45 protein-coding genes (1 of these 45 only partly in view) are annotated in these 57,671 nt (G+C 73.1%); 18 read left to right on the top strand and 27 right to left on the bottom strand.

Translation table 11 applies throughout. The features are described 5' to 3' along the window. The first annotated feature begins 211 nt into the window (after positions 1–211). A complete protein-coding gene (locus ACFC0Z_RS17255) occupies positions 212–1,555 on the top strand; it encodes an IS701 family transposase (RefSeq protein WP_376438175.1) in 1,344 nt (447 codons plus the stop codon). 268 nt (positions 1,556–1,823) lie between these two features. Here ACFC0Z_RS17255 and ACFC0Z_RS17250 read toward each other — a convergent pair whose 3' ends face one another. From ACFC0Z_RS17250 to ACFC0Z_RS17235, 4 genes are all read right to left on the bottom strand, one after another. Then, the gene (locus tag ACFC0Z_RS17250) at positions 1,824–3,851 is read right to left on the bottom strand and encodes a helix-turn-helix domain-containing protein (protein WP_376438173.1); all 2,028 of its coding nucleotides are present in this window, start codon (positions 3,849–3,851) and stop codon (positions 1,824–1,826) included. 197 nt (positions 3,852–4,048) lie between these two features. After that, a complete protein-coding gene (locus ACFC0Z_RS17245) occupies positions 4,049–5,167 on the bottom strand; it encodes a BTAD domain-containing putative transcriptional regulator (RefSeq protein WP_376438171.1) in 1,119 nt (372 codons plus the stop codon). A 318-nt stretch (positions 5,168–5,485) separates the two neighbouring features. Continuing rightward, a complete protein-coding gene (locus tag ACFC0Z_RS17240; protein ID WP_376438169.1) occupies positions 5,486–5,953 on the bottom strand; it encodes a DUF1772 domain-containing protein in 468 nt (155 codons plus the stop codon). 33 nt (positions 5,954–5,986) lie between these two features. Then, positions 5,987–7,618 carry a von Willebrand factor type A domain-containing protein gene (locus ACFC0Z_RS17235; protein ID WP_376438167.1) on the bottom strand — a complete coding sequence of 544 codons (1,632 nt, stop codon included), beginning with the start codon at positions 7,616–7,618 and terminating at the stop codon, positions 5,987–5,989. A gap of 213 nt (positions 7,619–7,831) precedes the next feature. On the opposite strand from ACFC0Z_RS17235, the gene ACFC0Z_RS17230 reads away from it, so the two are divergent. After that, entirely contained in the window at positions 7,832–8,557 is a 726-nt protein-coding gene (locus ACFC0Z_RS17230; RefSeq protein WP_376438165.1) for a DNA-binding response regulator, read from the top strand. A gap of 7 nt (positions 8,558–8,564) precedes the next feature. On the opposite strand, the gene ACFC0Z_RS17225 is transcribed toward ACFC0Z_RS17230, so the two are convergent. From ACFC0Z_RS17225 to iolC, 6 genes are all read right to left on the bottom strand, one after another. Then, positions 8,565–9,443 carry an ABC transporter permease gene (locus tag ACFC0Z_RS17225; RefSeq protein ID WP_376438163.1) on the bottom strand — a complete coding sequence of 293 codons (879 nt, stop codon included), beginning with the start codon at positions 9,441–9,443 and terminating at the stop codon, positions 8,565–8,567. Next, complete coding sequence (locus ACFC0Z_RS17220; RefSeq protein WP_376438161.1) at positions 9,440–12,106, bottom strand: alpha/beta fold hydrolase; 2,667 nt, start codon at positions 12,104–12,106, stop codon at positions 9,440–9,442. Before ACFC0Z_RS17220 ends, ACFC0Z_RS17225 begins: the two co-directional genes overlap by 4 nt. Before the next feature lie 249 nt (positions 12,107–12,355). Further along, a complete protein-coding gene (locus ACFC0Z_RS17215; protein WP_376438159.1) occupies positions 12,356–13,858 on the bottom strand; it encodes a CoA-acylating methylmalonate-semialdehyde dehydrogenase in 1,503 nt (500 codons plus the stop codon). A 14-nt stretch (positions 13,859–13,872) separates the two neighbouring features. Beyond that, a complete protein-coding gene (gene iolD / locus ACFC0Z_RS17210; RefSeq protein ID WP_376438157.1) occupies positions 13,873–15,741 on the bottom strand; it encodes a 3D-(3,5/4)-trihydroxycyclohexane-1,2-dione acylhydrolase (decyclizing) in 1,869 nt (622 codons plus the stop codon). Then, positions 15,738–16,613: a 5-deoxy-glucuronate isomerase gene (gene iolB, locus ACFC0Z_RS17205; protein WP_376438155.1), complete on the bottom strand. Its 876-nt coding sequence runs from the start codon at positions 16,611–16,613 to the stop codon at positions 15,738–15,740. The genes iolD and iolB overlap by 4 nt, the downstream gene beginning before the upstream one ends. A 9-nt stretch (positions 16,614–16,622) precedes the next feature. Continuing rightward, complete coding sequence (gene iolC, locus ACFC0Z_RS17200; RefSeq protein WP_376438153.1) at positions 16,623–17,600, bottom strand: 5-dehydro-2-deoxygluconokinase; 978 nt, start codon at positions 17,598–17,600, stop codon at positions 16,623–16,625. 150 nt (positions 17,601–17,750) lie between these two features. Between iolC and ACFC0Z_RS17195 the strand changes: the two genes are divergently transcribed. Then, positions 17,751–18,659, top strand: a complete 909-nt coding sequence (locus tag ACFC0Z_RS17195) for a sugar phosphate isomerase/epimerase family protein (RefSeq protein WP_376438151.1) — start codon at positions 17,751–17,753, stop codon at positions 18,657–18,659. A gap of 272 nt (positions 18,660–18,931) precedes the next feature. Then, positions 18,932–19,129, top strand: a complete 198-nt coding sequence (locus ACFC0Z_RS17190; protein ID WP_360801188.1) for a MerR family transcriptional regulator — start codon at positions 18,932–18,934, stop codon at positions 19,127–19,129. Positions 19,130–19,179: 50 nt separating this feature from the next. On the opposite strand, the gene ACFC0Z_RS17185 is transcribed toward ACFC0Z_RS17190, so the two are convergent. Continuing rightward, positions 19,180–21,465, bottom strand: a complete 2,286-nt coding sequence (locus tag ACFC0Z_RS17185; protein WP_376438149.1) for an MMPL family transporter — start codon at positions 21,463–21,465, stop codon at positions 19,180–19,182. Between the two features lie 164 nt (positions 21,466–21,629). Between ACFC0Z_RS17185 and ACFC0Z_RS17180 the strand changes: the two genes are divergently transcribed. Next, positions 21,630–22,262 carry a TetR family transcriptional regulator gene (locus ACFC0Z_RS17180; protein WP_376438147.1) on the top strand — a complete coding sequence of 211 codons (633 nt, stop codon included), beginning with the start codon at positions 21,630–21,632 and terminating at the stop codon, positions 22,260–22,262. Between the two features lie 32 nt (positions 22,263–22,294). Here ACFC0Z_RS17180 and ACFC0Z_RS17175 read toward each other — a convergent pair whose 3' ends face one another. Continuing rightward, on the bottom strand, positions 22,295–23,506 hold the full coding sequence (locus ACFC0Z_RS17175; RefSeq protein WP_376438145.1) for a cation:proton antiporter: 1,212 nt from the start codon (positions 23,504–23,506) through the stop codon (positions 22,295–22,297). A gap of 77 nt (positions 23,507–23,583) precedes the next feature. On the opposite strand from ACFC0Z_RS17175, the gene ACFC0Z_RS17170 reads away from it, so the two are divergent. The 3 genes from ACFC0Z_RS17170 (at position 23,584) to ACFC0Z_RS17160 (ending at position 27,114) form a co-directional block, all read left to right on the top strand. Beyond that, on the top strand, positions 23,584–24,546 hold the full coding sequence (locus ACFC0Z_RS17170; RefSeq protein ID WP_376438143.1) for a PrsW family intramembrane metalloprotease: 963 nt from the start codon (positions 23,584–23,586) through the stop codon (positions 24,544–24,546). A 59-nt stretch (positions 24,547–24,605) separates the two neighbouring features. Then, on the top strand, positions 24,606–24,830 hold the full coding sequence (locus tag ACFC0Z_RS17165; protein WP_360801173.1) for a cation transporter: 225 nt from the start codon (positions 24,606–24,608) through the stop codon (positions 24,828–24,830). 73 nt (positions 24,831–24,903) lie between these two features. After that, on the top strand, positions 24,904–27,114 hold the full coding sequence (locus ACFC0Z_RS17160; protein ID WP_376438141.1) for a heavy metal translocating P-type ATPase: 2,211 nt from the start codon (positions 24,904–24,906) through the stop codon (positions 27,112–27,114). Positions 27,115–27,474: 360 nt separating this feature from the next. Here ACFC0Z_RS17160 and ACFC0Z_RS17155 read toward each other — a convergent pair whose 3' ends face one another. Then, positions 27,475–28,764 carry a citrate synthase gene (locus ACFC0Z_RS17155; RefSeq protein ID WP_376438139.1) on the bottom strand — a complete coding sequence of 430 codons (1,290 nt, stop codon included), beginning with the start codon at positions 28,762–28,764 and terminating at the stop codon, positions 27,475–27,477. Between the two features lie 179 nt (positions 28,765–28,943). Beyond that, the gene (locus ACFC0Z_RS17150; protein ID WP_376438138.1) at positions 28,944–31,178 is read right to left on the bottom strand and encodes an ATP-dependent RecD-like DNA helicase; all 2,235 of its coding nucleotides are present in this window, start codon (positions 31,176–31,178) and stop codon (positions 28,944–28,946) included. 100 nt (positions 31,179–31,278) lie between these two features. Here ACFC0Z_RS17150 and ACFC0Z_RS17145 point away from each other — a divergent pair, with 100 nt between their 5' ends. After that, positions 31,279–31,758: a DUF937 domain-containing protein gene (locus tag ACFC0Z_RS17145; RefSeq protein ID WP_376438136.1), complete on the top strand. Its 480-nt coding sequence runs from the start codon at positions 31,279–31,281 to the stop codon at positions 31,756–31,758. 116 nt (positions 31,759–31,874) lie between these two features. Here ACFC0Z_RS17145 and ACFC0Z_RS17140 read toward each other — a convergent pair whose 3' ends face one another. From ACFC0Z_RS17140 to ACFC0Z_RS17130, 3 genes are read right to left on the bottom strand one after another with little or no spacing between them, the layout of a single operon-like run. Further along, positions 31,875–32,648 carry a sugar phosphate isomerase/epimerase family protein gene (locus ACFC0Z_RS17140; RefSeq protein ID WP_376439132.1) on the bottom strand — a complete coding sequence of 258 codons (774 nt, stop codon included), beginning with the start codon at positions 32,646–32,648 and terminating at the stop codon, positions 31,875–31,877. Positions 32,649–32,674: 26 nt separating this feature from the next. Further along, entirely contained in the window at positions 32,675–33,829 is a 1,155-nt protein-coding gene (locus tag ACFC0Z_RS17135; protein WP_376438134.1) for a dihydrodipicolinate synthase family protein, read from the bottom strand. Further along, positions 33,826–34,977, bottom strand: a complete 1,152-nt coding sequence (locus tag ACFC0Z_RS17130; RefSeq protein ID WP_376438132.1) for a Gfo/Idh/MocA family protein — start codon at positions 34,975–34,977, stop codon at positions 33,826–33,828. Before ACFC0Z_RS17130 ends, ACFC0Z_RS17135 begins: the two co-directional genes overlap by 4 nt. Positions 34,978–35,150: 173 nt before the next feature. Here ACFC0Z_RS17130 and ACFC0Z_RS17125 point away from each other — a divergent pair, with 173 nt between their 5' ends. Together ACFC0Z_RS17125 and ACFC0Z_RS17120 are read left to right on the top strand one after the other, a co-directional pair. Further along, positions 35,151–36,197, top strand: coding sequence for a LacI family DNA-binding transcriptional regulator (locus ACFC0Z_RS17125; RefSeq protein WP_376438130.1), 1,047 nt, complete (start codon positions 35,151–35,153; stop codon positions 36,195–36,197). A 41-nt stretch (positions 36,198–36,238) separates the two neighbouring features. Continuing rightward, on the top strand, positions 36,239–36,805 hold the full coding sequence (locus ACFC0Z_RS17120; protein ID WP_376438128.1) for a Uma2 family endonuclease: 567 nt from the start codon (positions 36,239–36,241) through the stop codon (positions 36,803–36,805). Between the two features lie 22 nt (positions 36,806–36,827). Here the strand turns inward: ACFC0Z_RS17120 and ACFC0Z_RS17115 are convergent, their stop codons facing one another. Together ACFC0Z_RS17115 and ACFC0Z_RS17110 are read right to left on the bottom strand one after the other, a co-directional pair. After that, positions 36,828–37,391 carry an AAA family ATPase gene (locus tag ACFC0Z_RS17115; RefSeq protein WP_376438126.1) on the bottom strand — a complete coding sequence of 188 codons (564 nt, stop codon included), beginning with the start codon at positions 37,389–37,391 and terminating at the stop codon, positions 36,828–36,830. 34 nt (positions 37,392–37,425) lie between these two features. Then, complete coding sequence (locus tag ACFC0Z_RS17110; RefSeq protein WP_376439130.1) at positions 37,426–38,379, bottom strand: EamA family transporter; 954 nt, start codon at positions 38,377–38,379, stop codon at positions 37,426–37,428. Positions 38,380–38,469: 90 nt separating this feature from the next. Between ACFC0Z_RS17110 and ACFC0Z_RS17105 the strand changes: the two genes are divergently transcribed. Together ACFC0Z_RS17105 and ACFC0Z_RS17100 are read left to right on the top strand one after the other, a co-directional pair. Continuing rightward, positions 38,470–39,381, top strand: a complete 912-nt coding sequence (locus tag ACFC0Z_RS17105) for a LysR family transcriptional regulator (RefSeq protein WP_376438124.1) — start codon at positions 38,470–38,472, stop codon at positions 39,379–39,381. A gap of 114 nt (positions 39,382–39,495) precedes the next feature. Further along, positions 39,496–41,295 (top strand): glycoside hydrolase family 3 protein, encoded by a 1,800-nt coding sequence (locus ACFC0Z_RS17100; RefSeq protein ID WP_376438122.1) that lies wholly within the window; start codon positions 39,496–39,498, stop codon positions 41,293–41,295. 84 nt (positions 41,296–41,379) lie between these two features. On the opposite strand, the gene ACFC0Z_RS17095 is transcribed toward ACFC0Z_RS17100, so the two are convergent. The 6 genes from ACFC0Z_RS17095 to speB all read right to left on the bottom strand — a co-directional run bounded on the left by ACFC0Z_RS17095 (position 41,380) and on the right by speB (position 50,531). Continuing rightward, on the bottom strand, positions 41,380–42,840 hold the full coding sequence (locus ACFC0Z_RS17095) for an aminopeptidase (RefSeq protein ID WP_376438121.1): 1,461 nt from the start codon (positions 42,838–42,840) through the stop codon (positions 41,380–41,382). Between the two features lie 99 nt (positions 42,841–42,939). Continuing rightward, the gene (locus tag ACFC0Z_RS17090) at positions 42,940–43,395 is read right to left on the bottom strand and encodes a hypothetical protein (protein WP_376438119.1); all 456 of its coding nucleotides are present in this window, start codon (positions 43,393–43,395) and stop codon (positions 42,940–42,942) included. A gap of 98 nt (positions 43,396–43,493) precedes the next feature. Next, entirely contained in the window at positions 43,494–47,237 is a 3,744-nt protein-coding gene (locus ACFC0Z_RS17085) for an ABC transporter ATP-binding protein (protein ID WP_376438117.1), read from the bottom strand. Positions 47,238–47,363: 126 nt separating this feature from the next. Then, positions 47,364–47,672 (bottom strand): hypothetical protein, encoded by a 309-nt coding sequence (locus tag ACFC0Z_RS17080; RefSeq protein ID WP_376438115.1) that lies wholly within the window; start codon positions 47,670–47,672, stop codon positions 47,364–47,366. Positions 47,673–47,773: 101 nt separating this feature from the next. Continuing rightward, positions 47,774–49,456, bottom strand: a complete 1,683-nt coding sequence (locus ACFC0Z_RS17075; RefSeq protein WP_376438113.1) for a thiamine pyrophosphate-binding protein — start codon at positions 49,454–49,456, stop codon at positions 47,774–47,776. A gap of 91 nt (positions 49,457–49,547) precedes the next feature. Beyond that, positions 49,548–50,531, bottom strand: coding sequence for an agmatinase (speB, locus tag ACFC0Z_RS17070; protein ID WP_376438111.1), 984 nt, complete (start codon positions 50,529–50,531; stop codon positions 49,548–49,550). A gap of 125 nt (positions 50,532–50,656) precedes the next feature. Between speB and ACFC0Z_RS17065 the strand changes: the two genes are divergently transcribed. Then, positions 50,657–52,144, top strand: coding sequence for a PucR family transcriptional regulator (locus ACFC0Z_RS17065; protein ID WP_376438109.1), 1,488 nt, complete (start codon positions 50,657–50,659; stop codon positions 52,142–52,144). Here the strand turns inward: ACFC0Z_RS17065 and ACFC0Z_RS17060 are convergent. After that, on the bottom strand, positions 52,138–52,743 hold the full coding sequence (locus ACFC0Z_RS17060) for a hypothetical protein (RefSeq protein WP_376438107.1): 606 nt from the start codon (positions 52,741–52,743) through the stop codon (positions 52,138–52,140). The two genes, ACFC0Z_RS17065 and ACFC0Z_RS17060, sit on opposite strands and share 7 nt — an antisense overlap. 162 nt (positions 52,744–52,905) lie before the next feature. Here ACFC0Z_RS17060 and ACFC0Z_RS17055 point away from each other — a divergent pair, with 162 nt between their 5' ends. The 4 genes from ACFC0Z_RS17055 to ACFC0Z_RS17040 all read left to right on the top strand — a co-directional run bounded on the left by ACFC0Z_RS17055 (position 52,906) and on the right by ACFC0Z_RS17040 (position 57,145). Next, complete coding sequence (locus ACFC0Z_RS17055; protein WP_376438105.1) at positions 52,906–54,018, top strand: helix-turn-helix domain-containing protein; 1,113 nt, start codon at positions 52,906–52,908, stop codon at positions 54,016–54,018. Between the two features lie 80 nt (positions 54,019–54,098). Then, the gene (locus ACFC0Z_RS17050; protein WP_376438103.1) at positions 54,099–55,256 is read left to right on the top strand and encodes an acyl-CoA dehydrogenase family protein; all 1,158 of its coding nucleotides are present in this window, start codon (positions 54,099–54,101) and stop codon (positions 55,254–55,256) included. Next, positions 55,257–56,126, top strand: a complete 870-nt coding sequence (locus tag ACFC0Z_RS17045; protein ID WP_376438101.1) for an acyl-CoA thioesterase — start codon at positions 55,257–55,259, stop codon at positions 56,124–56,126. Positions 56,127–56,149: 23 nt separating this feature from the next. Continuing rightward, positions 56,150–57,145, top strand: coding sequence for a cation diffusion facilitator family transporter (locus ACFC0Z_RS17040; protein WP_376438099.1), 996 nt, complete (start codon positions 56,150–56,152; stop codon positions 57,143–57,145). Positions 57,146–57,189: 44 nt separating this feature from the next. Here ACFC0Z_RS17040 and ACFC0Z_RS17035 read toward each other — a convergent pair whose 3' ends face one another. After that, positions 57,190–57,671 carry the 3' portion of a phosphatase gene (locus ACFC0Z_RS17035; protein WP_376438097.1) on the bottom strand. It continues 292 nt past the right edge of the window, so only the last 482 of its 774 coding nucleotides appear in the window; the start codon falls outside the window, past its right edge; it ends in the stop codon at positions 57,190–57,192.

The raw sequence follows: 57,671 nt of genomic DNA, 5'->3' as shown, positions 1-57,671 counted from the left end.
ACCTCCTTCCGACCCCCTTGTGCGCCCCCTCGGGCAGGGGGTTTCCGGGTTCGGAAAGGGGCACTGACCTGCGGTAACCACAGGGGAGGTGGTCCGGCCACCATTCGGCGGCCGATTCGGGTGCCGGGTACACCTCGTCGCGAGGCGGGCGCGCGGGCGACCGTGGTGGGGCAGCGGGAGGGGAGCTGCGCAACCTTCGGGCAGGAGTGTCGTGAGTACATCCGTCGCAACCCAGCGCAGAGTCGTCACCGGGGCCACCGGGGCCGTCGCGTCCACCGGGTCCACCGGGGCCATCGGGGCCGTGGCCCCGTCGGTCCCGCTGGGCGCCACCAGGTCCGCCGCGGCCGGCATGTCCGGCAGGACCGGCAGGAGCGGTGCGCAGGTCGTGGGGCACGAGATCTACAGCGACCTGTGCGGGGCGCTCTTCTCCGGGTTCCCGCGCCGCGACCAGCGCCTGAAGGCCGAGCAGTACCTGTACGGCCTGCTCACCGCGCAGGGCCGCAAGTCGGTCCGTAACATCGCCGCCCAGATCGGCGGGCCCGCGGCCGAGCAGAGCCTGCACCACTTCGTCTCCAGCTCCACCTGGGACTGGCAGCCCATGCGGGCCGCGCTCGCGCAGCACCTGGAGCGGACCAGCCGCCCGCAGGCCTGGGTGGTCCGGCCGATGCCGATCCCGAAGGCCGGGGAGCACTCGGTGGGGGTCGACCGGCGTTTCGACCTGGAGCGCGGGCAGGTCTTCCACGGCCAGCAGGCGTTCGGGGTGTGGTTCGCGAGCGACGAGCTGAGCGTGCCGGTGAACTGGCGGCTGTTCCTGCCGGACCCGTGGGTCAACGACCGCACGCGGCGCGACCGCGCGGAGGTCCCGCAGGAGGTCGGCGAGGAGACCCTGGAGGAGTGCGCGATCACCGCCGCGCTCGACACCGCCCGCTGGCCCGACATCACCCGCAGGCCGGTGGTCCTGGACATCCGCGGGGGCGCGGGACGTTCGGCGCTCACCCGGCTCGCCGCCGCCGGGGTGCCGGTGGTGGCCCGGATCGGGGCGGGTTCCCGGCTGGCCATCGCGGACCGCTCGCTGCCGGGCTTCGGCGCGGGCCCGCTGCCCGCGCACCAGATCCTGGAGTCGCTCAAGGGACTGCGCCGGCCGGTGAGCTGGGTGGACACGGTCGGCGGCGTGCAGACCTCGCGGACCTCGCTGGCCACGGCGGTGCGGGTGGCGCTGCCGGCGCCGGGCGGGGAGCGGATGCGTCCGCTGGTGCTGCTCGGCGAGTGGGACGACCCGCGGCGCGGTCCGGCCCGGGTGTGGGTCAGCGACCTGACGAACCTGCCGGCCGGCTCGCTGCTGCGGCTGACGAAGCTGACGCGCCGGGTGGAGCGGGACTTCGCCGAGGTCGGCGAGGGCGCGGGCCTGCGGGACTTCGTGGGCCGCTCGTACCGGGGCTGGCACCGGCACATCACGCTCGCCTCGGCGGCGCACGCGGCGACGGTCCTCTCGGCCGAGTACGACGACACGACGTCGTACGCGACCGGGTACGCCTCCCGCCGCTCGGCCAGCTGAGTCACCGGACCACGAGCCCGACCGACTCGTCCTGACCTGAACGGACTGGTACCGACTCGTCCTGACCTGAACGGACTCGTCCCGACTCGTCCCGAGCCCGACCGCCACGGTCCCGCCACCGACCCGCACCGGATCCGCCGCCGACACGGACCCGCTACGGAACCGGCCCGACCTGGCCCGGCTCGAACCGGCCTCGACCCGGCCCCGGGTCGAACCGGCCCCGGCAGGACCCGGCACGAACCGGCCGATCCGGCCCGCCCCGCGCCCGCTACGGCGCCGCCGGGCGGGCCGGGTCGTTCGTCGTGCGGCCCCGGGTGAGGACCTCGCGGGTGCGCTGGAGCCGCAGCGCGAGCTGGACCTCCAGGACCTGCCCCGGCTTCTGCCACTCGGGGCCGAGGAGTTCGCCGATCCGCTCCAGGCGCCGGGAGACGGTGTTGGGGTGGACGTGCAGCGCCTCGGCGGCGTTGGTGGGGCTTCCGCCGGAGGCGAAGTACGCCTCCAGGGTGCGCGTGAGGTCGGTGAACCGCTCGGCGTCGTAGTCGAGGACGGGTCCGATCGCCCCCTCGACGAAGCCCTCCACGTCGTGGTCCTCGGAGAGCAGCAGCCCGAGGAAGCCCAAGTCCTGGACCGAGGCCGCGGTGCCGGTGCCGCCGAGGGCGCTCATCGCGTCGAGGCAGCGCCCCGCCTCCTGGTGGAGCCGGCCGATGCCGTCCGCGCTCTGCGCGGGTCCGGCCCCGGCGACCGAGACGGGGTGGCCGAGCAGCGGGGAGAGCTCCGCGGCGACCGCCTTGGCGGCGGCGGAGGCGTCTATACCCGGGAGCAGCAGCACGATGGAGCCGCCCTGCACGGTCTTCAGGCCGGACTGGCGGTACGCGTACGAGGACGCCCAGACGACCGCCCGGCCCTGCTCGCCGCCCTCCGGCCGCGCGAGCACGAGGACGTGCGGTTTGCGCAGGTCGATGCCGAGGCGGCGGGCCCGCTGCGCCATCTGCTGGGGGGCGTGCGGCGGGTCGGCGATGAGGTCGTCGAGGAGTTCGTCGCGCACGGGGCCTTCGGCGACGGCGGTGGAGCGGCGCATGAGGAGGAGGAAGGCGACGGCCTGGGCGGCGAGTTCGAGGAGCCGCTCGTCCTCTCCGGTGAGGTAGCTCGCGGGGCGGATCACGAGGCAGCCGAGGTCCTCGGAGCCCGCGATGACCGGCGCCACCCAGGTGTCGGCGTCGGCGAGGACGGGCCGGCGGCGGGCCTGCGCGTCGAGCGAGGCCTTGACGACGGCCTCCTCGTCGAGGTCGGGGATGACCCCGCCGGCGAGGGCGCGGCCGCCGGGGTCGCGGACGAGGACGGTCGCGTCGAGGGCGTCCCCGGCGGCCTTGGCCACGTTGCCCAGGTCCCCGCCGGCGAGGACGAGGCTCATGATCCGGCTGTGGGCCTCGCTGACGTGCCGCATCCGGGTGAGGCTGGTCCGTACGCGTGAGCTGTCCCGCTCCAGCTCGGAGACCTCGGCGCGGGTGCGGTCGAGCAGCCCGGCCTTCTCCACGGCGAGCGCGGCGAGGTCGGCGAGGGCGGCGAGGAGGCCGACCTCCTCGGAGGTGTGGTCGCGGACCCGCCGGTCGGCTCCGTACAGCACGCCGATCACGGTGTCGCCGCTGCGCAGCGGCGCGGCCATGATGGCGTGCAGCCCCTCGGCCCTGAGGGCGGTCTCGGCCACCTCGTCGAAGGCCGGGGCGTGGACGCCGGCGTCGAGGGAGCCGGAGGGCGCGAAGCGCTCGTCGGCCAGGTAGTCCGCGGTCCAGACGGGCTCGCCGTGGAGCTGGACGGCGCCCCCGACCCCGTACCCCTCGCTGATCTCCAGTCCGGCGACGAGGCGCGGTCCGACCGTCCGGAAGGGGTCGCTGTCGAGCCCGGCGAGGGCGCCGTCGGTGGTGTGGACGACGGAGGCTCCGTCGACACCCCGCAGGGTGACGAACGCCAGGTCGAGTCCGAAGAGGCGGCGGGCGCGGCGGGCGATGACGCGGAGCAGGCTCCCGAGGTCGTAGGAGAAGGTGAGGTCGCGCGCGGTGTCGGCGAGTGTGGCGAGTCCGTCCTCGCGGCGGGCGGCGTCCTCGTGTCCCGAGCGGATTCCGTCGGCGAGCTTCACGGCGCGCTCCAGCCGGTCCAGTGCCTCGCCGGAGAGGCCGGCCGTGCGGGCTTCGTCGAGGTGCGCCTCGAAGTGGGCGGCGGGGGCCTGCCGGGCGAGCAGTTCGAGGACCGTGAGCAGCGCGTCGGCACCACCGGCGGCGTCCGCGCCGTGCGAGGTCATTGGTCCCCACCCCCGTAGGAGAACGAAATCGGGCAGGTCGGAGGATTTCGGTCCTGCTCGCCGACGCTAACCGGGCCCCGGGAGCACGTCAATTCACGACCCTGCCGCGGGTCCGGCGCCGGACCCGCGGGATGTCCAACGGGATCGCCGCGCACTTCGTTCCCGACGCTCTGTCAGGTGACCGTTCGGGTGGTCACTCAGACGGAGGAGCCGACCGGGGAGACGGAGGCCGGGGCCGCGGGGGCGGCCGGGGCCGGGGCCGTGGAGGCCGGGCTGTACTGGACGGGGACGTGGACCCCCGAGAGGCCCGCGAGCCCCGGCACGGCCGTGCGCCCGGGGAGCCGCGTCGCGGAACCGAGGACGGAGCGGACGGCGGTGCTCCGCATGGTCAGGACGGAGCGCTGGAGCCGGCACAGCCGCGCCGAGGGCTCCATGGCGCTCTCCGCCGCGAGGGCCGCGCGCAGCCGCTCGAACGCGGCGAGGGCCTCGTCGAGGTGGCCGCAGCGCAGCAGCGCCACCATGTAGTGGGCGCACAGCGGCTCATTGGTGCGGTAGCGGGCGACGAGTCCGGAGAGCTCGGCGAGGAGCTCGGCGTGCCGGCCGAGGCCGAGCTGGGCTTCGACCCACTGGTCGAGCACGCTCAGGCGGGACGTCTCCAGTCGTTCGATCTCACGGCGGAGCCCGGGGCCCGCGGCGACGCCCGCGTAGGGCTCGCCGCGCCAGAGGGCGAGCGCCTCGCCGAGCCGGAGCGCGGCGCGCGGGAGGTCGCCCGCCTCCATCGCCCGGTAGCCGGCGCCGGCCGCGCGCTCGAACTGCCAGACGTCGTTGGCGCCGCCGCCGGTGTCGAGGCGGTAACCGCCGGGCTGGTGGACGAGGATCGCGTCGGCCGTGCGGTGGTCCGTCCACACCTGCTGCGGCTCGGCGGGGTGGGACCCGGCGGAGCGGGAACCGGCGAAACGGGACTCGGCGGTGCGGGACTCGGCGGTGCGGGTATCGGCCGAGCCGCGCGCGGGGTGGGGCCTCGTGTGGTCGGCCATCCCCTGCTCGGCCGCCGCCCGGTGGGCCGCCTCGCGCTCGGCGTCCCGCAGGGCGCTCGCGATGAGCGAGCGCAACTCGGCGATGTGGTACTGAAGTTCGGCGCGGGCGGCGCGCGGGGCGCCGGAGGGCCAGAGCTCCTCGGTCAGGACCGTCACGGGGACGAGCTGGTCGGCGTTGGCGGCGAGCAGGGCGAGCAGCTGCCGCGGGGCGGCTGCCGTCGGGGTGATCGACACGCCGTTCTCGCGTACCGAGAACCCCCCCAGGATCCGGACGTCCACCCTTACCCCCTCAGTGCCTGTGCGGTGTCTGCGCGCGGGATGACACTCGTTGATTAGAAAAGACCCCCGTAGGCATGTCAATAAGAAACCGCGTGGTACGGAATACACCGCCGCGCTATAGGGCTACTTCACCCCTTTTGACCGTAATTTTTCCGGTCACGATTTCGCCATTGGCGCAGACCATGTGCCGCCGAAGGGCGGTTTCAGGACTCCGGGGTTTGCTTTTGGGAGTCCGGCGACACGTCGAGGCGTGCTGCGAAACGCGATTTCACGCCAAAAACCAACGGCCCGGTCTGTTATCCGGGCGCTTCACCCTCCTCACGCCACAGCACCCGCCGTGACCAGGCCGAACGCGGTGACCACCAGAGCCGTACGAATCCGGTGGAAGCCGTTCCAGCGCTTCTCAAAAGCGGAACGGGCAGCTCCGTCCTCCGTGGGGGCGTTCTCCGACGCGGCGAGCGCCACATTCAGCGGGACGTTGCCCGCGACCGTCACGACGTGGTTGAGGGCCGCGGAGACGAGCCCCATGAGCAGCAGCCACTTCTGCGCGTCCGAGCGGCCGTCGACCGGCACGAGGAACGCGGCGGCGGGGAAGGCCACCATCCCGAAGAAGACCAGCAGGAACACGGGCCGCGGCACGCACTCGTTGATCCGGCGCATCACCACGACGAACTCCTCGTCCGTCAGCCGGGCGAGCGCGGGCATGATCCCGGTCTGGAAGATCAGCATGAACCCGGCGTAGAGCCCGGTGCTGAGGACGGCGAGGGCGAGCAACAGGGTGGCCATGCCACCATTCTGGACCGCTGCCCGCCCTCCGCGTCAGCTGTACGGGTCCCCGGACCTCAACTCGCCCTCTCCGGAACCGCTTTCTCCGCTTCCCGCGACCGGTCCCCGCAGCCGGTCGGCCTGCCGAAGGGCCTCGGCGAGCTCCCGGACGACCGCCGATCCGGACCGCCCGGCGATGGCCTCCGCGCGCCCGGCGAGCGCCGCGAACCCGGGGTCGCCCGGCAGGTTCCCGCCGCGCAGCGAGTCCGCGAAGTAGGCGGCGATCGCGGTCAGTTGGAGGCTGTCGTGGCCCGCGTCCCAGATCCCGGAGGAGAGCGCCGAGGTGTCGATCGTGCCGGAGCGCTCACGCGGCGCGCGGGAGGACGGGTCGAGCCAGCGGACCGTGGCGGTCGCCACGCGGCCCGTCGCACCCGGCCGCGTCTTCACCGCGTAGAGCGCGGTGACGGTGTGACCCGCGCCGACCTCGCCGCCGTCCGCCCGGTCGTTCCTGAAGTCCTCGTCGGCGACCTCCCGGTTCTCGTACCCGATCAGCCGGAACTTCTCGACGGTCCCCCGGTCGAAGGCGACCTGCGCCTTCGCGTCGCGGGCGCGCAGCTCGACATGGGCCGGCAGCTGGTCGACGAAGACCTTGCGGGCCTGCTCGGAGGTGGAGACGTACGTGGTGTGGCCGTCGCCCTTGTCGGCGAGCCGCTCCATGAACGCGTCGCCGTACTGGCTGCCGACGCCGACCCCGAAGAGCGTGATCCCGTACGCCTTGCGCTCCTCCTCGATCCGCCCGAGGATCCCGTCCGCGTCGGTGTCGCCGGTGTTGGCGAGGGCGTCGGAGAGCAGCACGACCCGGTTGGTGGCGCCCTCGCGGCGGCCCGCGACGGCGACGTCGTACCCGGTGCGGACCCCGGCCTCGACGTTGGTCGAGGCTGTCGTCACGAGGCTGTCGACGACCTCGCGGATACGGCTCCGCGACTCGCCGACCCGGGTCATGGGGATCAGGGTGTCGGCGACGTCGCTGAAGGTCACGAGGGCGAGCGAGTCGTCGTCGCGCAGCTCCTCCGTGAGCAGCCGGAGGGACTCCTTGACGAGGTCGAGCCGGCCCGGCTCGTTCATCGAGCCGGAGACGTCGACGACGAAGGTGAGCGCGGCCGGCGGGCGCGGGCCCTTGCGCTCCGCCGGGCGGGTGGCGAGACCGACGCGGACGAGCGACCAGCCCCCGCCGGGGCCGTCGTCGCCGGCGCGGGCGCCGTCGAGGGTGACGGAGAAGCCGTCGTCGGCGGGGCGCGGGTAGTCGGGGCGGAAGCTGTTGACGAACTCCTCGGGCCGGACGGAGGACGGGTCGGGCAGGCGGCCCTCGGCGAGGGCGCGGCGGGCGTAGCCGTAGGAGGCGGTGTCCACGTCGAGCGCGAAGGTGGACAGGTAGTCGGGGGCGGGCGGCCGGTCGCGCTGCTCGCCCTCCTGGGGTGCGGCGGTCTCCGGCGCGGCGGTCCCGGTGGGGCTTCCGGCGCCTCCGGTGTTCCCGCTCCCGGGTGCGGCGGGGGCCGTGGCCCCTCCCTTCGGCGCGCCGTGTCCGGCACCGGAGTCGTACCCCTGCCCGCCAGCGGAGCACCCGCCGACGGCGAGGCCGGCGGCGAGCACTCCGGCGATCAGGGCCGTGCGTCTCGTTCGTCTCATCTCATCTCCCCCTCATGGACGGTCACTTGTGAATGTGACGAACGAGAGGGGCGCTGGGAGCAGTCGAAGGAGTTGCGGATGGATCTCGATGCGGCAACGGCGACACGCGGGAGACGGGTGGCATGGATTCGCCATCCTTCTCAACAGGGGTTGTCACCGTGTGCAGTCGCATGCGTACATGGAGTGGACATCGATCGGCGGGGGTGGTCAGCGGTGCCAGAAAGCGCGAGCGCGGGCTCCGTGATGCTCGCCCGTTCGGCGATGAACCGGGCCGCTACCGAGGGACAGCGGCCCGCGGGGCGCCCGGTCCGGGGCGCGCGGCGCATCAGCGCGGCGCTCGCCGGGCTGGCCGCTTCCACCCGGCACGAGCTGCTGACCTTCGACGATCCCGTCGCCTCGGCGGGCTGCGCGATCCCCGGGCCGTTCCTGGAGCTCGCGGGGGCGTGCATGCGGGCGGCGGCCGAGCGGGCCGGCGAGGTCCGGCGGATCGTGCCGCGGCACGCGCTGCCGAGCCTGGAGAGCGGGCTGCGGGTGCCGGGGCGGGCCCGGCTCGCGGAGGCGATCCCGTTCAAGATGATCGTGGTCGACCGGACGGTGGCGGCCGTCCCGCTCGACCTGGAGCTCCTCTACAACGGGCTGCTGCTGATCCGGGACCCGGTGGTCGTGCAGGCCCTGGTCCGGGCCCATCACGCCTGCTGGGCCTCGGCCCAGGAGGTGTCGTACGCGCCTCCGCCGCCGCCCCCGCCCCGGGACCTCCCGCCACAGCTGCGGCCCGTCCTCGACGCCCTGCTCTCCGGGCTCACGGACGAGACGGCGGCGGCCCGGCTCGGGATGTCCGCGCGGACGTACAGCCGGCGGGTGGGCGAGCTGATGGCCGCCCTCGGCACGACGAGCCGCTTCCGCGCGGGCGCGGAAGCGGCTCGAAGGGGGTGGGTGTGAGGAGGCCCTAGGACACGATGTCCTTGCGGGCGAAGCCCCGGAAGGCGAGGGCGAAGAGGACCAGGGCGTACGTGACGGAGATCGCCGCCCCCTTCACCATGCCGCCCCACTCCAGCTGCGGCTGGAGCGCGTCGATCCAGGCGAACTGCCAGTGCGCCGGGAGGAACTCGCGCCAGTCGCCGAGGGCCGTGACGGCGTCCAGGACGTTGCCGACGATCGTCAGGCCGACGGCTCCGCCGACCGCGCCGAGCGGGGCGTCGGTGCGGGTGGAGAGCCAGAAGGCGAGCCCGGCGGTGACCAGCTGGGAGACGAAGACGAAGGCGACGGCGATCCCGAGGCGCAGCACGGCGTCCCCGGCGGGCACCGAGCCGCCCGTCGGCAGCTGGAGCGGTCCCCAGCCGTAGGCGACGGTGCCGACGGCGAGGGCGACCAGCGGGAGGAGGAGCATCGCGGCGGCGCTGTAGGCGAGCGCCACCGTCAGCTTGGAGGCGAGGAGCCGGGCGCGGGGCACGGGCGCCGCCAGGAGGTAGCGCAGCGAGGACCAGCTCGCCTCGGAGGCGACAGTGTCCCCGCAGAACAGCGCCACGGGAATGACGAGGAGGAAGCCGGCCGAGACGAAGAGGCAGGTCGCGGCGAAGTTGGCGCCGGAGGCCGTCGCCGTGTCCATCAGGGTGATGCGCCCGTTGCGGTCGCCGTCGCCGGAGCCGCCGATCGCGAAGGCCGCGACCAGCACGAACGGCAGGGCGACGAGGATGCCGCCCATGATCAGAGTGCGGCGCCGCTTCCACTGGCGCAGGGCCTCGACGCGCAGCGGGAGGGTGTGCCCGGCCCGGTAGCCGGGGGCGGACTCCGCCGCGCCGACGGGCGTGGGGGTGGTGGTGCTCATGCGGTTCCTCCTCCGATCAGGGTCAGGAAGGCGTCTTCCAGGCGCCGGTGGGGTCCGACGCCGGTCAGCGGGACGTCGAGGCGGACGAGTTCGCCGATGAGGGCGGTCGCGTCCGTGCCGTCGAGGCGGACGAGGAGCCCGCCGTCGGCGAGGGCGGCGGAGCCGACGCCCGGGAGGGCGGCGATCGCCTCGACGGCCTTCTCGACGGTCGGCTCGTCGGTGCCGTCGGCGAGGGTGACGAGGAGGGTGTCGCCGGAGCCGGTGATCTCGGCGACCGGCCCCGCCTGCACGAGCTGTCCCCGGTCCATGACGACGAGGTGGGTGCAGGACTGCTCGACCTCCGCCAGGAGGTGGCTGGAGACGATGACGGTCCGGCCCTCGGCCGCGTACCGGATCATCACCTCGCGCATCTCTCGGATCTGGGGCGGGTCGAGGCCGTTGGTCGGCTCGTCGAGGATCAGCAGGTCCGGCAGGCCCAGCATGGCCTGGGCGATGGCGAGGCGCTGCCGCATGCCCTGCGAGTAGGTGCGGACGGCCCGTTCGAGGGCGCCGCCGAGGTTCGCGATCCGCAGGGCCTCGTCGACGTGGGCGTCCTCGGCGGGACGGCCGGTGGCCTTCCAGTACAGCTCCAGGTTCTCCCGGCCGGAGAGGTGCGGCAGGAAGCCGGCGCCCTCGACGAAGGCGCCGACCCGGGAGAGGACCGGGGCGCCGGGGCGGATCGCCTGGCCGAAGACGCGGATCTCGCCCTCGTCGGGCGTGATCAGGCCCATCAGCATCCGCAGGGTGGTCGTCTTGCCCGCGCCGTTCGGGCCGAGGAGGCCGAGGACCTGGCCCTGTTCGACGCGGAAGGAGAGCTCGCGGACGCTGTACCGGTCGCCGCCCGCGTACTTCTTGGACAGGCCGGTGATCTGGAGGGGTACGGAGGCGAGCTCCGGGTCCGGGGCGGGTGCGGCGGTCCTGCGGCGGGCCGTGAGCAGCAGGGCCGCGGCGGCGGCGAGGCCGAGGAGCGGCAGGCCCCAGACCCACCAGGGCAGCCCGGCGGCCTGGGTGGTGACCCCGGGCGCGGTCGGGACGGTCAGCGGGCTCGTGACGGCGACGGTGTACGAGGCGGGGACGGCCGGGGAGGCGTAGCCGAGGTCGGTGGCGGCGAGGACGAGCCGCAGCCGGTGGCCCGCCTCGACCTCGTGGTCGATCGCGGGCAGGGTCAGCGTGACCTCGCGGCCCTGGGCGGCGCCCTCGACGCGGACGGGGGTGACGAGCTGGGCGGGCAGCACCTGTTGACGCCCGTCGGGCCCGACGTCGTACACCTTGGCGAAGAGGACGGCGGAGCCGTCGGCGGCCGTGGAGGTGACCTTGACGCGGACGGTCGGGGTGCCGGTGATCCGCAGGGACGCCGTCTGCGGCTTCGCGTCGAAGCGGGCGAACTGCCCGGGGAAGTCCAGGGAGAGGCCGACGCCGAGGGAGGAGAGGCCGGAGATGCCGCCGCCGAGGCCGGGGACGGCGGAGATCGCGGGCGGCGAGGCGCCCGGCGGGTTGGCGAAGCTCTGCGGCGGCCCGGCGAGCGGGACGGTCGTGGTCCCGTCGGTGAGGCCGGGGTAGCGGTCGGCGGTCGCGGCCCGCAGGGTGGCCCGGCCGTCGGTGGAGTCGACGCCCCCGGTGCGGCTGACGCGGAAGGCGGGGCCGGTGTCCACCGAGGTGTCGTCCTTCAGCCAGCGGTCGAACCAGACGGTGATCCGCCGCTCTACGCGCTCGGTCTCGGGGTCGCCGCCGTCGTGGCCGCCGGCGATCCAGTCGACGGCGACGGGCGCACCGTTGGCGCTGATCGTCCGGGCCATGGCGTCGGACTGGGCGAGGGTGAAGAGGGAGTCGGACTGGCCCTGGACGAGGAGCGCGGGCACCTTGATCCGGTCCGCGACGGCCGAGGGACTGCGGGCTTCGAGGAGGGCGCGGGCGGCGGCGTCGGGCTTTCCGGAGACGGCGACGCGCTGGTAGAGGGCGCAGAGTTCGGGGGTGAACCGGCCGCAGGGGTCGGCGGCCTTCTCGCCGGGGACCGGCTGGTTGCCGGCGGAGAAGAAGATCCCGGCCCAGAGCTTCTTGAAGACGCCGTTCGGGAAGAGGGCGTCGGCGAGGTTCCCGTAGGTGATCCGGGGCGCGATGGCGTCGACCCGCGGGTCGTGTCCGGCGGCGAGCAGCGAGATCGCACCGCCGTAGGAGGCTCCGGTGACGCCGACGCGCGGGTCGCCTGCCTTGTCGAGGAGGACCTCGGGGCGGGCGGCGAGCCAGTCGACCAGCTTCCGGACGTCCTTCACCTCGGCGTCGGGGTCGTTGAGGCCGATCTTCCCGGTGGAGGCGCCGAACCCGCGCGCGGACCAGGTGAGGACGGCGTACCCGTCGCGGGCGAGCTGTTCGGCCTGGGCGCGGACGTCGTCCTTGGAGCCGCCGAAGCCGTGCCCGAGGAGGACGGCCGGCCGCCGCCCTCCCTCGCCGGAGGAGCCGCCGGTGAAGTACGAGGTGTCGAGCCGTGCTCCGTCGACGTCGATCGTCCGGTCGGCGCGGTGCACGGGCGGCGGTTCGTCCGAGGCGACGGCGGTCCAGGTGCCGGCGCCCGCGAGGACGGCGAGTGCACCGGTGACCGCGGCCCACCGGGGAATTCTCAGTCGCATGCCGTCGAGCCTAGGCGGCTCGGCCTTGAGTCTCGCCTGTCCCCGGGGGGAGGCGCGGCCCCTCCTGGAGTCGTACGGGCGGGGGCCGCCGTACGGCAGGTGCGGTACGGACACGCCAACGGCCCCCGGAGCGCGGCCGTACGCACTCCGGGGGCCGTTCCGCCTCACGCGCGGGGGCGTGGGGCGTCCTGTCGTTCCGCTCGCGTCCGCCGTGCTGTCGGCGTCGGACGGGGCGTCACGGCAGGCGCGTCAGTGGTTGCGCGGGAAGCCCAGGTCCACACCGGACGGGCCGTCGGCCGGGTCCGGCCAGCGGGTGGTGACGACCTTGCCGCGGGTGTAGAAGTGCACGCCGTCGTTGCCGTAGATGTGGTGGTCGCCGAAGAGCGAGTCCTTCCAGCCACCGAAGGAGTGGTAGCCGACCGGCACCGGGATCGGCACGTTGACGCCGACCATGCCGGCCTCGACCTCCATCTGGAAGCGGCGGGCGGCGCCGCCGTCACGGGTGAAGATCGCGGTGCCGTTGCCGAACTTCGAGGAGTTGATGAGCGCGAGGCCCTCCTCGTAGGTGTCGGCGCGCAGGACGCAGAGGACCGGGCCGAAGATCTCGTCCTGGTAGGCCTTGGCCGTGGCGGGCACGTGGTCCAGGAGGGAGAGGCCGATCCAGTGGCCGTTCTCGTGGCCCTCGACCGTGTAGCCGGTGCCGTCGAGGACGACCTCGCAGCCCTCGGCGGCGGCGCCGGTGACGTAGGACGCCACCTTGTCGCGGTGGACGGCCGTGATGAGCGGGCCCATCTCGGAGGTCGGGTCCGTGCCGGGGCCGATCTTGATCTTCTCGGCGCGCTCGCGGATCTTCTCGACGAGCTCGTCGCCGATGGCGCCGACGGCCACGACCGCGGAGATCGCCATGCAGCGCTCGCCGGCGGAGCCGTACGCGGCGGAGACGGCCGCGTCGGCGGCGGCGTCGAGGTCGGCGTCCGGGAGGACCAGCATGTGGTTCTTCGCGCCGCCGAGCGCCTGGACGCGCTTGCCGTTGGCGGAGGCGGTGGTGTGGATGTGGCGGGCGATCGGGGTCGAGCCCACGAAGGAGATCGCGGAGACGTCCGGGTGCTCCAGGAGGCGGTCCACGGAGACCTTGTCACCGTTGAGGACGTTGAAGACGCCGTCCGGGAGGCCCGCCTCGGCGAGCAGCTCGGCGATCTTCATGGCCGGCGACGGGTCCTTCTCGCTCGGCTTGAGGATGAAGGTGTTGCCGGTCGCGATGGCGATCGGGAACATCCACATCGGCACCATGGCCGGGAAGTTGAAGGGCGTGATGCCGGCGACGACGCCGACGGGCTGGCGGATCGAGGCCACGTCCACGCGGTTCGAGACCTGGGTGGAGAGCTCGCCCTTGAGCTGGACGGTGATGCCGCAGGCCAGGTCGACGATCTCCAGGCCGCGGGCGACCTCGCCGAGGGCGTCGGAGTGGACCTTGCCGTGCTCGGCGACGATCAGCTCGGCGATGGCGTCGCGGTTGGCGTCGAGCAGCGCGCGGAACTTGAAGAGGATCGTGGTGCGCTGGGCGAGCGAGGAGGTGCCCCAGGTCGCGAAGGCGTCCTTCGCGGACTGGACGGCGGCGTCGACCTCCTCGACGGAGGCGAGCGCGACCTGCGTGGTGACGGCGCCGGTGGCCGGGTCCGTGACCGGGCCCCAGTTGCCCGACGTGCCCTCGACGGTCTTGCCACCGATCCAGTGGTGGACGGTCTTCGTCATGACGAGTTACTCCTTCAGAGATGGCGGCGTCGGGCGGTGACGTGCCGGTCGTACTCCTCGCGGGCCTTGACCGCCGACGGGCGGGTCGAGGTCTCGGCCACGGGCACATCCCACCACGCCTGGGCCGGGGGCGGGCCCGACACTCTGTCTGTCGTTTCGGTCTCGACGTAGACACATGTGGGAACCGTTGCGCTCCGCGCGTCCGCGAGGGCTTCTCGCAGGTCACGGACGGTACGGGGGCGTAGCACTCGCATACCGAGGGAGGCGGCGTTGGCGCCGAGGTCGACGGGGAGCGGGGGGCCGGTGAAGGTGCCGTCGTCGGCGCGGTGCCGGTAGTCGGTGCCGTACCGCTCGGCGCCGACCGCCTCCGAGAGGCCGCCGATGGAGGCGTACCCGTGGTTCTGGAGGACGACCAGCCGCAAGGGGAGGCGTTCCTGGACGGCGGTGACGATTTCGGTGGGATTCATGAGGTACGTACCGTCGCCGACGAGGGCCCAGACGGGCCGGTCGGGGGCGGCGAGCAGGACGCCGAGGGCGGCGGGGATCTCGTAGCCCATGCAGGAGTAGCCGTATTCGACGTGGTACTGGTCGGTGGAGCGGGTCCGCCAGAGCTTGTGCAGGTCGCCGGGGAGCGAGCCGGCGGCGTTGACCAGGATGTCGGTGGCGTCGACCAGAGTGTCGAGTACGCCGAGGACCTGGGCCTGCGTGGGGCGGGCGTCCTCGTCGGGGACGGCGTAGGCCGCGTCGACGCGGGCGTCCCAGCGGAGCTTCTCCTCGGCGTACTCGTGGACGTAGTGCCGGGTGACGTGGTGCTGGTCGAGGAGCGTGTGGAGCTGTTCGAGGCCCTCGCGGGCGTCGGCGACGAGCGGGAGCGCGGCCAGTTTGTGGGCGTCGAAGGCGGCGATGTTGAGGTTGACGAACCGGGCGTCGGGGTGGCCGAAGAGGGTGCCGGAGGCGGTGGTGAAGTCGGTCCAGCGCGTGCCGACGCCGAGGACGACGTCGGCGGTGCGGGCGAGGTGGTCGGCGACGGCGGTGCCGGTGTGGCCGATGCCGCCGACGTCCTGGGGGTGGCCGTGCGGGAGCACGCCCTTGCCGGCCTGGGTGGTGGCGACGGGGATGCCGGTGAGCGCGGCGAAGTCGTGGAGCGTCTCCTCGGCTCCGCTGTGGCGGACGCCGCCGCCGGCGACGATCAGCGGGCGGGCGGCCCGGCTGATCGCCTCGACCGCGGCGGCGAGTTCGTCCTCGTCCGGGGAGAGGCGGCGGACCCGCCAGACCCGCTCGGCGAAGAAGGCCTCGGGCCAGTCGTGCGCCTCCGCCTGGACGTCCTGGGGCAGTGCGAGGGTGACGGCGCCGGTCTCGGCGGGGTCGGTGAGGACCCGCAGGGCGGCGAGCGCGGCGGGGATCAGCGCCTCGGGGCGGGTGACGCGGTCGAAGTAGCGGGAGACGGGGCGGAGGCAGTCGTTGACGGACACGTCGCCGGCGTAGGGCACTTCGAGCTGCTGGAGGACGGGGTCGGCGGGGCGGGTGGCGAAGGTGTCGCCGGGGAGGAGGAGGACGGGCAGGTGGTTGACGGTGGCGAGGGCGGCGCCGGTGACGAGGTTGGTGGCGCCGGGGCCGATGGAGGTGGTGACGGCGTGGGCGGAGAGGCGGTTCTTCTGGCGGGCGTAGCCGACGGCGGCGTGCACCATGGCCTGTTCGTTGCGGCCCTGGTGGAAGGGCATGCCCTCCTCCTCGACCAGCGCCTGGCCGATCCCGGCGACGTTCCCGTGGCCGAAGATGCCCCAGGTGGCGGCGATCAGGCGGTGCCGTTCCCCGTCGCGCTCGGTGTACTGGGCGGCGAGGAAGCGGACGAGCGCCTGGGCGACGGTGAGGCGGACGGTCATGCGTATCCCTCCGTGTGATCGGGGTGGAAGGAAATCTTCCACTCGCGCTCGGCGCCGGGGCCGGCCATGACGTTGAGGTAGTAGAGGTCGTGGCCCGGCTGGGCGATCGAGGGGCCGTGCCAGCCGTCGGGGACGAGGACGGTGTCGCCGTCGCGGAGCTCGGCGAGGAGCTCGGCGCCGCCGGGACGGGAAGGCGAGATCCGCTGGTAGGCGAGGCCGTGCGGGCCGGCGATCTCGTAGTAGTAGATCTCCTCCAGGACGGACTCGGCGCCGGGGCGGTGCTCGTCGTGCTTGTGCGGCGGGTAGGAGGACCAGTTGCCGCCGGGGGTGACGACCTCGACGGCGATGAGCCGGTCGCAGGCGAAGGCCTCGGCCGAGGCGAAGTTCCGGACCTGGCGGGCGCGGTTGCCGCTGCCCCTGGCCTCGACGGGAACCTCCGGCGCGGAGCCGTAGCGGGCGGGGAGTGGTCGCTCGCACCTCGCTCCTGCCAAAGCGAAGCGGCCCCCCGCGCCGGAGGAGATCCGGGCGTGCGTGTCGCGCGGCACGTAAGCGAAATCCGTGGGTCCGTCGAACACGCTCTCGCGGCCCAGGAGTTCGATGACATCGCCGTCGACGCGCACGCTACAGGCACCGGAGAGGGGAAGCACGACCCATTCGGAATCCTCGCTCGCGAAGGAGTGACTCTCCCCCGGCGCGAGGACGAGGACGCGGAGGGCGGAGTACTCCCACCCGGCCGATACGGGGTCGACACGGACGGCGTAGGGGCCGTCGGCGGCGGATCCGGCGGGGAGGTGGAGGGAGGGCGTGGCGCGGGCGGGCAGAGGGAGAGAGGGGGTGGCGCGGGAGGGGCCAGGGGGGCCGTCGGGGCTCATGACTGTTCCCTACCCGCGGGGCGGGATCGTTCCCGTGCCGGCCGCCAGCGCTTCGGCGATCTCCTCCGCGTACGGCATGGCCGAGGAGCAGGCGAGGCGGCCGGCGACGATCGCGCCGGCGGCGTTGGCGTGGCGCAGGGTCCGTTCCAGGTCCCAGCCGGAGAGCAGGCCGTGGACGAGCGCCCCGCCGAAGGCGTCGCCCGCGCCGAGGCCGTTGACGACGTCGACCGGCAGCGGCGGCACCTCGGCGGCCGTGCCGTCGGCGGCGAGGGCGAGGACGCCCTTGGGGCCCTGTTTGACGACGGCGAGGCGGACCCCGCCGCGGTCGAGGAGGGCGCGGGCGGCGGCTTCCGGCTCGCGCTCCCCCGTCGCGACCTCGCACTCCTCGGCGTTGCCGACGGCGACGGTCGCGTGCCGCAGGGCCTCGGCGTAGTACGGGCGGGCCTCTTCCGGGTCCGGCCAGAAGGCGGGCCGCCAGTCCAGGTCGAGGACGGTGACCTCGCGGCCGGACCGGGCGCGCAGGGCCTCCAGGGTCGCGGAGCGGCTGGGCTCGGCGCACAGTCCGGTGCCGGTCGCCCAGAAGACGCGGGCCTCGCGGATCGCGTCGAGGTCGAGCTCCTCGGGGCGGATCTCCAGGTCGGGAGCCTTGGGGCGGCGGTAGAACCAGAGCGGGAAGTCGTCGGGCGGGAAGAGCGCGCAGAAGGTGACGGGTGTCGGATGCTCCGCGACCTCGGTGACCCAGCGGTCGTCCACGCCGAACTCCCCGAGGTCGCGGCGGAGGGCGGCGCCGAAGGGGTCGGCCCCGGTGCGGGAGACGAGCGCGGTGCGGCGGCCGAGGCGGGCGGCGGCGACGGCGACGTTGGCCGGGGAGCCGCCGAGGAATCTGCGGAAGGTCTCGACGCGGTCGAGCCCGACCCCGCTCTGGAGCGGGTACAGGTCCACGCCGAGGCGCCCCATGGTGATCAGGTCGTACGGCTCCGCTGCCACTCCCACACGCCACCTCTCGCCGGGCCCCCGGGTCCAGGTCTAATCGGCGCCCCGGAGGCGTGTCAACGACATGTCCGGACATATGGTCGGCGGATCGGGGGCGGGCCGCCCGCTTGACGCCCCTCTCGGAACCCGGTCAAGGTGGCAGGCATGACGAAGCCGTCGCGTCCCTCCCGTATCCGAATCGGCTCCGCTCCGGACTCCTGGGGAGTCTGGTTCGCCGACGATCCGCGGCAGGTGCCGTGGCAGCGCTTCCTCGACGAGGTGTCCGGCGCCGGGTACGAGTGGATCGAGCTGGGACCGTACGGCTATCTGCCCACCGATCCGGCGGTCCTCGCGGAGGAGACCGCCCGGCGCGGGCTCCGGGTGTCGGCGGGGACGGTCTTCACCGGGCTCCACCACGGCCCGGCGGTCTGGGACCGCACCTGGGCGCACGTCGCCGAGAACGCGGCCCTCGCCCAGGCCGTGGGCGCCGGGCACCTCGTCGTCATCCCGGCCTTCTGGCGGGACGACCGGACGGGCGAGGTCCTGGAGGACCGGACGCTGACCGCGGGACAGTGGCGGGACCTGACCGGGCTGACGGAACGTCTGGGCCGCGAGGTACGGGAGCGGTACGGGCTGACGCTCGTCGTCCACCCGCACGCCGACACCCACATCGACGGCGAGGAGAGCGTGACCCGCTTCCTCGACGCGACGGACCCGGAGGCCGTCTCGCTCTGCCTGGACACCGGGCACTACGCGTACGCCGGCGGGGACAGCGTCAAGCTGATCGAGACCTACGGGGAGCGCCTCGGCTACCTCCACCTCAAGCAGGTCGACCCGGAGATCCTGGCCGAGGTGGTGGCCGACGGGGTGCCGTTCGGCCCGGCGGTGGCCCGGGGCGTGATGTGCGAGCCGCCGTCGGGGGTGCCGGACCTGGAGCCGGTGCTCGCCGCCGCGCGGGCCCTGGACGTGGACCTCTTCGCGATCGTCGAGCAGGACATGTACCCGTGCGAGCCGGACGTCCCGTACCCGATCGCCCTGCGCACCCGGCGCTTCCTCCGCTCCTGCGGCGCCTGACCGGCGCATACCTGCCTGACCTGGACCGACGCACGCGGACACACCGCCTTGGGCCATTCGCCGCGTGCGTCACTTCCGTCACGCCCGTCGCCCCCTCGTCACACCTGTCTCCGTTACGCGGGTTTTCCGTCACAGGCGCTCGACAGCCGCTCCCCTCCTGTCAGGGCGGGCCGTTGGACGGGCACAGGCTCAGTGATCACCAACGCCCGCCCGCAGCGCCCCCGAACGGCACCCCCTGCCGCCGCTGCGCGGTGAGCAGGGAGGTACCAGGCATGACGGACAGAAGCCTCTGGTCGTACAAGGACATCGCCGCGCACATCCGTGTGCAGCCCGACACCGTCCGCTCCTACCGGAAGCACGGACTCCTGCCGCCGCCCGACCGGGTCGAGTCGGGCAAGCCCTACTGGTACGCGGACACGATCCGCGCCTGGGTCGCGAGCCGCCCCGGCAACCGGGCCCGGCGCGACTGACCCGCCGCGGCCGGCCCCCGCGGCCGGCCCCCGCGACCGACCCGCCGCCCCTATCCGCCGACGGCGGCCGCCTCCCGGTCCTCCGGAGCGGCCGCCGCGGGCCCGTCGGACTCGCTGAGGCCGAAGCGGTCGTGGAAGCGGCGCAGCGGCCCGGGGGCCCACCAGGTGAAGCGGCCGGTCAGCTTCATGACGGCGGGGACGAGGAGGCTGCGGACCACCATCGCGTCCATGAGGACGGCGAGGGCGACGCCGAGGCCGAGCATCTTGGTGTTGGTGACCCGCGAGGTCCCGATGGCGACCATGACGACGGCGAGGATCACGGCGGCGGCGGTGATCAGCCCGCCGGTGCGGCTCAGGCCGAAGCGGACGGCGTGCTCGTGGTCGCCGGTGAGGTCGTACTCCTCCTTGACGCGGGAGAGCAGGAAGACCCCGTAGTCCATGGAGAGGCCGAAGGCCACGCAGAACATGAGGACGGGCAGGGTCGTCTCGATGTCGCCGGTCGCGGTGAAGCCGAGGAGTCCGGCGAGGTGGCCCTCCTGGAAGACCCAGACGACGGCGCCGAACATCGCCGTCAGGCTGAGGGCGTTGAGGACGACCGCCTGGACGGGTATGACGACGCTGCCGGTGAGCAGGAAGACCAGGAGCAGCGTGGCGAGGACGACGATCGCCGCCGCCCAGGGCAGCCGCTCGGCGAGGGCGTCCTTGGAGTCGACGAGGACGGCGGCCTGGCCGGTGACGGCGGTCTCGAAGGGGGCGTCCACGGAGCGCAGTTCGCCCACGACCCGCTGGGCGTCCGCGCCGACGGTCTCGCCCTCGGGCACGACGGTGAAGTACGCCCGGCCGGCCCCGGCCCCGGCGGTGACGGGCCCGTCGGCCCGGCCGACGCCGTCGAGGCCGGCGATCCGCTCCCGGTACTCCGCGTACTGCGCGGGGGTGGCCTGCCCCTCTGCGAGGACGGTGATCGTGCCGCCGGGGTTGCCGGGGAAGCCGTCCCGCAGCTCGTCCTGGACGATCCGGGAGGTGGCGGTGGCGGGGAGCTGGCGGTCGTCGGCGGTGCCGAACTTCACACCGAGGAAGGGCAGCCCGAGGAGGACGAGCCCGGCGGCGGTGAGGACGGCGAAGACGGGCGCCCGGCGCATGACGAGGTCGGCGGCCCGCGCCCAGCCCGCCCCTCCTGATCCCTCGCGGGAGGCCCGCTCGCGGGGAGCGCGTCCGCGCCGGACCAGGCGCCGCAGGTCGAGCGCGTTGACCCGGTCGCCGAGGAGCACGAGCGCCGCCGGGAGGAGGGTGAGCGCGGCGACGGCGGCGAGGACGACGACCGCGATGCCCGCGTAGGCGAAGGAGCGCAGGAAGTACTGCGGGAAGACGAGCATCGCGGAGAGCGAGACGGCGACGGTGAGGGCGGAGAAGAGCACGGTCCGCCCGGCGGTCCGCAGGGTGGTGCGGACGGCGGTGCGGGTGTCGGCCCCGGCGGCGAGCTCCTCGCGGTAGCGGCGGACGACGAACAGGGCGTAGTCGATGGCGAGGCCGAGGCCGAGCGCGGTCGTCAGGTTCTGCGCGAAGACGGAGACGTCGGTGAATTCGGTGATCCCGCGCAGGACGGCGTTGGTGCCGAGGATGGCGACGATGCCGACGCCGAGCGGGAGGAGGGCGGCGACGGCGCTGCCGAAGACCATGACGAGCAGGACGAGGGTGACGGGCAGGGCGATGAGCTCGGCCCGCAGCAGGTCCTCCTGGATGACCGTCTGCATCTCGTGGCGGACGGCGAGGCCGCCGCCGATGGTGACCTCGACGGGTCCGTGGGTGCCCCGGTACTCGGGGGCGATCCGGTCCAGGACCGCGGCGGCGTCCTTCTCCTCGCCGGCGATCCTGGCGGCGATGACGGCCCGGCGGCCGTCCTCGGAGCGGAGCGCGGGCGAGCCGGTCGACCAGTAGGAGCCGACGCCGTCGACCCCCGGCTCGGCGTCGAGCCGCTCGGCGAGCCGCCGCGCCTCGGCGGCGACGGCGGGCCCGTCCACCCCGGCGGTCCCGGTGTCCACGAGCAGGAGCAGGTTCGGCTGGGAGCCGGGGAACCGCTTGCCCAGCTCCTCCGTCGCGTACGTGGATTCGGCGGCCGGGTCCTCCCAGCCGCCGCTGCCCATCCGGTCGGCGACCCCGCCGCCGGCGAGCACGGCGAGCGCGGTGATCACCAGCGCGACGAGGAGCGTGAGGCGCGGTCGCGCGGTGACGAACCGCGTCCAGCCGCCGCCACGGGCCGCGACCCCGTCACCCGTGGCCCCGCCGCCGCCCGCGGGGGCGCGGCCCCCGCCGGAGGTTGATTTCTTGACTTCGGCCATGACGCGGTGTCCCCTTCACCTGACCCATGTGCGCGCTTCCCGGCAGGTCACATGGGTCGCCCATTGCCATAGACTGGCAAACACGAGTGATCACTCGCGTTTCCCAAGAATGCGAGCGACCTCTCGCGTTTGTCAACCGCGTTGAGGAGAGCTGGGGACAACTCATGTCCGACGAGGAACCGAAGCAGCAGCCGCGCCGCCAGGCGCGCGGCGAGCGCCGCATCGCGCAGCTGCTCCAGGCCGCCGCGAACGTCTTCTGCGCGAACGGGTACACGGCCGCCAGCACCAACGCGATCGCCCGCGAGGCGCACGTCTCGCCGGGCACGCTCTACCAGTACTTCCCGAACAAGGAGGCCATCGCGATAGAGCTCGGCGAGCGCCTCATGAGCGAGATGCGCGAGGCCCACGGCCAGGCGTTCACCCCCCGGAACCTCGAACTGCCGCTGCCCGAGCTCCTCGACGTCGTCGTCGACCCGATGATCGAGTTCAACTGCGAGAACCCGGTCTTCCTCGCCCTCATGCACGGCTCCGAGGTCCCCGGCCGGATCGCCGAGGAGCACGACGCGCTGCACGCCTCCCTGCTGGCCCGGGTGCAGGAGGTCATCGCCCACTACGCCCCCACCACCCCCGGCGAGGAGCGCGCCCGCGTCGCCGACATGACGTTCGCGATCTTCAAGGGCGGCCTCGGCCTGGTCCTCGCCGCCCCCGAGGGCCCCGAGCGCGACGCGACGGTCACGGAGCTGAAGAACGTCCTGCTCCGCTACCTGTCCCCCCTAACCGTCGACCAGCCCCTCTGACCGCCGACCAGTCCCCCTGACCGCCGGTCAGGTCACCACGCCTCCGACCCGCTGACCGCGTCCTTCGGAAGCTCCTCCCCCTTCCCGCCCCGCGCCTTCAGGGCGAGCAGCGGGAAGACGAGCACGGAGACCATGCCGGCCCCGACGAGCGCCGCCGCGTCGCCCGCCGAGAGCTCGTGGTCGTCCACGCCGATGGTCGTGATCGCGACGACGAGCGGCAGCGCCGTGGAGCCGTACAGGACGAGCGCGCCCCGGTCGGGCCGGTCGAGGTCGCGCGGGGCGAGGAACCAGATCGGCATCCCGCGCACCAGCAGGAAGAGCACCAGGAAGACCGGGAGCAGGATCAGTGTCCGGCCGCCGGCGAGGAGCGAGTCCAGGTCGAACTCGATCCCGGTGACGACGAAGAAGACCGGGACGAGGAAGCCGAAGCCGACCGCCTCGATCTTCCCCAGGATCTCGGGGCCCGACTCCGGGGCCGCCCCGGTGAGGACGAGCCGGGTGATGAGTCCGGCCGCGAACGCGCCGAGCAGGACGTCGAGGCCGAGCGCCGTCGACGCGCCGAGCATGAGGGCGAGCAGCAGGAAGACGAAGCGGATGGCGAACTGCCCGCTGCTGTGGAGGGTCTTGGCGATGACGTTCGAGAACCAGGGCGGGCGCGGACGCAGCGCCCAGTAGACGGCCCCCGCCGTCAGCGCCGCGAAGACCGCGAGGAGCACGGTGGATTCGGCGGCGGCGCGCCCGCTGAGCAGCAGCGCCATCGCGATGATCGGCCCGAACTCGCCGACCGCGCCGAAGGCCATGACGACGGAGCCGAACCGGCCGTGGAGCTGGCCGGAGTCGCGGAGCACGGGCAGGACGGTGCCGAGCGCGGTACTGGTGAGCGCGACGCCGATGAAGACGCCCTTGGCCCAACCGCCGCCCAGCAGTATCCCCGTGCCGAGTCCGAGGGCGAGGGCGGCGACCCAGGCCCAGACCGCCCGCTTGAGGGTGTCGCCGCGGACCTTGCCGAACTCGATCTCGTACCCCGCGAGGAAGATCAGCATGGTGAGGCCGAGTTCGGAGAGCGCGTCGATCACCACGTCCGGATGCGCCCAGCCGAGCACGTCGGGGCCGATGACGATGCCGAGCAGGATCTCGAAGATGACGAGCGGTACGGGGATTCTGCGGCCGACTCCGTAGGCCAGCAGCGGCGCCAGGACGGCGATCGCCATGATCAGAACGAGCGTGCTCCCCGAATGCGACATAACGGGTATTTACCATAAGCTCCGCCCATACGCCTCCGTCAGGTGCCCTGTCGGCGGAGGGACTTGGAGGTCTTCCCGTGCACGAGTACCCGCCCCGCACCCACACGTCCCCACCTCCCCCTCCCCCGGCCGCCCCGCCGACCCCGCAGCCCCGCCCCGGCCTGTGGAAGCGCTGCCTCTGGGGCGGCCTCGCCCTCTGGGTCCTGACGGCGGTCGTCACGTACGCCACCGAGAACACCACCCTGCTCCCGACCCTCATCCTGCTCGGCAGCTTCCTCGTCCCGGCCGTCTTCGTCCTGTGGGCGTACGAGCGGCACGGTCAGGACTTCGGCGTGCCGGTCATCCTGGGCTGCTTCCTCACCGGCGGCATCCTCGGCGTGCTCGGCGCCTCGGTCATGGAGTACTACCTGCTCCACCCCTCCCTCTGGATCTTCCTGGGGGTCGGCCTCATCGAGGAGGCGGTGAAGCTCGTCGCCCTGATGTTCGTCGTGCGCCGCTACCCGGGCCTGCGCGGGGTCCGCGCCGGCATCGTCCTCGGCGGCACGGTCGGCTTCGGCTTCGCGGCGTTCGAGAGCGCGGGGTACGCGTTCAACGCCGCCGTCACCATGGACGGCATCGACCTGCGCTCGCTCCTGGAGACCGAGATCCTGCGCGGCGTCCTCGCCCCCTTCGGCCACGGCCTGTGGACGGCCATCGCCGGCGGCGTCCTGTTCGCCTTCCGCCGCCCCGACGGCCGCTTCCGCTTCACGGGGGCCGTCATCGGCACGTACCTCGGCGTCGCGGTGCTGCACGCGCTCTGGGACTCGATGCACGGCATCGCGCTCTGGCTGGTGCTCCGGGTGACCACCACGGACCTCGACCGCTCGCTCTTCGCGCAGGGCTACCTCCCGCAGCCCACCGATCAGCAGGAGCACCTCTTCACGCTCTTCTCCGTGGGCGGGCTCGCCCTGGTGACCCTGGTAGGACTGGTGTGGCTGAGGTCCCTCGCGCGACGCGACCGGGATCCATACGCGGCCCGTGCACGCATTCATACCCCCTAGGGGTATACTCTGGAGTCGTAGGCCCCGAACCACCGGATGAACCCCCGAAGGAGAGCGCCATGACCGCCGAGACGCAGACCGAACTCACCACCGTCTACCAGGTCAAGGGCATGACCTGCGGCCACTGCGAAGGCGCCGTCTCCTCCGAGATCTCCGAGCTCCCCGGCGTCTCCTCGGTCACCGCCGTCGCCAAGACCGGCGAGGTCACCGTCGTCTCCGCCGCCCCGCTCGACGTGGAGGCCGTGCGCGCCGCCGTCGACGAGGCCGGTTACGAGCTGGTCTGACCGCTCGCTCCCCCGCACCCCGCAGGGTCGTACGGTTGTCCCGTACGGCCCTGCTCTCGTTTGGGAACCACTCATGAGCCTCACGACCACCGAGCTGACGATCGGCGGGATGACCTGCGCCTCCTGCGCCGCCCGCGTCGAGAAGAAGCTCAACCGGATGGACGGCGTGACGGCCACCGTCAACTACGCCACCGAGAAGGCGCACGTCGAGCACGCGCCCGAGGTCGGCGTCGACGAGCTGATCGCCACCGTGGTGAAGACCGGGTACACGGCGGAGGAACCCGCGCCGCCCGAGCCGGAGACCCCCGGGGCCGAGGGCGACGAGGCGGACCCCGAGCTCGCCTCGCTCCGGCAGCGGCTCCTCGTCTCCGCGCTCCTCTCCGCGCCGGTGGTCCTGCTCGCGATGGTCCCCTCCCTCCAGTTCGACAACTGGCAGTGGCTCTCGCTGACCCTCGCCTCGCCCGTCGTCGTCTGGGGCGGCCTGCCCTTCCACCGGGCCGCCTGGACCAACCTCCGGCACGGCGCCGCCACCATGGACACCCTCGTCTCGGTCGGCACCCTCGCTGCCTACGGCTGGTCCCTGTGGGCCCTCTTCCTCGGCGACGCCGGCATGCCCGGCATGCGCCACGGCTTCGACCTCACCGCCGACCGCGCCCACGCCTCCTCCTCCATCTACCTGGAGGTCGCCGCCGGCGTCGTCACCTTCATCCTCCTCGGCCGCTACCTGGAGGCCCGCGCCAAGCGGAAGGCGGGCACCGCCCTGCGGGCCCTGATGGAGCTCGGCGCCAAGGACGTGGCCGTCATGAAGGACGGCAGGGAGGTACGGGTGCCGGTCACCGCGCTGCGCACCGGCGACCTCTTCGTCGTACGGCCCGGGGAGAAGATCGCCACCGACGGCACCGTCACCGAGGGCGCGTCCGCCGTCGACGCCTCGCTCCTCACCGGCGAATCGGTTCCCCTGGACGTCACCCCGGGCTCCACCGTCACCGGCGGCTGCGTCAACGTCTCCGGGCGGCTCGTCGTCGAGGCGACCCGCGTCGGCGCCGACACCCAGCTCGCCCGCATGGCGAGGCTCGTCGAGGACGCCCAGAACGGCAAGGCCGACGTGCAGCGGCTCGCCGACCGCGTCTCCGCCGTCTTCGTCCCGGCCGTCCTCCTGATCGCCCTCGGCACCCTCGTGACCTGGCTGCTCGCGACCGACGACGTCACGGCCGCGTTCACCGCGGCCGTCGCCGTCCTGATCATCGCCTGCCCCTGCGCCCTCGGCCTCGCGACGCCGACCGCCCTCATGGTCGGCACCGGCCGGGGCGCGCAGCTCGGCATCCTCATCAAGGGCCCCGAGGTCCTGGAGTCGACCCGCGAGGTCGACACGATCGTCCTCGACAAGACCGGCACCGTCACCACCGGCCGCATGACCCTGACCGGCGTCCACGCCCTCGGCTCCACCGACGAGACCGAGCTCCTGCGGCTCGCGGGCGCCCTGGAGCACTCCTCCGAGCACCCGGTCGCCCGTGCCGTCGCGGCCGGCGCCGCCGAGCGGTGCGGCGAGCTCCCCGTACCGAAGACCTTCGAGAACGTCCCCGGCCTCGGCGTGCGCGGCTCCGTCGAGGGCCGTCTCGTCCTCGTCGGGCGCCCCGCCCTGCTCGCGGCGGAGGGCGTCGAGGTGCCGGGCGCGACGGGACCGGACGCGGCGGAGCCCGGCGCCGTCCACGTCGCCTGGGACGGGGTCGCCCGGGGCACCCTGACCGTCGCCGACACCGTCAAGGACACCAGCGCCGAGGCCGTCGCCCGGCTGCGCGGCCTCGGCCTGCGGCCCGTCCTGCTCACCGGCGACCACCGGACCGTCGCGGAGGCGGTCGCCGCCGAGGTCGGCATCGACGAGGTGATCGCGGAGGTCCTGCCGGAGGAGAAGGCCGAGGTCGTCCGGCGGCTCCAGGCGGAGGGCCGGACGGTCGCGATGGTCGGCGACGGCGTGAACGACGCCGCCGCGCTCGCCACGGCCGACCTGGGGATCGCGATGGGAACGGGCACGGACGCGGCCATCGAGGCGAGCGACCTGACCCTCGTACGGGGAGACCTGCGGGTCGCGGCGGACGCCATCCGGCTCTCCCGGCGCACCCTCGCGACGATCAAGGGCAACCTGGTCTGGGCCTTCGGCTACAACGTCGCCGCGCTGCCGCTGGCCGCGGCGGGACTCCTCAATCCGATGATCGCCGGACTGGCCATGGCCTTTTCGTCCGTCTTCGTCGTCTCCAACAGCCTGCGACTGCGCCGGTTCGCGTGAATTCACTTACGTGTGACGCACAGGACCTTCACAAGGAGACCTAGATCACAGATATTGGGGGGTAACCATCTGGGCTGCTCGTGAGTCTAAGTGGGCGATGCCGAGAACGTCTTGGGGGACGTTCGTGGAATGTCTTGGGGGATGTTCCTAGGCAAGCGTTGGCGCTGGGGTGCGTACCGGGGAGCTTGAGCGGCCCTCCCGTACGTACCCCGGCAGGCCGCGCCCAGGCGCCCGGCCCGGATCCCGTGGGGGGAATCCGCACCGGGATATGGGAAGCGCCCCGCTCGTCGACCCGTGGGGGGATCGACAGGCGGGGCGCTTCTGTACCGCTTGAGCCGTTACCGCTTGAGTCGTTCGGGCTCAGCGCTCGTCGACCGGAACGAAGTCGCGGAGGACCTCACCCGTGTAGATCTGGCGCGGGCGGCCGATGCGGGAGCCGGGCTCCTTGATCATCTCGTGCCACTGGGCGATCCAGCCGGGAAGGCGGCCGAGCGCGAAGAGCACGGTGAACATCTCGGTCGGGAAGCCCATCGCGCGGTAGATGAGGCCCGTGTAGAAGTCCACGTTCGGGTAGAGGTTGCGCGAGACGAAGTACTCGTCGGAGAGCGCGTGCTCCTCCAGCTTGAGCGCGATGTCCAGGAGCGCGTCGTCCTTGCCGAGCGCCGAGAGGACGTCGTGCGCCGCCGCCTTGATGATCTTGGCGCGCGGGTCGAAGGACTTGTACACCCGGTGGCCGAAGCCCATCAGGCGGACGCCGTCCTCCTTGTTCTTCACCTTGCGGATGAAGGAGTCGACATCGCCGCCGTTGGCCTGGATGCCTTCGAGCATCTCCAGGACCGACTGGTTGGCGCCGCCGTGCAGCGGGCCCCACAGGGCCGAGATACCGGCGGAGATCGAGGCGAACATGTTCGCCTGCGAGGAGCCGACCAGACGCACGGTGGAGGTCGAACAGTTCTGCTCGTGGTCCGCGTGCAGGATCAGCAGCTTGTCGAGCGCGGAGACGACGACCGGGTCGAGCTCGTACTCCTGCGCGGGGACCGAGAAGGTCATGCGCAGGAAGTTCTCGACGTACCCGAGGTCGTTGCGCGGGTAGACGAAGGGGTGGCCGATCGACTTCTTGTACGCGTACGCCGCGATCGTCGGCAGCTTGGCGAGCAGCCGGATCGTGGAGAGGTGACGCTGCTTCTCGTCGAACGGGTTGTGGCTGTCCTGGTAGAAGGTGGACAGCGCGGAGACCACCGAGGACAGCATGGCCATCGGGTGGGCGTCCCGCGGGAAGCCGCGGAAGAAGTTCTTGACGTCCTCGTGGACCAGCGTGTGCTGCGTGATCTCGTTCTGGAAGGTCGACAGCTCGTCGGCCTTCGGCAGCTCGCCGTTGATCAGCAGGTAGGCCACCTCAAGGAAGGTGGAGCTCTCCGCGAGCTGCTCGATGGGGTAGCCGCGGTACCGCAGAATCCCCTGCTCACCGTCGAGGTAGGTGATCGCGGATTTATAGGCGGCGGTGTTGCCGTATCCGCTGTCCAGGGTGACCAGTCCGGTCTGGGCTCGGAGTTTCCCGATGTCGAAGCCCTTGTCGCCGACGGTGCTCTCGACCACCGGGTAGGTGTATTCACCGTCCGCGTACCGCAGTACTACAGAGTTGTCGCTCACGTCATCCCTCACCGACGTAGTGCCTCTTCTTCGAGGTGCCCTGACTGTCTCTACCATCCCCCATTTGGCTCAGGAGAGTGCACTCGGGGTCGACCATTGGGCCAATCGGCGGCACTCAGTGCCGCCAACCTTCATATCCTGCCCCCTTCGCCCCGGTTCCGGTACCCCTCCGTGATCTTTCACACGACGGCGCCCCCTGTGAGCCGGTGGGACAGTGCGGTAAAGCGCCGTCCGGCCGAGACCGTGCGGACGGCCTGGGCGATGGCACGGCGGGAACCGACCAGGACGACGAGCTTCTTCGCCCGCGTCACCGCCGTGTAGAGCAGATTGCGCTGGAGCATCATCCAGGCACTCATCGTGACCGGGATCACGACGGCGGGGTACTCGCTGCCCTGCGAACGATGGATGGTGACCGCGTACGCGTGGGCGAGTTCGTCCAGCTCGTCGAAGTCGTACGGCACCTCCTCGTCCTCGTCCGTGACGACGGTGAGGCGCTGCTCGACGGGGTCGAGGGCGGTGACGACGCCGACCGTGCCATTGAAGACGCCGTTGGCCCCCTTGTCATAGTTGTTTCTGATCTGGGTCACCTTGTCGCCGACGCGGAAGACCCGGCCGCCGAACCTCTTCTCGGGGAGGTCCGGACGGGCCGGGGTGATGACCTGCTGGAGCAGCCCGTTGAGGGAGCCCGCTCCGGCCGGGCCGCGGTGCATCGGGGCCAGAACCTGGACATCCCGGCGCGGGTCGAGGCCGAACTTGGCCGGAATCCGCCGGGCCGCGACGTCCACGGCGACCCGGGCGGCGTCCTCCGTCTCCTCCTCGACGAAGAGGAAGAAGTCCGGGAGGCCCTGGGTGAGGGGCGGGGTGCCGGCGTTGATCCGGTGGGCGTTGGTGACCACGCCGGACTGCTGCGCCTGCCGGAAGATCCGGGTCAGCCGCACCGCCGGTACGGGGCTGCCGGGGGCGAGCAGATCGCCGAGGACCTCGCCCGCGCCGACCGACGGCAGCTGGTCGACGTCCCCGACGAGAAGCAGGTGGGCACCGGGCGCCACGGACTTGACCAGCTTGTTCGCGAGGAGCAGGTCGAGCATGGAGGCCTCGTCGACCACGACGAGGTCGGCGTCGAGCGGCCGGTCCCGGTCGTAGGCGGCGTCCCCGCCCGGCTTGAGCTCCAGGAGCCGGTGGACGGTCGAGGCCTCGGCGCCGGTCAGCTCGGCGAGGCGCTTGGCGGCCCGGCCCGTGGGGGCGGCGAGGACGACCTTCGCCTTCTTGGCGCGGGCCAGCTCCACGATCGAGCGGACCGTGAAGGACTTGCCGCAGCCGGGTCCGCCGGTCAGGACCGCGACCTTGCGGGTCAGGGCGAGCCGGACCGCCTCCTCCTGCTCGGGGGCGAGCGTCGCCCCCGTACGGTCCGCGAGCCAGGCGAGGGCCTTGTCCCAGGCGACGTCACGGAAGCCCGGCATCCGGTCCTCCTCGGCGCGCAGCAGGCGGCCGAGCTGCCCGGCGAGCGAGAGCTCGGCCCGGTGGAAGGGGATGAGGTAGACGGCGGTGACCGGCGCGCCCTCGGGGCCGGGCACCTGCTCCCGTACGACCCCCTCGGGGTCCTCGGCGAGCTCGGCGAGGCACTCGATGACGAGGCCCGTGTCCACCTGGAGCAGCTTCACGGCGTCCGCGATGAGGCGCTCCTCGGGGAGGAAGCAGTGCCCCTGGTCGGTGGACTGCGACAGCGCGTACTGGAGGCCGGCCTTCACCCGGTCCGGGCTGTCGTGCGGGATGCCGACGGACTGGGCGATCTTGTCGGCGGTGAGGAAGCCGATGCCCCAGACGTCGGCGGCGAGGCGGTAGGGCTGGTTCCGCACGACGGAGATGGAGGCGTCCCCGTACTTCTTGTAGATCCGCACGGCGATGGAGGTGGAGACCCCGACGCCCTGGAGGAAGACCATCACCTCCTTGATCGCCTTCTGCTCCTCCCAGGCGGCCATGATCTTCTTGGTCCGCTTGGGGCCGAGCCCGGGGACCTCGATCAGCCGCCCCGGGGCCTCTTCGAGGACGTCGAGGGTGTCGAGCCCGAAGTGCTGCGTGATCCGGTCGGCGAAGACGGGGCCGATGCCCTTGACGAGCCCGGAGCCGAGATAGCGGCGGATGCCCTGGATGGTGGCGGGGAGGAGGGTCGTGTAGTTGTCGACGCTGAACTGCTTCCCGTACTGCGGATGGGAGCCCCAGCGGCCCTCCATCCGCAGCGACTCCCCCGGCTGGGCGCCGAGCAGCGCGCCGACGACGGTGAGCAGGTCCCCGGCGCCGCGCCCGGTGTCGACCCGCGCGACCGTGTACCCGCTCTCCTCGTTGGCGTACGTGATCCGTTCGAGGACCCCTTCGACGACTGCCGTACGGGCAGGCTCGCGACCTTCGTTGGACATGGGGCGACCGTAGCGAAGGGGACGGACAGCGCGGGGCGGGCCTGTGGACAACCCGCTTCCCGGGGTGCCGGGAAACGGGAGGAACCGTAGCGTTTCGGTCATGAGTGAATCGACTGACCCCTCATTCCAGGACGACGTCCTCTCCGAGCTCGGCGACGACCGGCTCCAGGAGATCGCCGGACTGCTCGGCACGGACGCGGACGGGGCCCGGCAGCTCGTGGACAGTTCGGTCACCGAGCTCTCCGGCGAACTGCGCCAGGCGGCGGCCGAACCGGGCAGCGCGGACGAGGTGAAGGCCGCCGTCGACGAGGTGACCTCCCCCGAACCGCCCCTCCAGGGCGTCGCCACCCTCGGCGGCCTCGCGGCGGGCGGCCTGATGGCCGGCGTGCTCGCGAAGCTCGCCAGACCGGCGGCGAACGCGGTCGCCAAGCGCACGGGCCTCCCCCCGGCCACGGTGAACCGCGCCGTCGACATCCTCGTCCCCGTCGTCATCGCCGCCCTGACCAAGCGCGCGGCATCCAAGAAGGGCGGCGCGGGCGGCCTGGGCGATCTGCTCGGCGGGGGCGGCGCGAAGAAGTAGGAGTGCCGCCCGGCCCCGCACGGCCGGGCGGCTCTTCCGTGCTCCTCGGGGCCCCTCCGCACAAGGGGTCGCGCCGAGGCGTCCGTCAGGCCCTCAGGCCTCAGGCCCTCAAGCCCTCAGACCGCCAGGAAGCGGTCCAGGGTCTCCTCCAGGAGCTCCACGCCGTCCCTCGCCCACAGGTGGTCGTTGAAGAGTTCGACCTCCACCGGGCCCTCGTAGCCGGCCTCTTCGAGCATGGCGGACCAGGCTCGGAGATCGATCGAGCCCGTGCCGAGCTGGCCCCGGCCGTTGAGGACGCCCTCCGGGAGGGGGGTCGTCCAGTCGGCGAGCTGGAAGGAGTGGATGCGGCCGGCCGCGCCCGCGCGCTCCACCGCCGCCGGGGCCCGGTCGTCCCACCACAGGTGGTACGTGTCGACGGTGACGCCGACCTGGTCGGCGGGGAAACGTTCCGCGATCTCCAGGGCCTGGTCCAGGGTCGACACCGCGCAGCGGTCGGAGGCGTACATCGGGTGGAGGGGTTCGACGGCGAGGCGGACGCCGCGCTCCCCCGCGTACGGGGCCAGTGCGGCGATCGCCTCCGTGATGCGGGCCCGCGCCGACGGGAGGTCGGGGCAGGACGGGGTCAGGCCGCCCGAGACCAGGACGAGGGTGTCCGTGCCGAGCGTCACCGCCTCGTCGATCGCCGCGCGGTTCTCCGCCTCCCAGCCGTCCGCCGTGAAGAAGCCGCCCCGGCAGAGGGTGGTGACGGCGAGGCCCGCCTCCCGTACGAGCGCGGCGGCGGCCTCGACCCCGTACGCCCTGACGGGTTCGCGCCACAGGCCCACGCCGGGGACGCCGAGCCGGACGCACTCCGCGACCAGGTCGGGGAGGGCGAGCTGCTTCACCGTCATCTGGTTGATGCTGAAGCGGTCGAGGTTCACCGGCCGGCTCCGTACACCGTGAGGAGGGCGCGCATCCGGGACTCCGCGAGCCCCGGGTCCGGGAACAGGCCCAGACCGTCGGCGAGTTCGTACGCCCTCGCCAGGTGCGGCAGCGAGCGGGCGGACTGGAGGCCGCCGACCATCGTGAAGTGCTCCTGGTGGCCCGCGAGCCAGGCGAGGAGGACCACGCCCGTCTTGTAGAAGCGGGTGGGGGGCTGGAAGAGGTGGCGGGAGAGGGCGACGGTGGGGTCGAGGATCTTGCGGAAGCCTTCCGTGTCCCCCGTGTCGAGGGTGCGCACCGCCTCCGCCGCCAGCGGCGCCAGCGGGTCGAAGATGCCGAGGAGGGCGTGGCTGAAGCCCTGTTCGTCGCCCGCGATCAGCTCCGGGTAGTGGAAGTCGTCGCCCGTGTAGCAGCGGACGCCCTCCGGGAGGCGGCGGCGGAGCCCGACCTCGCGACGGGCGTCGAGGAGCGAGACCTTGATGCCGTCGACCTTGTCGGGGTGGGCCGCGATCACGTCGAGGAAGGTCTCCGTCGCCGCGTCCAGGTCCGCCGAGCCCCAGTAGCCGTCGAGCGCGGGATCGAACATCGGGCCCAGCCAGTGCAGGATCACCGGCTCGCTCGCCTGGCGGAGCAGGTGCCCGTACAGGTCGAGGTAGTCCTCCGGGCCTGCCGCCACGGCGGCGAGCGCGCGCGAGGCCATGAGGACGGCCCGCGCGCCCGACTCCTCGACGACGGCGAGCTGTTCCTCGTACGCCGCCCGGATCTCGGGGAGGGTCGCCGGCCCGGTGAGCTGGTCGGTGCCGACGCCGCAGGCGATCGGTCCGCCGACGGCCCTGGCCTCGGCGCCCGAGCGGCGGATCAGCTCCGCCGCGCCCGCCCAGTCGAGGCCCATCCCGCGCTGCGCGGTGTCCATCGCCTCCGCGACGCCGAGGCCGTGGGACCAGAGGTGGCGGCGGAAGGCGAGGGTGGCGTCCCAGTCGACGGCGGCGGGCGAGTCCGGGGTCGTGTCGGCGCCCGGGTCGGCGACGACGTGCGCGGCGGAGAAGACCGCCCGGGAGGTCAGCGGGCCGGTCGCGGCGAGCGCGAGCGGCTCCGTACGCGGGGTGTACGCGCGCGTGGAGCCGTCCGGGAGCGGCAGGCGCAGCGTCACAGGGCCACCTCCGGGACGTCGAGGCGACGGCCCTCGGCGGCGGACCTCAGGCCCAGCTCGGCGAGCTGGACGCCGCGCGCGCCGGCGAGGAGGTCCCAGTGGTACGGCTCGTCGAGCGCGACGTGCCGCAGGAAGAGCTCCCACTGCGCCTTGAAGCCGTTGTCGAACTCGGCGTTGTCGGGGACCTCCTGCCACTGGTCGCGGAAGGACTCGGTGACGGGGATGTCGGGGTTCCAGACGGGCTTCGGGGTGGCCGAGCGGTGCTGGACGCGGCAGCCGCGCAGGCCGGCGACGGCGGAGCCGTGGGTGCCGTCGACCTGGAACTCGACGAGCTCGTCGCGGTGGACGCGGACCGCCCAGGAGGAGTTGATCTGGGCGATCGCGCCGCCCTCCAGCCGGAAGACGCCGTAGGCGGCGTCGTCGGCGGTGGCGGCGTACGGCTTGCCCTGCTCGTCCCAGCGCTGCGGGACGTGCGTGGCGACGTGCGCGGAGACGCTCGTGACGCGGCCGAAGAGCTCGTGGAGCACGTACTCCCAGTGCGGGAACATGTCGACGACGATGCCGCCGCCGTCCTCGGCGCGGTAGTTCCAGCTGGGGCGCTGGGCGTCCTGCCAGTCGCCCTCGAAGACCCAGTAGCCGAACTCGCCCCGGACCGACAGGATCTCGCCGAAGAAGCCGCCGTCGATGAGCCGCTTGAGCTTGAGCAGGCCCGGGAGGAACAGCTTGTCCTGGACGACTCCGTGCTTGACGCCCTTCTCGGTGGCGCGGCGGGCGAGGCCGAGGGCGCCGGCGAGGTCGGCGGCGGTGGGCTTCTCCGTGTAGAGGTGCTTTCCGGCGTCGATGGCCTTGGTGAGGGCGTCGACGCGGGCGGAGGTGACCTGGGCGTCGAAGTAGACGTCGATCGTGTCGTCGGCGAGGACGGCGTCGAGGTCGGTGGACCACTCGGTGAGGCCGTGGCGCTCGGCGAGGGCGCGCAGGGCGTGCTCGCGGCGGCCGACGAGGACGGGCTCGGGCCAGAGGGTCTCGCCGTTGCCGAGGTCGAGGCCGCCCTGTTCGCGCAGGGCGAGGATCGAGCGGACGAGGTGCTGGCGGTAGCCCATGCGTCCGGTGACGCCGTTCATGGCGATGCGGACTGTCCTGCGTGTCACGGAAGGTTCCTCTCCCCGGTGTGCCGCGCCCTCGACGACAGACGAAACGCCTTCGACGGCAGATGAACGCTTTCGAAAGAAAGCGCTTTCTATCGGAGATGACGCTAGCCTGCCGACATCACGGTCGACAAGGGCTCTGGAGGTACGCAGACGATGCTGGAGGTACGCAGACGATGACCGTCACCCTCGCGGACGTGGCCGCGCGCGCCCAGGTGTCCCCCGCGACCGTCTCCCGCGTCCTGAACGGCAACTACCCGGTCGCCGCGTCCACCCGCGAACGGGTCCTCCGCGCCGTCGACGAACTGGACTACGTCCTCAACGGACCCGCGAGCTCGCTCGCCGCCGCGACCTCCGACCTGGTCGGCGTCCTCGTCAACGACATCGCCGACCCCTTCTTCGGCATCATGGCGAGCGCGGCGCAGAGCGCGATCGGGGAGAGCGCGTCGGGACGCGGCGGAGGCGAGAAACTCGCCGTCGTCTGCAACACCGGCGGCTCCCCCGCGCGCGAACTCACCTACCTCACGCTGCTCCAGCGGCAGCGGGCCGCGGCCGTCATCCTCATGGGCGGCTCCCTGGAGGACCCCGAACACCTGGCGGCGACGGCGGCCAAGCTCGCCAAGCTCGCGGAGGCGGGGACGCGGGTCGTCCTGTGCGGGCGGCCGCCCGCGGCCGGCGACGCGCACGCGGCGGCGCTCGTCTTCGACAACCGCGCGGGCGCGCGGCGCCTGACCGAGCACCTGCTCGGACTCGGCCACCGGCGCATCGGGTACGCGGCGGGGCCGACCGACCGCACGACGACCCGGCACCGCCTGGAGGGCCACCGCGAGGCGCTCGCGGCGGCGGGCGTCCCCGAGGGGCCGACGGTCCACGGCGCGTACGACCGCGGCGCCGGCTACGAGGCGACGGCCGAACTCCTCGCGCGCGACCCGGACCTGACGGCCGTCGTCGCCGCGAACGACACGGTGGCGCTCGGCGTCTGCGCGGCCCTGCGGGAGCGCGGCCTGTCGATCCCCGGCGACGTCTCGGTGGCGGGCTTCGACGACCTCCCGTTCTCGGTCGACGCGGTCCCGGCCCTCACGACCGTCCGCCTGCCCCTCCACGAGGCGGGCATCCACGCGGGCCGCCTGGCGATGGGCGCGGAGGAGCCCCCGGCGGGGGGCCTGGAGACGGTGGAGGCCGGACTGGTGATCAGGGGATCGACGGCCCGGCCGAGGGGGTAGGCGGCCGCTATCGTGGGACGTGACGGCATACGGAGGCCCGCATGACGACGATAGAGATGGACACTCGAAGCGCCTGGGAGACGTTGAAGGGCGCCAATCTGCCTGGCGGCTACCGCGTGGAGATCACAGACGGGAAGATCATCATGACGCCGCGGGGGCGGGAGCAGTGGAAGGTCATCCTCAAGGCCGCGCCACAGATCGAGCAGCAGCTGGCCGACCATGGCGAGATCCTTTCGGACGTCATGATCGACTTCCCGTCCAGCCTGTACGGCTACGCTCCGGATCTCGCCATCGTCGCCCCTGGTTCCGACCTGAACAGCCGAGGACGCTACGAGTGGCACAGCCTGGAGGCCGTGCTGGAGATCGTCTCAAGGAGCACCCGAGACAACGACTTCGAGAAGAAGTTTCGGATGTACGCCGAGTGCGCCATCCCGCTCTACGTGATCATCGACCCCTCCGACAACACCTGCACGATCCACCGCCGGCCGACCCGCCGGGGCACCTACGACGAGCAGGAACAGATCGCCTTCGGCGAGGATCTCGTCCTCCCCCTCGAAGGGCGGGACATCGTCGTGAAGACCGACGGGTTCCCGCGCTCCGAGGGCTGAGGGACGGGCGCACCGCCGTCGGCTACTTGTCCGGCGTCAGGCCCGTCGCCGCCAGGACCGCGTCCACCGTCTCCTCGACGGTCTGTTCCGCGTTGTCGATCCAGACGCCCTCGGTCAGGAGCTCCTCGCGCATGGCCTCGTCGAGGAACGCCCAGTTCGTCGTGAGCTTCTTGTGGCGGGCGTTGTTCCGTTCCCAGGCCTTGTCCGGGCCCGGGGCCAGGATCACCACGTGGAGCGGGACCGCCTTCACGTGGGCGCGGTAGAAGTCCAGGTGGGAGCGGCGGACGACGACGTCGTCGAAGACCGGCAGGAAGCCCGCCGTCGCGAAGCTGTCCGCGAGGAGGCAGCCGTTGCGGGCGCGCAGCAGGATCTGCCGGTCGGCCTCCGGGTCGCCGTCCGGGTTGGGCCAGTGGCAGCCCTGGACGATCAGCTCCTGGAGGTGGTCGATCTCGATGTGCGCGGCCCGCGTGAACCGGGCGGCGAGCGCCGCCGCGACGGTGGACTTCCCGCTTCCCGGGATTCCGGCCAGCAGCAGGGCGCCGGGGGCGGGTTCGGCACTGTCGACGACGACGTTCTCGAAGGTCATACGGGGCGGGAGCCTCTCTCGGTGACGGCGACCGCTACGGGCGGTCATGCGCGGGCGACACCGTAACCCGGGCCGCCTCGGCCGTCGACCGATTAACCGCCCCGCCCGGCAGGGACGTCCCGCCCGGCAGCGAGGTCCTGCCCGGCAGGGAGGTCAGCGCCACTCCCCCGACGAGCAGCGCCGCCGCGCACCAGCGCAGCGGGCTCACGCCCTCGCCCAGGAAGAGCGCCGCCGCGGACATCCCGAAGACGGGGACGAGGAGGGAGAAGGGGGCGACGGAGGAGGCGGGGTAGCGGCGGAGGAGCAGGCCCCAGGCGCCGAAGCCGAAGACGGTCGTGATCCAGGCGACGTAGACGATGACTCCGGCCCCCGTCCAGTCGAGTGCGCGCAGCGCGGCGAGGTCGCGGTCCGGGCCCTCCAGGAGGAGGGAGAGGGCGAGCAGCGGCAGGACCGGGACGACGCTGACCCAGACCATGAAGGTGAGGGCGTCGGGCGGGGCGGCCTTGCGGGTGAGGACGTTGGAGACGCCCCAGCAGGCCGCCGCCGCGACGATCAGGGCGAAGCCGGCGAGGGGGCCGGAGCCGCCCTCGTCGACGGCGGCGACGCCGATGCCCGCGAGGGCGACGGCCATGCCGGCGATCTTGCGGCGGCCGGGGCGTTCGCCGAGGGCGGCGAAGGCGAAGAGGGCGGTGAAGACGGCCTGGACCTGGAGGACGAGGGAGGAGAGTCCGGCCGGGGCGCCGAGGTCCATGCCGGTGAAGAGCAGTCCGAACTTCGCGACGCCGAGGACGAGTCCGACGCCGACGACGTACTTCCACGCCACCTTGGGGCGGCCGACGAGGAAGACGGCCGGCAGGGCGGCGACGAGGAAGCGGAGGGCGGAGAAGAGCAGCGGCGGGAAGTGGTCGAGGCCGATCTCGATGACGACGAAGTTCACTCCCCAGACCGCTGCGACGAGCGCGGCGAGGGCGATGTGGGCGGGGCGCATGCCTTCGAGGATGCCGCCGGTCACTCTTTAGCACCAGCACGGGTTGCTTCATGGTGGGATGAAGCAACACTTCATCGAAGAGGAGCTTCCGTGCTCGATCTCGGCCGCCTCCGCGCCCTCCACGCCGTCGCCGTCCACGGCAGCGTCGGCGCCGCCGCCACCGCTCTCGGCTACACCCCGTCGGCGGTCTCCCAGCAGATCGCGAAGCTGGAGCGGGAGACCCGGACGACCCTGGTCGAGCGCAGCGGGCGCGGCATCCGGCTCACCGACGAGGCCCATCAACTGGCCAACACAGCACAGGAGTTGCTCGCGCTCGTCGAGCAGGCGGAGGTGCGGCTCGAAGAGCGGCGCGGGCGGCCCGCCGGGCGGCTCGCGATCGGCTGCTTCGCGAGCGCGGCGCGCGGGCTCATGCCCCGCGCGCTCGCCGAGCTCGCCCGCCTCCACCCCGACCTCGACGCCCGTCTCTCCGAGGTCGATCCGCACCTCTCGGTCGACCTGGTCGCGCGGGGCGTGATCGACCTGGCCGTGGCGCACGACTGGGACATCGCCCCGCTGCCGACCCCGCCCGGGGTCGAGCGGGCCGTCATCGGCGACGACCGGTGCGACATCCTCGTCCACCGCGACCACCCCCTCGCCGCCCGGGAGTCGGTGCGCCGGGAGGAGCTGGCGGCCGAGCGGTGGATCTCGCAGCCGCCGGGGACGGTCTGCCACGACTGGCTCACGCGCACGCTCCGGGCGACGGGCTTCGAGCCGCTGATCACCCACCAGGCGGAGGAGAACCACACCCAGGTCGCGCTGGTCGCGGCCGGTCTCGGCATCGCGCTCGTCCCGCGCCTGGGGCGCGGGACGCTGCCGCCGGAGGTGACGCCGGTGCGGCTCGACCCGGTGCCGACGCGGCGGCTGCACGCCATGTGGCGTACGGGTGCGGCACGGCGGCCGGCGATCCGCGAGGCGGTCCGTACGCTCCAGGAGCTCTGGCCCGCGATCGCCGCCGCCGACTGAGGTCCCGGACCCGCCAATCCTGCGCACATCCTTGACCTGGCAGTTATTTTCCGGATATCCGTGACCCCTTGGAAGTTTCCTTCACCACCACACGCACGGCCGGAAGGAGCACCAGTGCAGCGTCGCACCCTTCTCGCGGTGACCGCGGCCGCCGCCGCCGCGGCTGTCACCGGAGTCGCCGCCCCCCTCGCCCAGGCCCGTCCCGACGACCGGCTCCGGCGGATCATCGACGGGATGTCCCTGGAGGAGAAGGTCGGCCAGCTGTTCGTCATGCGGGTGTACGGGCACTCCGCGACGGCACCCGACCAGGCCGACATCGACGCCAACCTCAAGGAGATCGGCGTCCGCACCGCCGCCGAGCTCGTCGAGCGGTACCACGTCGGCGGGATCATCTACTTCGCCTGGGCCCACAACACCCGCGACCCGCACCAGATCGCCGGTCTCTCCAACGGCATCCAGCGCGCCGCGCTCGCCGGGCCGACCCCGCTTCCCGTGCTCATCTCCACCGACCAGGAGCACGGCATCGTCTGCCGCGTCGGCGAGCCCGCGACCCTGCTGCCCGGGGCGATGGCGCTGGGCGCGGGCGGTTCGCACGCGGACGCCCGTAACGCCGCCCGGATCGCGGGCACCGAGCTCGCCGCCGTCGGCATCCGGCAGAACTACGCCCCCGTCGCCGACGTCAACGTGAACCCGGCCAACCCGGTCATCGGCGTCCGCTCCTTCGGCTCCGACCCGAAGGCCGTCGCCGGGCTCGTCGCCGCCCAGGTCAAGGGGTACCAGCGGGCCGGTGTCGCGGCCACGTCCAAGCACTTCCCGGGCCACGGCGACACCGCCGTCGACAGCCACTACGGCCTGCCGACCATCACCCACACCCGCGAGCAGTGGGCCGAGATCGACGCCCCTCCGTTCGTCTCCGCGATCGCCGCCGGCATCGACTCGATCATGACCGCGCACATCGTCGTCCCCGCCCTCGACCCCAGCGAGGACCCGGCCACGCTCTCCCGGCCCATCCTCACCGGCATCCTGCGCGAACAGCTCGGCTACGACGGCGTGGTGGTCACCGACGCGCTCGGCATGGAGGGCGTCCGCACCAAGTACGGCGACGAGCGCGTCCCCGTCCTCGCGCTCAAGGCCGGTGTGGACCAGCTGCTCAACCCGCCCCGGCTGGACGTCGCCTGGAACGCGGTCCTCAAGGCGGTCAAGGACGGCGAGCTCACCGAGGAGCGGCTCGACGCCTCGGTCCTGCGGATCCTGCGCCTCAAGACGAAGCTGGGACTCTTCCGTCAGCCGTACGTGAACCCCGCCGGCGTCGACCGTTCCGTCGGCACCCAGGCCCACCTCGACGAGGCCGACCGGATCGCCGAGCGCACGACCACCCTGCTCCTCAACGAGGACGGCTTCCTTCCGGTCTCCCCCGCCTCGCACGGCTCCGTCCTCGTCGTCGGCGCCGACCCGGCCTCGCCGTCCGGCACCACCGGGCCGCCCACCACCACCCTCGCGGGCGCCCTCACCGAGCTCGGCTTCTCCGCCACCGCGCTCTCCACCGGCATCACGCCGACCGCCGCGCGGATCGAGGAGGCGGTCGCGGCCGCGGCGGGGAAGGACCTCGTCGTCGTGGGCACGTACAACGTCTCCGCGACCAGCCCGCAGCGCACCCTCGTCGCCCGGCTCGTCGCCACCGGCGTGCCCGTCGTGACGGTCGCCATCCGCAACCCGTACGACATCGCCCGGATCGACGGCCAGCGGGCCACGCTCGCCAGCTACTCCTGGACGGACGTCGAACTCCGCGCCGCCGTCCGCGTCCTGGCCGGCCGCGCCAAGCCGCTCGGCGGCCTTCCCGTCCCGATACAGAGCGCGGACGACCCGACGCGGGTGCTCTACCCGGTGGGCCACGGCCTGTCGTACGACGAGTAGCCGTACGCGGGACAGCGCGCCCCGCACGCGAAGGTGCCCGGCGGTCTGCGACGGACCGCCGGGCACCTTCACGCGCAGAGGGGGTTACGGCCGCAGGCCGTGCCCCTGCTCCACGTCCTCGTCGACCTTCTTGTCGATCCGGGCGTCGAAGCGCGCCAGCGGCTGCGCCGCCTGGACGGCCGGGGCGGACAGGCCGGCCCACGCCAGGATGCGGGCGGTCGCCGCGTCACGCTCGGCGGGGACGAGACCGGCGACGTTGGCGCCGTGGTTCATGCCCGGAGCGGTGTAGACGTAGCTGTCGCGCGCGCCCTTGTCGACGCGGAACGGCTCGGCGCCCCACGGGTCGTTCTGGCCGTAGACGAAGAGCATGTGGTGCGCGTTCTTGCGGACCCAGTCGTCGACGTCCCGCATGACCTGCGGCTGGAACTTCATCGGGATGTCGCCCGGGACGAAGTTGCGCGGCGGCTGGTAGCCGTAGCGGCTCAGGCCGTCCAGGTGCGGCTGCTGGATGGTGGGCGCGCCCAGCTGGGTGCCCGCCTGGTAGTAGTACGGCGTGTAGTAGTCGAGGCCCTGGTCGGTGTACGCGGACCAGCCGGAGTACGCGTCGATCGTCTCGTAGACGACGTCGTCGGTCGCGGTCGCCGCGTCCGGGATCTCGGCGCAGACGCTCTCGCCGTAGTACTGCCAGAAGCCCCACACGAAGTCGAGGACGACGGCCTCGTACGCCCGGTCGAGCGAGCCGATCGTGTTGAAGGTCGCGCCCTCGGCGGCGGCCCACTCCTTGTACTTCTTCTCCAGCGGCTCACGGCGGACGAGCGCCTCGCGCTGCATGGCGTTGAGGCGGTTGCGGCAGTCCTCGGTGCCGACGTTCTCGAAGAACCGGTCGTAGGCCGAGTCCTCCTTGTTCACCACGTCGTTCGGGGCGACGTAGGCGACGACGCCGTCCATGTCCCGCGGGTAGAAGCGCTCGTAGTACGTGGCGGTCATGCCGCCCTTCGAGCCGCCCGTGGACAGCCAGTTCTTGCCGTAGATCCTCTTCAGCGCCTGGTAGATGCGGTGCTGGTCGCTGGCCGCCTGCCAGATGTCGAGCTTCGACCAGTCGGCCGGCTGCGGGCGGGACGGCGTGAAGAAGCGGTACTCCATGGATATCTGGTTGCCGTCGATGATCCGCGTCGGCTCGGCGCGGCTCGGCGTGGTGCTCAGTCCGTAGCCGCTGGTGCGGAAGACGGAGGGGCGCTCGGTGTCCTTGTGCAGGACCGAGAGCCGCTGCTTGAAGGTGCCCGCCCAGGGGCGCCGGTGGTCGATCGGCTGCTCGTACTCCAGGACGAAGAAGCGGTAACCGGCGTACGGCTTCTCCTCGATCAGGCTCATCCCGGGGATCGCCAGGATGCGGTCCTTGATGTCCGCGCTCTGCGCCTGCGCGGACTGCGCGTCGGCGACGGCCGTGGCGTCGGTCTCCGTGTCCGCGGCGGTGGCCACGCCCGTGGAGCCGACGGTGCCTATGAGCACCGAAAGCGACACCAGCCATCCGAGCGACTTGCGCATGCGTCCTCCCCTTGGTTCACAACGGTGACGCGAACCTAGCGGGGTCGTGGTGCGGACCGCCAGAGCAAAACGCTCCTTACCTTTGGACTTTCCTGTGCTTCAGCAGAGGATCCAGGGCGTGGACTTGCTCCTGCCCCCGACCGAACCGTACGCGCGGACGCAGCGGTTGAGCGCGTGGACGGTGACGGGGCCCGCCTGACGGGCGAACTTCCCCGCCTTCACGGCGGGTCGGCCGCCGCGCGGCTGGAGGGAGACGGTCATCGCGCGCCGGGCGGACGGGCCCTTGGCGACGGTCACGGCGCAGGCGTAGTGGCGGGTGCGGTAGAGCCGCAGCTCGCCGGTGGCGAAGGCGTACGTCTTGGTGGGGCGGCCCTGGCAGACGGAGGCGGCCTCGGCCGTCCCGGCGCCGGGACCGAAGCCGCCAGAGCCGCCGGAGCCGAGGCCGGGCAGCGGGACGAGGAGCAGCGCGAGGGCGGCGAGGAGCGGTCCGAGGACACGGGTGAGCAGCCGGCGGCGGAGGTGGTGCGGCGGTGCGTCAGGCGTGTCCTCGGTCATGGGACCCCTCCCAGGCATGTCGATGCGTCGTACGGGCGTACGACGCACGAGCCCCCGGAATGGTTGCTTCCGGGGGCTCGTGGCGCTGGCGGGTGACGTCAGACGCGCTCCGGCTCGGCCTCCTCGGCCTCTCCGATGAACGCGCTCCACAGCGCCGCGTACCGCCCGCCCAGGGCGAGCAGCTCGTCGTGCGTGCCGTCCTCGGCTACCCGCCCGTGGTCCATGACCACGACCCGGTCCGCGCGCGAGGCCGTCGTCAGACGGTGGGCGACGACGAGGGTCGTCCGACGGCCGGCGAGCCGCTCGGTGGCCTGGTTGACCTGCGCCTCGGTGGCGAGGTCGAGGGCCGCCGTGGCCTCGTCGAGGAGCAGCACGTCCGGGTCGACGAGCTCGGCGCGGGCGAGCGCGATGAGCTGCCGCTGACCGGCCGACAGGTTCCGGCCGCGCTCGGCCACCTCGTGGAGGTAGCCGCCGTCGAGGGTGGCGATCATGTCGTGGGCGCCGACCGCGCGGGCCGCCGCCTCCACCTCGGCGTCGCTCGCGTCCGGACGGCCGTACGCGATCGCGTCGCGGACCGTCCCGGGGAAGAGGTACGCCTCCTGGGGGACGACACCGAGCCGGTGGCGGTACGCGGTCAGGTCGAGCTCCCGCAGGTCGGTGCCGTCCGCGGTGACCCGGCCGCCGGTCGGGTCGTAGAACCGGGCGACCAGCTTGACCAGGGTGGACTTGCCCGCGCCGGTCTCGCCGACGAAGGCGACGGTCTGCCCGGCGGGGATCCGCAGGTCGACGCCGCTGAGGGCGTTCTCCTCGCCGCCGTTCTCGCCGTTGTACGCGAACGACACGTCCTCGAAGGCGATCTCGCCGCGCAGCGCGCGGACGTCCCGGGGCTCGGCGGCCGGGGCCGTCGAGGTCGGCTCCTGGAGGAGCTCCTGCATGCGCTTGAGGGAGACGGCGGCCTGCTGGTAGCCGTCGAAGACCTGCGAGAGCTGCTGGACGGGGGCGAAGAAGAGGTCGATGTAGAGGAGGTACGCGACGAGCGCGCCGGTGGTGAGGGTGCCGGCCTCGATGCGGTTCGCGCCGACGATCATCACGGCCGCCGCCGCGACCGAGGAGATCAGGGTGACGAACGGGAAGTAGACCGAGATCAGCCACTGGCCCCGGACGCGCGCCTCGCGGTACTCGGTGCTGCGCGCGGCGAACCGCTCCACGCCCGCCCGCTCGCGGCGGAAGGCCTGCACGATCCGGAGGCCGGAGACGGACTCCTGGAGGTCGGCGTTGACGACGCTGATCCGCTCGCGCGCCAGCTCGTACGCCTTCACGCTCGACCGGCGGAAGAAGTACGTGGCGACGGCGAGGACCGGGAGGGTCGCGAAGACGACCAGGGCGAGCTGGAGGTCGAGCACGAGCAGCGCGACCATGATCCCGAAGAAGGTGACGACGGAGACGAACGCGGTGACCAGACCCGTCTGGAGGAAGGTCGAGAGCGCGTCGACGTCGGTCGTCATCCGGGTCATGATCCGGCCGGTGAGCTCGCGCTCGTAGTAGTCCAGGCCGAGCCGCTGGAGCTGGGCGAAGATCTTCAGGCGCAGGGCGTAGAGGACGCGCTCGCCGGTGCGGCCGGTCATCCGGATCTCGGCGGTCTGCGCGACCCACTGGACGAGGACCGTGACGAGCGCGAGCGCGGAGGCCGCCCAGACGGCGCCGAGCGCGAGCCGGTTCACGCCCTCGTCGATGCCGTGCCGGATCAGGACCGGCAGCAGGAGGCCCATGCCCGCGTCGAGGGCGACGAGACCGAGGCTGATGAGCAGCGGGAGCCCGAAGCCGCGCAGGAGGCGGCGCAGGCCGTAGGTGTCCTCCGGGGAGACCGCGCGGGCCTCGTCGACGTCCGGGGTGTCGTTCGCGGGCGGCAGGGCCTCGACGGCGGCGAGCAGCTCGGGCGTGGCCCCGGGGGCGCTGCTCTCCGGGCCGGCGGCGCCGTCCTCCCGTACCCAGAGGGCCGGGGTGATGCCCCGCTCGGCGTCGAACTCGGCGTCGAGCTCGGCGCGCAGGGTGGCGTCCTCGGGGGCCTCGGTGGGGAGCACGTGGCCGGGCGAGACGGCGCCCAGCTCGTCGGGGTCGGTCAGGAGGCGCCGGTAGAGCGCGGAGCGGGCCTCCAGCTCCTCGTGGGTGCCGATGTCGGAGAGGCGGCCGCCGTCCAGGACGGCGATGCGGTCGGCGAGGCCGAGGGTGGAGCGGCGGTGGGCGATGAGCAGGGTCGTACGGCCCGCCATGACCGACTTCAGGGCCTCGTGGATCTCGTGCTCCACCTTGGCGTCGATCGCGGAGGTCGCGTCGTCGAGGAGGAGGAGCCGGGGGTCGGCGAGGATCGCGCGGGCGAGGGCGACGCGCTGGCGCTGGCCGCCGGAGAGGGTCAGGCCGTGCTCGCCGACCTTGGTGTCGTACCCCTCGGGGAGCTCGGTGATGAAACGGTCCGCCTGCGCGGCGCGCGCGGCCGTCTCGATCTGCTCCTGGGTCGCGTCCGGGACGCCGTACGCGATGTTGGCGCGGACGGTGTCGGAGAAGAGGAAGGAGTCCTCCGGGACGAGGCCGATCGCGGCGCGCAGCGAGTCGAGCGTGAGCTCGCGGACGTCGTGGCCGCCGACGAGGACGGCGCCGTGGCCGACGTCGTAGAAGCGGGGCAGGAGGAGGGAGACGGTCGACTTGCCGGAGCCGGAGGAGCCGACGAGGGCGACGGTCTCGCCGGGCCGGATCGCGAGCGAGAACCCGTCGAGGACGGGGCGCCCGTCCTGGTACGCGAAGGACACGTCGTCGAACTCGACCGTGGCGGGCGCGTCGGCCGGGAGCTCCTTCGTGCCGTCCTCGATGGCCGGCTCGGTGTCGACGAGGTCGAGGACCCGCTCGACGCCGGCGCGGGCCTGCTGGCCGACGGTGAGGACCATGGCGAGCATGCGGACCGGGCCGACGAGGGAGGCCAGGTAGGCGGAGAAGGCGACGAAGGTGCCGAGGGTGATCTGTCCGCGCTGCGCGAGCCAGCCGCCGAGCGCGAGGACGATCACCTGGCCGAGGGCGGGGACGGCCTGGAGGGCGGGGGTGTACTTCGCGTTCAGCCGGATCGTCCGCAGCCGTCCGGCGAACAGCTTCCGCCCGGCCTCGCGGATCTTGCCGGTCTCCTGGTCCTCCTGGCCGAAGCCCTTGACGACCCGGACGCCGGTCACGGCCCCGTCGACGACCCCGGCGACGGCGGCCGCCTGCTGCTGGGCGTGCCAGGTGGCGGGGTGCAGGCGGGTACGGCTGCGCTTGGCGATGAACCAGAGGGCGGGGGCGACGGCGAGCGCGACCAGGGTCAGCGGGATCGACAGCCAGGCCATGACGGCCAGCGAGATGAGGAAGAGCAGGATGTTCCCGATGGTCATCGGGAGCATGAAGAGCAGGCCCTGGATGAGCTGGAGGTCACTGGTGGCGCGGCCGATGACCTGCCCCGTCGACAGCTCGTCCTGCCGCCGCCCGTCGAGCCGGGAGATGGTCCCGTACATGTCGGTGCGCAGGTCGTGCTGGACGTCGAGGGCCAGCTTGCCGCCGTAGTAGCGGCGGATGTACGTGAGCGCGTAGACGAGGACGGCGGCGCCGAGGAGCAGCCCCGTCCAGGTGGCGAGGGACCGGGTCTTCGTCCCGATGACGTCGTCGATGATCACCTTGGTGACGAGCGGCACGAGCGCGAGCACGGCCATGCCGAGGAGCGAGGAGCCGAGCGCGAGGAGCGTGTTCGCCTTGTACCGCCACGCGTACCCCGTGAGCCTGCGCGCCCACCCCTGCTGCCGTTCCGCCGCCTGTTTCTGCCCCACCGCCGCCACGAGTGGCCTCCCGTCCGTCCTGCTCTACCGGAAGCCCCAACACGGCCGACGTGCCATTTCATCCCGCGTTCACAAAACTCGGGCTGCGGTCCTAGGACCAGGGGGGCGCGGGGCGCCTCACAGGAGCAGGGTCCCGTACCCGTAGTAACCGAGGACGGCCACCGTCACGAAGACGACGACGGAGACGGTCGCCAGGCGCCCCCGGCCCGTGCGCTTCGAACGGCGGAGCAGCACCCAGCCGCCGTAGGCGGTGAGGAGGACGACGATCCCGACGACCGCCAGGGTCAGCACGGGGTTGGCGCCCATGCCCCACACGAAGGCGAGCCCCAGGCCCACCACCGCCAGGATCGCCACCACCGACAGGATCGCCTCGCCCACGGTTTCGACGACCAGTTCCTTCAGGACCTCCCAGGCGCCCCGTGCCACGGTTTCCCCCTCGCGTCGCACGACCGGCTCCGCGCCGGTCCCCGTGAGGAGGAGGACTCGCGCAGAGCCGGGAGGGTTGCGTGAGGAAGGGCGCGCCCGGGTCACAGGTGGGTCGGTTCGAACATCCTCAGGAGGGCCGGGAGGACCACCACCGACGGGCCCGGGGTGGCGAGGGACTTCGCCAGGTCCGTGGGCAGGGTTTCCGGGGTGGTGCGGGTCGCGGGGACGCCGAAGGACTCGGCGAGGGCGACGAAGTCGGGGCGGGTGAGTTCGGTGCCGGTGGTCGCGCCGAAGGCGTCGGTCATGTACTCGCGGAGGATGCCGTAGCCGCCGTCGTCGACGATCAGCCACGTCACGTCGAGCCCGTACTGCCTCGCCGTCGCGAGCTCCGCGATCGAGTACATCGCGCCGCCGTCGCCGGAGACCGCGAGGACCGGCTGCGAGGGGTCGGCGACGGCCGCGCCGAGGGCGGCGGGGAAGGCGTAGCCGAGGCCGCCGGCGCCCTGGGCGGAGTGCATGGTGTTCGGGTGCCGGGCGTCGAAGGCCGACCAGGCCCAGTACGACAGGATCGTCATGTCCCAGAAGCTCGGCGCCCGCGCCGGGAGCGCCTCGCGGACGGCGGCGACGACCCGCTGTTCCAGGTCGAGGCCCTGGGCGTCGATCCGGTCCCTGACCTTGCCGAGGACGGCCGCGACCCGCTCGGGGGCGGTCGGGTCCTCGCGCGGGCCGGCCGTCTCCAGGAGCGCCTGGAGGGCGAGGCGGGCGTCGGCGTGGATGCCGAGGGCCGGGTAGTTGGACTCCAGCTTCCCCGCGTCGGCCTCGATCTGGATCACGCGGCCGCGCGGCGCGAAGGTCCGGTAGTTCGAGGACATCTCGCCGAGGCCCGAGCCGATGACCAGGAGGACGTCGGCGTCCTCCAGGAACTCGGTGGTGTGGCGGTCCTCCAGCCAGGACTGGAGCGACAGCGGGTGGTTCCAGGGGAACGCGCCCTTGCCGCCGAAGGTCGTGACGACGGGGGCGGAGAGGCGTTCGGCGAGCTGCCGCAGCTTGCCGGAGGCGTCGGAGCGGACCACTCCGCCGCCCGCGATGATCGCGGGCCGTTCGGCGTTCGTGAGCAGGTGGGCGGCGAGCGCCGTCAGCTCGGGGCGCGGCGCGGCCTCCTCGGGCGTCGCGTCCATCGCGGTGACGACGGGGAGGATCGTCTCCGCCGTGAGGACGTCCTGCGGGATCTCCACCCAGACCGGCCCGTGCGGGGCGGTCAGCGCCGACTCCCAGGCCGCCGCGATCGCGGACGGGATCTGGGAGGGCGTCCGGACGAGGTGGACGGACTTCACGACGTCCCGGAACGAGGCCTGCTGGTCGCGGAGCTCGTGCAGGTAGCCGTGGCGCCCGCCGCCGAGCCCGGCCTCCGGGATCTGGCTGCCGATCGCGAGGACGGGCGCGGAGGCCGCGGCCGCCTCCTGGAGCGCGGCGAGCGACAGGAGCGCGCCGGGCCCGGTGGAGAGCAGCAGCGGGGCCGCCTCGCCGGTGATCCGGCCGTACGCGTCGGCCGCGAAGCCCGCGTTGTTCTCGACGCGCAGCCCCACGTACCGCAGGGAGGAGCGGCGGAGGGCGTCGAACATGCCGAGGGCGTGCTGGCCCGGGAGACCGAAGACGGTGGTCGCCCCGAGCCCGGCGAGGGTCTCGACGACGAGGTCGCCGCCGATGCGGCCGGGCGGCGGGTTCAGGGCCGCCTCGGTCTGCGCGGCGGTGGGCCGGAGCACCAGGTCGTGGTCGTGGGTCATGAGGTCCCTCGGGGCGTGGCTCGGCGGGCGGGCGAACCGGGCGAACGGGCGGGCCGGGGTCCCTGTGCGGTGGCCCCCGGCCCTCCCGAGGCTACTTCGCGTCGGCCGCGCGGCCCGCCGCGATCTGGCGGCTCATGATCGTCGTCAGCTCGTACGCGGTGTGCGAGGCGGCGACGGCGGTGATCTCGGCGTGGTCGTAGGCCGGGGCGACCTCGACGACGTCGGCGGAGACCAGGTTGCAGGAGGACAGGCCGCGCAGGATCTCCAGGAGCTCGCGCGAGGTCATGCCGCCGGCCTCGGGGGTGCCGGTGCCGGGCGCGTGGGCCGGGTCGAGGCAGTCGATGTCGATCGAGATGTACAGCGGGCGGTTGCCGATGCGCTGGCGCAGCTGGTCGGCGACCTCGTCGGCGCCGCGGCGGTAGACGTCGGCCGAGGTGACGATGCCGAAGCCCATCTTCTCGTCGTCGGTGAGGTCCTGCTTGCCGTACAGCGGGCCGCGCGTACCGACGTGGGAGAGCGCCTCGGTGTCGAGGATGCCCTCCTCGACGGCGCGGCGGAACGGCGTGCCGTGGGTGTACTCGGCGCCGAAGTACGTGTCCCAGGTGTCGAGGTGCGCGTCGAAGTGGAGCAGGGCGACCGGGCCGTGCTTCTTCGCGACCGAGCGCAGCAGGGGCAGCGCGATGGTGTGGTCGCCGCCGAGGGTCATCATGCGGGCGCCGGTGCCGAGGATCTCGTCGGCGGCGGCCTCGACCGTCTCGACGGCCTCGTTGATGTTGAACGGGTTCGCGGCGATGTCACCGGCGTCGGCGACCTGCGCGAGGGCGAACGGGGAGGCGTCCTGCGCCGGGTTGTACGGGCGCAGCAGGCGGGAGGCCTCGCGGATGGCGTTGCCGCCGAAGCGGGCGCCGGGGCGGTAGGAGACGCCGCTGTCGAAGGGGACGCCGACCACGGCGATGTCGGCGGTGCCGACCTCGTCGAGCCGCGGCAGCCGGGCGAACGTCGCGGGACCGGCGTACCGCGGGACGCGGGACGAGTCGATCGGGCCGCGCGGGGTGTTCTGGTCGCTGCTGCTCATGGCCGGGGCCTCCTGGGGGATGTGTCGGTCGACCGGTGGGTCGGGCTCGACAGTAAGTGCCCCGAAAGGGACATTGAAGTGGATACTTCCTCCACTGTACGGGCGGGGAGTGTACGAATAGACCCATGCCCACGCCCACGTCCGCGTTCTCCCCGGAACCCGCCCCCACTCCCCCGGCGCCGCCCGTCCCCCTCTCCGCGCTCCTCGGCCGGCCCGACCTGGGCCTCCGGCTGCTCGCCGGGCCCGAGGACGTCCCGCTGCACTGGGTGCACACCTCGGAGATGGCCGACCCGTACCCGTACCTCCTCGGCGGCGAGCTCCTCCTGACCGCCGGCGTGCAGCTGACCGATCCGGCGCGGTTCGTGGAGCGGGTGGTGGAGGCGGGGGCGGCGGCGCTCGGCTTCGGGGTCACGCCGGTCTACGACACGGTCCCGGCGGAGCTGGTCGAGGCGTGCGCCCGGCACGGCCTGCCGCTCGTCGAGGTCCCTCCCCGGACCCCGTTCGCGGCCGTGGCCCGCGCGCTGTGGCGGCTGATGGCGGAGGCCAGGCTGCACGAGCTGCGCCGGGTGACGGAGGCCCAGCAGGCCCTGGCGACGGCGGCGGCCCGGCCCGCGCCGGTCCCCGCCGTCCTCGGCGCGCTCGCGTCCCGGCTCGGCGGGCGGGCGGTGCTCTTCGCGGCGGACGGCACGGCGTCCCTCGCGGCCGGCCGCGAGGTCCCCGCCGAGGCGGCGACGGCCCTGCGCGAGCTCGCGGGCGTCGTCGGACGGCGCCCGGGACGGGACCCGGCAGGCGAGGCCGCGCCCCGTGGACCCGCGTCGGCGAGCGGCGACGGCGGCGGGCTGCGGCTCGCCGCGTACGCGCTCGGCGGCGGGGAGGGCCTCGCGCTCGGCGTGGCGACGGAGCGGCGCGGGCCCGGCGACCACACGGTCGCGGGGGTCGCGGTGGTCCTGCTCTCGCTCCTGACGGCCCCCCACCGGGGCGCGGACGCGACGGTACGGGAAGGGGCCCTGGTCCGGCTCCTCCTGGGCGCGCCCCCGGCGGAGGTCGCGGGCGCGCTGGGCCCGGGCCCGTGGACGGTGGTCCACGCGCGGGGCGGCGACGGCACCCCGTTCGCGGCGGCGGGCCTGGCCGCGGCCCTGGGCACGGACCTGGTGGACGCGGGGCCGGACGTCGTCCGGCTCCTCCTGCCCTCGCCCGCCGAGGTCGTCGCCCAGGCCGGGTGGACGCTCGGGATCTCCGCGCCCGTCGAGGCCGCGGAGCTGGCCGCCGCCGACGCACAGGCCGGACGGGCGCTGCGGCGGGCGGTGGCCGGCCGGGCGGCCCTGGTCCGGCACCGGCCGGGCGGCCTCGACGCCCTGGTGGACGGGGACGAGGCCGCCGCGTACACCCGTGTCCTCCTCGCTCCGCTCACCGAGTCGCTCGCCGAGACCCTCCGGGTCTGGCTCTCGCTGCACGGCAGCTGGGACCGGACGGCGGTGGCGACGGGCCTGCACCGCAACACCGTCCGGCAGCGGATCGCGCGCTGCGAGGCGCTCCTCGGCCGGGACCTCGACGACCCGGACGTCCGGATGGAGCTGTGGTTCGCGCTGGGCCGGCGAGCGGCGCGTCAGTAGAGCTTGTTGACGGCGGTCTTCGTCGTCGTCTTGAAGGCGGTCAGCGGGGCGTCCTTGAGGTCGCCCATCTGGCCCCAGCGGACGTAGGTGACGGTGCGGCCGTCGCGGCCCACCGCGAACAGGTGGATGTCGGTGTTGCCGATCTGCGGGTCGGCGGTGTCCAGGCTGTAGACCCAGGCGCCCTCCTCGACGGCGACGCTGCCGTGGGAGGCGCTGACGGCCTTCAGGCCCGGGTTCTGCTGCTCGAGGAGGGTGCCGCAGCCGGCGAGGGCCTTGCGGAGGGTGTCGACCATCTTCACGGCGTCGGCCTCGGTGCGGGCGACCGTGGTGATCTGGACGCCGTTGGTGTCGAGCTCGGTGCTGAACTCGCGGTAGCGGGTGTTCTGCGCCGGGATCTTGTACGGGGCGCAGAGGGCGCCGCCGTTCTCCGGGACGCCCGTGAAGATCTGGGTGGCGGTCCACGGCGTCGAGGACGGCGGCATCTGGGCGGCGGCGAGGAAGGCGGGCAGGGCGGCGGCCTGCGCCGGGGCGGTGGCGAGGGCCGCGAGGCCGAGGGCGGCCGCCGCGGCGGTGGCGAGTGCGGTGCGGAGCTTGGTCATGGCGATGGATCCCCGTGGGTCGTTCGGTCAGTGCTCGACCAGCGTCGGGCCCGCCGCCCGCCGTCCGCAACGGTGACGCGCCCACCCTCCGTCCCGGAACCATTCCACCCCTGCTGACGTGCAAGAACGTGAAGGCTGGGATGCGGGGCCGAGGGGGACGGAATGCCGAAGGACGCCACCGTCGAGGAGTTCGCGCGGCTCGTGCGCGCGCTGAAGGAACGGGACGGGAGGAGCTACGAGGCGCTGGGCCGGCGCCTGGGCGTCAGCGCGTCCACCCTCCACCGCTACAGCTCCGGCGCGACCGTCCCGGAGGCGTTCGCCGTGATCGGCCGCCTCGCCCTGCTGTGCGGGGCGGACGAGGAGGAGCGGCGCGCCCTGGAGGCGGCCTGGACCCGCGCGGACGACGCCCGTCGGCCTCCGGTACCTCCCGCACCTCAAGCGCCTCAAGCACCTCAAGCACCGGAGCCCGCCCCCGCGCACGTGCCGGACCTCCCGTCCGCGCGGCGGAGGCTTCGCTGGGGCCGGGCGGGCCTGGTCGGCGGGGCGCTGGCGGTCGTGGGGGCGGTGACGCTCGGAGCCGTACTCCTGCCCGGGAAGGCCCGGGAGCGGACCGCCGAACCACCGCCGCCGCCCCCGCCGCCGCTGACGTGGACGGTCGCCTCGGACCTCTGGAAGAACGGGTGCGGGCACACCTACCTCGTGCGGCGGACGCCCCCTCCCCCGCCGGAGCCGGCCGACGCGCGGAGCTGGGCGACGGCGCAGGGGGCCGTGGACGGCGGGGAGACGCTGGTGCAGGTGTCGGTGCAGGGGAAGAGCGCGGCGGCGGTGGTGCTCCAGGCGCTGCACGTGCGGGTGGTGAAGCGGGGCGCGCCGCTGCCGTGGGCGGCGTACCGGACGGACGACGGCTGCGGCGGGGCGGTGACGCCGCGCCGTTTCGAGGTGGACCTGGACCGGCCGCGTCCGGTGGCGCGGGCGCTGGACGGGTACGACGCCTCCGGTGAGGAGGGCCGGACGCTCCCGGCGGTCTCCTTCCCGTACGTGGTCAGCGCCGCCGAGCCGGAGGAGCTGCTGGTCTTCGCGGGGACCGCGGACTGCGACTGCCGCTGGTACCTGGAGCTGGACTGGAGCTCGGAGGGGCGCCGGGGCACGGTCCGGATCGGGGACGAGGACGGTGCGCCCTTTCGGACGAGCGGGGCGAAGGGACGGCCCGTCTTCGGGTACGACTCCACAGGGCGGGCCTGGATCACAGGTGAGGAGTCTGGACAGGGTGGGTGACCGATGGGTAACTTCGTACTTGACAGACTGAGCAAGCGCTTAGACAACTGGGCCCGCCCGCACACCGGAGGAGACGCACCGTGCGCCGTACCGTATTCAACGAGGACCACGAGGCGTTCCGGGAGACCATCCGCGCCTTCATCGAGGCCGAGGTCGTCCCCGTCTACGACGAGTGGTTCGCGGCGGGCCAGGCGCCCCGCGAGTTCTACGACAAGCTCGGTGAGCTGGGCATCTTCGGCATCAACGTGCCCGAGGAGTTCGGCGGCGCGGGCCTGGACACCCACAAGTTCGAGGCCGTCCTCTACGAGGAGACCTCGCGCGCGGGCGTCCAGTTCGGCGGCTCCGGCGTGCACGTGCTGCTCGCCCTCCCGTACATCAAGATGCTCGCCACCGACGAGCAGAAGAAGCGCTTCCTGCCGAAGTTCGTCACCGGCGAGGAGATGTGGGCCCTCGCGATGACCGAGCCGGGCACCGGCTCCGACGTCGCGGGCATGAAGACCACCGCCAAGCTCTCCGAGGACGGCACGCACTACGTCCTCAACGGCGCCAAGACCTTCATCACCGGTGGTGTCCACGCCGACCGCGTGATCGTCTGCGCCCGCACCTCCGCCCCGACGGCCGAGGACCGCCGCTTCGGCATCTCCCTCTTCGCCGTGGACACCAAGTCCGAGGGCTACTCGATCGGCCGCAAGCTCGACAAGCTCGGCCTGCGCACCTCCGACACCGCCGAGCTCGCGTTCGTCGACGTCAAGGTCCCGGTCGAGGACCTGCTCGGCGAGGAGGGCAAGGGCTTCTACTACCTCGGCCACAACCTCGCCTCCGAGCGCTGGGGCATCGCCTTCGGCGCCTACGCGCAGGCCAAGGCCGCCGTCCGCTTCGCCCAGCAGTACGTCACGGACCGCACGGTCTTCGGCAAGCCGGTCGCCTCCTTCCAGAACACCAAGTTCGAGCTGGCCGCCTGCCAGGCCGAGGTGGACGCGGCCGAGGCCGTCGCCGACCGCGCCCTGGAGGCCCTCGACGCCCACGAGCTGACCCCGGCCGAGGCCGCGAGCGCCAAGCTCTTCTGCACCGAGGTCGCGCACCGCGTCATCGACCGCTGCCTCCAGCTGCACGGCGGCTACGGCTACATGAACGAGTACCCGATCGCCCGCCTGTACGCGGACAACCGCGTCAACCGCATCTACGGCGGCACCAGCGAGATCATGAAGTCGATCATCGCGAAGAGCATGGGCCTGTAAGTGCCCGAAGCACCCTCCGCACTGGATGACCTGCTCGCTCTGCTCGACCTGGAGCGGATCGAGCAGGACATCTTCCGGGGCCACTCCCGCCCCTCGATCGTCCCCCGCGTCTTCGGCGGCCAGGTGGCCGCCCAGGCGCTGGTGGCGGCCGGCCGGACGGTCCCCGGGGACCGGCTCGCGCACTCGCTCCACGCGTACTTCCTGCGGGCCGGGGACCCGGGCGCGCCGATCGTCTACACGGTCGACCGCATCCGCGACGGCCGCTCCTTCACCACCCGCCGGGTCGTCGCCGTCCAGCACGGCCACCCGATCTTCCACCTCTCCGCCTCCTTCCAGGCGTACGAGGAGGGGCTCGACCACCAGGTCGGCATGCCGTCCGCACCGGACCCGGAGTCCCTGCCGACGGCCGCCGAGATGCTCCCCCGGGACCTGCCGAAGGAGATCGCCGACCGGCTCGCCGAGTCGCGGGCGGCGGTGGACCTGCGGTACGCCGACACCCCGCCGTGGGGCTCGGTCGGGGAGCCGCGCGAGCCGCGGTCGCAGGTGTGGTTCCGTACCAACGGCAAGCTGGCCGACGAGCACCTGCTGCACGTCTGCCTGGCCACGTACGTCTCCGACATGACGCTGCTCGACTCCGTCCTCCTCGCGCACGGGCGCGGCGGCTGGGCCGTCGGGGACGTCGTCGGGGCCTCCCTCGACCACGCGATGTGGTTCCACCGGCCCTTCCGGGCCGACGAATGGCTCCTGTACGACCAGGAGTCGCCCTCCTCCTCCGCCGGGCGCGGCCTCGGCCAGGCCAGGATCTGGACGCGGGACGGGAAGCTCGCGATCTCCGTCATTCAGGAGGGTGTCGTTCGCGTGCCGCGCTGATGATCGGACATACCGTCCGATACATGGCGGAACACGGCGGCGCGCACGCCCCCACGGAGCGCAAGAGCAGCCCCACCGGGGGCGAGGGCAACAGCGAGAGCACCTTCACGGTGATCGTGGCGGCGGCGGCGAACCTCGGGATCGCCGTCGCCAAGGCCGTCGCCGGCGTCATCAGCGGATCGAGCGCGATGCTGTCGGAGGCCGCCCACTCGGTCGCCGACACCGTCACCGAGGGCATGCTCCTCACCGCCCTCAAGCGCAGCGAGAAGCCGGCCGACGAGGACCACCCCTTCGGCTACGGCGGCGAGCGGTACGTGTGGGCGATGCTCGCGGCGGTCGCGACCTTCGTCGGCGGCGCGGTCTTCGCCTTCTACGACGGCATCCACACGCTCGTCCACGGCGAGGAGCTCGGCGACCCGACGATCTCGTACATCGTCCTCGGGATCTCGTTCCTCCTGGAGGGGTACTCCCTCCGGACGGCCGTCAAGCAGACCAAGGGCGAGGCCGACCGGATGAAGGCCCCCTTCGCCACGTACCTCCGCCTCACCCCCGACACCACCACCAAGGCGGTCGTCATGGAGGACTCGGCCGCCCTCGCCGGGCTCATGCTCGCGGCGGGCGGCCTCCTCGGCGGCCAGATCACCGGCTCCGGCGTCTGGGACGGCGTCGCCTCGATCCTCATCGGCTGCCTGCTCGTGTACGTGGCCTGGGTCCTCGGCCGCTCGAACGCGCAGCTCCTCATCGGCCGCCCGCTGCCCAAGCCCATGCGCCGGGCGGTCCGCGAGCAGCTGCTCGCGGTCCCGCACGTCGTGGCCGTCATGGATCTGACGACCCTGATCCAGGGGCCCGACGAGGTCCTCGTCGCCGCGAAGATCGACTTCCGGGACATGGCCTCGGCCGAGCAGATCGAATGGGCCTGCGAGGACGCCGAGAACCAGCTCCGCGAGCGGTTCCCGGCGATCCGGCACGTCTACCTGGACCCGACGCCGGGGCAGACCCAGCGGCGCGGGGAGCTCTGACCGGCGAACCCGTGCCGGCCCGCGCGGTGTCGGCCCGTGGGGGCTCAGGCGAGGCCGGCCGCCGCCAGGGTGTACGCCGTCATCGGCTCGTAGAACCGGGGGTCGACGACGTGGTCGTCGAGCGGGACGGTGACCTGCATGGTCCCCTCCTGCTCGCCGATGAAGAGGGCCGGGTCGTTGCAGTCCGCGTACCCGACGGAGTCGATCCCGCGCTGCCCCGCGCGCCCCGCCCAGCCGTGGTCCGCGACGACGAGGTCCGGCCGCCCGTCCTCGCCGAGCGCGTCGAGGATCGCGTTCATCGGCTCCGGGGAGTGGGTGTGCCAGAGGGTCGCGCCGCGCTCGAAGACGGCGACGTCGGCGAACTGGACGACGTACCCCTCGTCGGCGACGAGCCCGCCGGGGATCCTCACGATGTCGCAGCCCCGGGCGCGCAGCGCGCCGGCGATCCGGCTGTGGACGTCGATGAGGGCGCCCGGGTGGCCGGTCGCGAAGAGGACCCGCTCGCGGCCGGCGGCGGCCTTGCGGA

This window comes from Streptomyces sp. NPDC056144 (assembly GCF_042264145.1).
Lineage (GTDB): Bacteria > Actinomycetota > Actinomycetes > Streptomycetales > Streptomycetaceae > Streptomyces.
This window is presented reverse-complemented; position numbering and strand designations above follow the sequence as displayed.

Bases quoted from the DNA above. Each gene is read 5' to 3' on its own strand.
- ACFC0Z_RS17060 (WP_376438107.1), bottom strand. From the start codon at position 52,743: ATGACCAAGCTCCGCACCGCACTCGCCACCGCCGCGGCGGCCGCCCTC.
- ACFC0Z_RS17115 (WP_376438126.1), bottom strand. From the start codon at position 37,391: ATGACCTTCGAGAACGTCGTCGTCGACAGTGCCGAACCCGCCCCCGGC.
- ACFC0Z_RS17140 (WP_376439132.1), bottom strand. From the start codon at position 32,648: ATGACGGTGAAGCAGCTCGCCCTCCCCGACCTGGTCGCGGAGTGCGTC.
- ACFC0Z_RS17220 (WP_376438161.1), bottom strand. From the start codon at position 12,106: ATGCGACTGAGAATTCCCCGGTGGGCCGCGGTCACCGGTGCACTCGCC.
- ACFC0Z_RS17165 (WP_360801173.1), top strand. From the start codon at position 24,606: ATGACCGCCGAGACGCAGACCGAACTCACCACCGTCTACCAGGTCAAG.
- ACFC0Z_RS17240 (WP_376438169.1), bottom strand. From the start codon at position 5,953: ATGGCCACCCTGTTGCTCGCCCTCGCCGTCCTCAGCACCGGGCTCTAC.
- ACFC0Z_RS17120 (WP_376438128.1), top strand. From the start codon at position 36,239: ATGACGACGATAGAGATGGACACTCGAAGCGCCTGGGAGACGTTGAAG.
- ACFC0Z_RS17040 (WP_376438099.1), top strand. From the start codon at position 56,150: ATGGCGGAACACGGCGGCGCGCACGCCCCCACGGAGCGCAAGAGCAGC.
- ACFC0Z_RS17075 (WP_376438113.1), bottom strand. From the start codon at position 49,456: ATGACCCACGACCACGACCTGGTGCTCCGGCCCACCGCCGCGCAGACC.
- ACFC0Z_RS17095 (WP_376438121.1), bottom strand. From the start codon at position 42,840: ATGCGCAAGTCGCTCGGATGGCTGGTGTCGCTTTCGGTGCTCATAGGC.
- ACFC0Z_RS17235 (WP_376438167.1), bottom strand. From the start codon at position 7,618: ATGAGACGAACGAGACGCACGGCCCTGATCGCCGGAGTGCTCGCCGCC.
- ACFC0Z_RS17145 (WP_376438136.1), top strand. From the start codon at position 31,279: ATGAGTGAATCGACTGACCCCTCATTCCAGGACGACGTCCTCTCCGAG.
- ACFC0Z_RS17225 (WP_376438163.1), bottom strand. From the start codon at position 9,443: ATGAGCACCACCACCCCCACGCCCGTCGGCGCGGCGGAGTCCGCCCCC.
- ACFC0Z_RS17190 (WP_360801188.1), top strand. From the start codon at position 18,932: ATGACGGACAGAAGCCTCTGGTCGTACAAGGACATCGCCGCGCACATC.
- ACFC0Z_RS17150 (WP_376438138.1), bottom strand. From the start codon at position 31,178: ATGTCCAACGAAGGTCGCGAGCCTGCCCGTACGGCAGTCGTCGAAGGG.
- iolB (WP_376438155.1), bottom strand. From the start codon at position 16,613: ATGAGCCCCGACGGCCCCCCTGGCCCCTCCCGCGCCACCCCCTCTCTC.
- ACFC0Z_RS17180 (WP_376438147.1), top strand. From the start codon at position 21,630: ATGTCCGACGAGGAACCGAAGCAGCAGCCGCGCCGCCAGGCGCGCGGC.
- ACFC0Z_RS17215 (WP_376438159.1), bottom strand. From the start codon at position 13,858: ATGACGAAGACCGTCCACCACTGGATCGGTGGCAAGACCGTCGAGGGC.
- speB (WP_376438111.1), bottom strand. From the start codon at position 50,531: ATGAGCAGCAGCGACCAGAACACCCCGCGCGGCCCGATCGACTCGTCC.
- ACFC0Z_RS17185 (WP_376438149.1), bottom strand. From the start codon at position 21,465: ATGGCCGAAGTCAAGAAATCAACCTCCGGCGGGGGCCGCGCCCCCGCG.
- ACFC0Z_RS17160 (WP_376438141.1), top strand. From the start codon at position 24,904: ATGAGCCTCACGACCACCGAGCTGACGATCGGCGGGATGACCTGCGCC.
- ACFC0Z_RS17055 (WP_376438105.1), top strand. From the start codon at position 52,906: ATGCCGAAGGACGCCACCGTCGAGGAGTTCGCGCGGCTCGTGCGCGCG.
- ACFC0Z_RS17065 (WP_376438109.1), top strand. From the start codon at position 50,657: ATGCCCACGCCCACGTCCGCGTTCTCCCCGGAACCCGCCCCCACTCCC.
- ACFC0Z_RS17250 (WP_376438173.1), bottom strand. From the start codon at position 3,851: ATGACCTCGCACGGCGCGGACGCCGCCGGTGGTGCCGACGCGCTGCTC.
- iolD (WP_376438157.1), bottom strand. From the start codon at position 15,741: ATGACCGTCCGCCTCACCGTCGCCCAGGCGCTCGTCCGCTTCCTCGCC.
- ACFC0Z_RS17110 (WP_376439130.1), bottom strand. From the start codon at position 38,379: ATGCGCCCCGCCCACATCGCCCTCGCCGCGCTCGTCGCAGCGGTCTGG.
- ACFC0Z_RS17195 (WP_376438151.1), top strand. From the start codon at position 17,751: ATGACGAAGCCGTCGCGTCCCTCCCGTATCCGAATCGGCTCCGCTCCG.
- ACFC0Z_RS17090 (WP_376438119.1), bottom strand. From the start codon at position 43,395: ATGACCGAGGACACGCCTGACGCACCGCCGCACCACCTCCGCCGCCGG.
- ACFC0Z_RS17175 (WP_376438145.1), bottom strand. From the start codon at position 23,506: ATGTCGCATTCGGGGAGCACGCTCGTTCTGATCATGGCGATCGCCGTC.
- ACFC0Z_RS17125 (WP_376438130.1), top strand. From the start codon at position 35,151: ATGACCGTCACCCTCGCGGACGTGGCCGCGCGCGCCCAGGTGTCCCCC.